The sequence below is a fragment of the Gordonia aquimaris genome (assembly GCF_026262595.1).
Classification (GTDB): domain Bacteria; phylum Actinomycetota; class Actinomycetes; order Mycobacteriales; family Mycobacteriaceae; genus Gordonia; species Gordonia tangerina.
Genome location: NZ_JAPKFM010000009.1, coordinates 113,549 through 159,618, shown reverse-complemented (window position 1 = coordinate 159,618; position 46,070 = coordinate 113,549). Strand labels below are relative to the sequence as shown.

46 protein-coding genes (1 of these 46 cut by a window edge) are annotated in these 46,070 nt (G+C 66.7%); 31 read left to right on the top strand and 15 right to left on the bottom strand.

The features are described 5' to 3' along the window. Positions 1–147 precede the first annotated feature (147 nt). Positions 148–840, bottom strand: a complete 693-nt coding sequence (locus OSB52_RS11115; RefSeq protein WP_266061672.1) for a TetR/AcrR family transcriptional regulator — start codon at positions 838–840, stop codon at positions 148–150. A 110-nt stretch (positions 841–950) separates the two neighbouring features. Between OSB52_RS11115 and OSB52_RS11110 the strand changes: the two genes are divergently transcribed. Beyond that, on the top strand, positions 951–2,414 hold the full coding sequence (locus OSB52_RS11110) for an MFS transporter (protein WP_266061671.1): 1,464 nt from the start codon (positions 951–953) through the stop codon (positions 2,412–2,414). A gap of 55 nt (positions 2,415–2,469) precedes the next feature. Here OSB52_RS11110 and OSB52_RS11105 read toward each other — a convergent pair whose 3' ends face one another. The 4 genes from OSB52_RS11105 to OSB52_RS11090 form a co-directional block, all read right to left on the bottom strand. After that, positions 2,470–3,360 (bottom strand): ATP-binding protein, encoded by an 891-nt coding sequence (locus tag OSB52_RS11105; RefSeq protein WP_266061670.1) that lies wholly within the window; start codon positions 3,358–3,360, stop codon positions 2,470–2,472. A 26-nt stretch (positions 3,361–3,386) separates the two neighbouring features. Continuing rightward, on the bottom strand, positions 3,387–4,529 hold the full coding sequence (locus OSB52_RS11100) for an amidohydrolase family protein (protein ID WP_266061669.1): 1,143 nt from the start codon (positions 4,527–4,529) through the stop codon (positions 3,387–3,389). A gap of 4 nt (positions 4,530–4,533) precedes the next feature. Further along, complete coding sequence (locus OSB52_RS11095) at positions 4,534–5,871, bottom strand: type I glutamate--ammonia ligase (RefSeq protein WP_266061668.1); 1,338 nt, start codon at positions 5,869–5,871, stop codon at positions 4,534–4,536. A gap of 64 nt (positions 5,872–5,935) precedes the next feature. Then, positions 5,936–6,310 (bottom strand): VOC family protein, encoded by a 375-nt coding sequence (locus OSB52_RS11090; protein ID WP_266061667.1) that lies wholly within the window; start codon positions 6,308–6,310, stop codon positions 5,936–5,938. A 163-nt stretch (positions 6,311–6,473) separates the two neighbouring features. On the opposite strand from OSB52_RS11090, the gene OSB52_RS11085 reads away from it, so the two are divergent. The 5 genes from OSB52_RS11085 (at position 6,474) to OSB52_RS11065 (ending at position 12,501) form a co-directional block, all read left to right on the top strand. Then, entirely contained in the window at positions 6,474–8,135 is a 1,662-nt protein-coding gene (locus OSB52_RS11085) for a flavin monoamine oxidase family protein (protein ID WP_266061681.1), read from the top strand. Between the two features lie 5 nt (positions 8,136–8,140). Beyond that, positions 8,141–8,938 (top strand): carbon-nitrogen hydrolase family protein, encoded by a 798-nt coding sequence (locus tag OSB52_RS11080; protein WP_266061666.1) that lies wholly within the window; start codon positions 8,141–8,143, stop codon positions 8,936–8,938. A 302-nt stretch (positions 8,939–9,240) separates the two neighbouring features. After that, complete coding sequence (locus OSB52_RS11075; protein ID WP_266061665.1) at positions 9,241–9,975, top strand: hypothetical protein; 735 nt, start codon at positions 9,241–9,243, stop codon at positions 9,973–9,975. Positions 9,976–10,405: 430 nt separating this feature from the next. Further along, positions 10,406–11,530 carry a DNA polymerase IV gene (locus OSB52_RS11070; protein ID WP_266061664.1) on the top strand — a complete coding sequence of 375 codons (1,125 nt, stop codon included), beginning with the start codon at positions 10,406–10,408 and terminating at the stop codon, positions 11,528–11,530. A gap of 47 nt (positions 11,531–11,577) precedes the next feature. After that, positions 11,578–12,501 (top strand): esterase/lipase family protein, encoded by a 924-nt coding sequence (locus OSB52_RS11065; protein ID WP_266061680.1) that lies wholly within the window; start codon positions 11,578–11,580, stop codon positions 12,499–12,501. Positions 12,502–12,598: 97 nt separating this feature from the next. Here the strand turns inward: OSB52_RS11065 and OSB52_RS11060 are convergent, their stop codons facing one another. Together OSB52_RS11060 and OSB52_RS11055 are read right to left on the bottom strand one after the other, a co-directional pair. Continuing rightward, entirely contained in the window at positions 12,599–13,084 is a 486-nt protein-coding gene (locus OSB52_RS11060) for a SixA phosphatase family protein (protein WP_266061663.1), read from the bottom strand. Then, positions 13,081–13,377 (bottom strand): hypothetical protein, encoded by a 297-nt coding sequence (locus tag OSB52_RS11055; protein WP_235723486.1) that lies wholly within the window; start codon positions 13,375–13,377, stop codon positions 13,081–13,083. Before OSB52_RS11055 ends, OSB52_RS11060 begins: the two co-directional genes overlap by 4 nt. 66 nt (positions 13,378–13,443) lie before the next feature. Here OSB52_RS11055 and OSB52_RS11050 point away from each other — a divergent pair, with 66 nt between their 5' ends. Continuing rightward, a complete protein-coding gene (locus tag OSB52_RS11050; protein WP_277615079.1) occupies positions 13,444–14,343 on the top strand; it encodes a DMT family transporter in 900 nt (299 codons plus the stop codon). Here the strand turns inward: OSB52_RS11050 and OSB52_RS11045 are convergent. Further along, complete coding sequence (locus tag OSB52_RS11045) at positions 14,336–14,797, bottom strand: flavodoxin family protein (protein WP_266061662.1); 462 nt, start codon at positions 14,795–14,797, stop codon at positions 14,336–14,338. The two genes, OSB52_RS11050 and OSB52_RS11045, sit on opposite strands and share 8 nt — an antisense overlap. A 200-nt stretch (positions 14,798–14,997) precedes the next feature. Here OSB52_RS11045 and OSB52_RS11040 point away from each other — a divergent pair, with 200 nt between their 5' ends. Genes OSB52_RS11040 through mmsB form a run of 3 tightly spaced genes read left to right on the top strand, consistent with a single transcriptional unit; the run spans position 14,998 to position 18,655 of the window. Continuing rightward, positions 14,998–16,536 carry a CoA-acylating methylmalonate-semialdehyde dehydrogenase gene (locus OSB52_RS11040; protein ID WP_266061661.1) on the top strand — a complete coding sequence of 513 codons (1,539 nt, stop codon included), beginning with the start codon at positions 14,998–15,000 and terminating at the stop codon, positions 16,534–16,536. A gap of 38 nt (positions 16,537–16,574) precedes the next feature. After that, a complete protein-coding gene (locus OSB52_RS11035; RefSeq protein ID WP_266061660.1) occupies positions 16,575–17,741 on the top strand; it encodes an acyl-CoA dehydrogenase family protein in 1,167 nt (388 codons plus the stop codon). A 44-nt stretch (positions 17,742–17,785) separates the two neighbouring features. Beyond that, positions 17,786–18,655: a 3-hydroxyisobutyrate dehydrogenase gene (gene mmsB, locus OSB52_RS11030; RefSeq protein ID WP_235723490.1), complete on the top strand. Its 870-nt coding sequence runs from the start codon at positions 17,786–17,788 to the stop codon at positions 18,653–18,655. Between the two features lie 331 nt (positions 18,656–18,986). Here the strand turns inward: mmsB and OSB52_RS11025 are convergent, their stop codons facing one another. Together OSB52_RS11025 and OSB52_RS11020 are read right to left on the bottom strand one after the other, a co-directional pair. Next, on the bottom strand, positions 18,987–19,490 hold the full coding sequence (locus tag OSB52_RS11025; RefSeq protein ID WP_235723491.1) for a MarR family transcriptional regulator: 504 nt from the start codon (positions 19,488–19,490) through the stop codon (positions 18,987–18,989). A gap of 135 nt (positions 19,491–19,625) precedes the next feature. Further along, a complete protein-coding gene (locus OSB52_RS11020) occupies positions 19,626–20,273 on the bottom strand; it encodes a TetR/AcrR family transcriptional regulator (RefSeq protein WP_235723492.1) in 648 nt (215 codons plus the stop codon). Between the two features lie 240 nt (positions 20,274–20,513). Here OSB52_RS11020 and OSB52_RS11015 point away from each other — a divergent pair, with 240 nt between their 5' ends. The 9 genes from OSB52_RS11015 (at position 20,514) to OSB52_RS10975 (ending at position 31,063) form a co-directional block, all read left to right on the top strand. Next, positions 20,514–22,055 carry an amino acid permease gene (locus OSB52_RS11015; RefSeq protein ID WP_266061659.1) on the top strand — a complete coding sequence of 514 codons (1,542 nt, stop codon included), beginning with the start codon at positions 20,514–20,516 and terminating at the stop codon, positions 22,053–22,055. Between the two features lie 40 nt (positions 22,056–22,095). Then, positions 22,096–22,950, top strand: a complete 855-nt coding sequence (locus OSB52_RS11010; protein WP_266061658.1) for an urea amidolyase associated protein UAAP1 — start codon at positions 22,096–22,098, stop codon at positions 22,948–22,950. Between the two features lie 96 nt (positions 22,951–23,046). Next, a complete protein-coding gene (locus tag OSB52_RS11005; protein WP_266061657.1) occupies positions 23,047–23,709 on the top strand; it encodes an urea amidolyase associated protein UAAP2 in 663 nt (220 codons plus the stop codon). Between the two features lie 38 nt (positions 23,710–23,747). Then, entirely contained in the window at positions 23,748–25,772 is a 2,025-nt protein-coding gene (locus OSB52_RS11000; protein ID WP_266061656.1) for a 5-oxoprolinase/urea amidolyase family protein, read from the top strand. After that, a complete protein-coding gene (gene atzF / locus OSB52_RS10995; RefSeq protein ID WP_266061655.1) occupies positions 25,769–27,421 on the top strand; it encodes an allophanate hydrolase in 1,653 nt (550 codons plus the stop codon). The genes OSB52_RS11000 and atzF overlap by 4 nt, the downstream gene beginning before the upstream one ends. Before the next feature lie 138 nt (positions 27,422–27,559). Further along, on the top strand, positions 27,560–29,257 hold the full coding sequence (locus OSB52_RS10990; RefSeq protein ID WP_266061654.1) for a hypothetical protein: 1,698 nt from the start codon (positions 27,560–27,562) through the stop codon (positions 29,255–29,257). 90 nt (positions 29,258–29,347) lie between these two features. Continuing rightward, complete coding sequence (locus tag OSB52_RS10985) at positions 29,348–29,542, top strand: hypothetical protein (RefSeq protein WP_235723498.1); 195 nt, start codon at positions 29,348–29,350, stop codon at positions 29,540–29,542. 76 nt (positions 29,543–29,618) lie between these two features. Further along, positions 29,619–30,521, top strand: coding sequence for a DUF3558 family protein (locus tag OSB52_RS10980; RefSeq protein WP_235723499.1), 903 nt, complete (start codon positions 29,619–29,621; stop codon positions 30,519–30,521). Continuing rightward, positions 30,518–31,063, top strand: coding sequence for a DUF3558 domain-containing protein (locus OSB52_RS10975; protein ID WP_235723500.1), 546 nt, complete (start codon positions 30,518–30,520; stop codon positions 31,061–31,063). Before OSB52_RS10980 ends, OSB52_RS10975 begins: the two co-directional genes overlap by 4 nt. A gap of 10 nt (positions 31,064–31,073) precedes the next feature. Here OSB52_RS10975 and OSB52_RS10970 read toward each other — a convergent pair whose 3' ends face one another. From OSB52_RS10970 to OSB52_RS10960, 3 genes are read right to left on the bottom strand one after another with little or no spacing between them, the layout of a single operon-like run. Then, on the bottom strand, positions 31,074–31,454 hold the full coding sequence (locus OSB52_RS10970; RefSeq protein ID WP_372512400.1) for a PIN domain-containing protein: 381 nt from the start codon (positions 31,452–31,454) through the stop codon (positions 31,074–31,076). Beyond that, entirely contained in the window at positions 31,451–31,699 is a 249-nt protein-coding gene (locus OSB52_RS10965) for a type II toxin-antitoxin system Phd/YefM family antitoxin (RefSeq protein ID WP_266061652.1), read from the bottom strand. The genes OSB52_RS10970 and OSB52_RS10965 overlap by 4 nt, the downstream gene beginning before the upstream one ends. Positions 31,700–31,740: 41 nt before the next feature. Further along, entirely contained in the window at positions 31,741–32,550 is an 810-nt protein-coding gene (locus tag OSB52_RS10960; protein WP_266061678.1) for an acyl-[acyl-carrier-protein] thioesterase, read from the bottom strand. 120 nt (positions 32,551–32,670) lie between these two features. Between OSB52_RS10960 and OSB52_RS10955 the strand changes: the two genes are divergently transcribed. The 5 genes from OSB52_RS10955 to OSB52_RS10935 all read left to right on the top strand — a co-directional run bounded on the left by OSB52_RS10955 (position 32,671) and on the right by OSB52_RS10935 (position 38,389). Then, a complete protein-coding gene (locus tag OSB52_RS10955) occupies positions 32,671–34,347 on the top strand; it encodes an FAD-dependent oxidoreductase (protein WP_266061651.1) in 1,677 nt (558 codons plus the stop codon). A 3-nt stretch (positions 34,348–34,350) separates the two neighbouring features. Beyond that, complete coding sequence (locus OSB52_RS10950) at positions 34,351–35,628, top strand: glycosyltransferase family 4 protein (protein WP_266061650.1); 1,278 nt, start codon at positions 34,351–34,353, stop codon at positions 35,626–35,628. Positions 35,629–35,685: 57 nt separating this feature from the next. Further along, positions 35,686–36,426, top strand: a complete 741-nt coding sequence (locus OSB52_RS10945; RefSeq protein WP_235723505.1) for a class I SAM-dependent methyltransferase — start codon at positions 35,686–35,688, stop codon at positions 36,424–36,426. Then, entirely contained in the window at positions 36,423–37,469 is a 1,047-nt protein-coding gene (locus OSB52_RS10940) for a prenyltransferase/squalene oxidase repeat-containing protein (protein WP_266061649.1), read from the top strand. Before OSB52_RS10945 ends, OSB52_RS10940 begins: the two co-directional genes overlap by 4 nt. Positions 37,470–37,534: 65 nt before the next feature. Then, on the top strand, positions 37,535–38,389 hold the full coding sequence (locus OSB52_RS10935) for an LLM class F420-dependent oxidoreductase (protein ID WP_266061648.1): 855 nt from the start codon (positions 37,535–37,537) through the stop codon (positions 38,387–38,389). Positions 38,390–38,499: 110 nt separating this feature from the next. On the opposite strand, the gene OSB52_RS10930 is transcribed toward OSB52_RS10935, so the two are convergent. Further along, on the bottom strand, positions 38,500–39,147 hold the full coding sequence (locus OSB52_RS10930) for a TetR/AcrR family transcriptional regulator (RefSeq protein WP_266061647.1): 648 nt from the start codon (positions 39,145–39,147) through the stop codon (positions 38,500–38,502). Between the two features lie 122 nt (positions 39,148–39,269). Here OSB52_RS10930 and OSB52_RS10925 point away from each other — a divergent pair, with 122 nt between their 5' ends. From OSB52_RS10925 to OSB52_RS10910, 4 genes are all read left to right on the top strand, one after another. Continuing rightward, positions 39,270–40,667 carry a flavin-containing monooxygenase gene (locus OSB52_RS10925; RefSeq protein ID WP_266061646.1) on the top strand — a complete coding sequence of 466 codons (1,398 nt, stop codon included), beginning with the start codon at positions 39,270–39,272 and terminating at the stop codon, positions 40,665–40,667. After that, positions 40,664–41,611, top strand: a complete 948-nt coding sequence (locus OSB52_RS10920; protein ID WP_266061645.1) for an alpha/beta hydrolase — start codon at positions 40,664–40,666, stop codon at positions 41,609–41,611. Before OSB52_RS10925 ends, OSB52_RS10920 begins: the two co-directional genes overlap by 4 nt. Further along, positions 41,608–42,357, top strand: coding sequence for an SDR family NAD(P)-dependent oxidoreductase (locus tag OSB52_RS10915; RefSeq protein ID WP_266061644.1), 750 nt, complete (start codon positions 41,608–41,610; stop codon positions 42,355–42,357). The genes OSB52_RS10920 and OSB52_RS10915 overlap by 4 nt, the downstream gene beginning before the upstream one ends. 146 nt (positions 42,358–42,503) lie before the next feature. Continuing rightward, positions 42,504–43,475, top strand: coding sequence for a hypothetical protein (locus OSB52_RS10910; RefSeq protein ID WP_266061643.1), 972 nt, complete (start codon positions 42,504–42,506; stop codon positions 43,473–43,475). Positions 43,476–43,560: 85 nt separating this feature from the next. On the opposite strand, the gene OSB52_RS10905 is transcribed toward OSB52_RS10910, so the two are convergent. After that, positions 43,561–44,256 carry a class I SAM-dependent methyltransferase gene (locus OSB52_RS10905; RefSeq protein ID WP_235723513.1) on the bottom strand — a complete coding sequence of 232 codons (696 nt, stop codon included), beginning with the start codon at positions 44,254–44,256 and terminating at the stop codon, positions 43,561–43,563. A 49-nt stretch (positions 44,257–44,305) separates the two neighbouring features. On the opposite strand from OSB52_RS10905, the gene OSB52_RS10900 reads away from it, so the two are divergent. The 3 genes from OSB52_RS10900 to OSB52_RS10890 form a co-directional block, all read left to right on the top strand. Continuing rightward, positions 44,306–45,274: an NADPH:quinone oxidoreductase family protein gene (locus OSB52_RS10900; RefSeq protein ID WP_235723514.1), complete on the top strand. Its 969-nt coding sequence runs from the start codon at positions 44,306–44,308 to the stop codon at positions 45,272–45,274. A 176-nt stretch (positions 45,275–45,450) separates the two neighbouring features. Then, complete coding sequence (locus OSB52_RS10895; RefSeq protein ID WP_235723515.1) at positions 45,451–45,726, top strand: DUF2277 domain-containing protein; 276 nt, start codon at positions 45,451–45,453, stop codon at positions 45,724–45,726. Between the two features lie 147 nt (positions 45,727–45,873). After that, positions 45,874–46,070, top strand: the beginning of a protein-coding gene (locus tag OSB52_RS10890) for an ABC transporter substrate-binding protein/permease (RefSeq protein ID WP_266061677.1). Its footprint extends 1,513 nt past the window's final position; only the first 197 of its 1,710 coding nucleotides appear in the window; it begins with the start codon at positions 45,874–45,876; its stop codon lies off the right edge, out of view.

The window sequence follows — 46,070 nt, the reverse complement described above, 5'->3', positions numbered from 1 at the left end:
TCACCCGCCGATCGATCTCGATACGCCACTCACTACGTTCGCGGCTACTCGATCCACGGAGTAGTCCGAGGCGCTAGCCGAGGACGTATCGAGATCACGCAACCCTCATCGCCAACGGCCTCCGGCGACTGCGGCCGGAACTCGGCCCTACCCCTCGGCTTGCAGCCGGAGCCCCTCCAGCAACAGCTCCAGTCCGGCTCGGAACTGATCGATGTCGCGGTGACCGTCGAACTCGTCGACGATGTAGTGCATGAACGGGAAGCGCTCCGGGTCGAGTGCGCGCCAATTGTCGGCGACACCGTGTAGATAGGTCTCCGCGGCGACCGTGCCGTCGAGGACCTCCTGCGGTGGGTCCTGTCCGAGGTCGGCGGCCACGCCGATGACATAACCGAGAATCGCCGATACCGCGTGAAAACACTCCCGGGGCGGAAGGCCCAATCGCATCACCTGTTCGCCGATGCGTTCGTAGAGCAGTAGCGCGTTGGACTGAATGGTCGTGTTGCGCATGAAGTATGCAGCCAGCCAGGGCCGCTTCTCGATGGCCGTGAAGACAGCGATCGCGATACCCCGGGTGTTGTCGATAGGGTCCCCGTCGGCGGCGAGATCCTCGGTGTCCGAAAGCATTCCGGCCACCACATGGTCGGTTGCGCGGTCGAGCAGTTCATCCTTGTTCGACACGTACCAGTAGATGCTGCCGACGCCACCGCCGAGCCGGGCGGCGAGCGCTCGGAAGGTGAGGGCCGGTTCGCCGGCCTCGTCGAGCAGTGCCACCGCCGTCTCGACGACGGCCTCGAGTGAATGCGTGACGCGACGCCGGGTCCCACGCGCTCCAGGTGCCATTCGTCTATCCCATCACATTGCCTCTCGCTGTCTTGTCACGGATCGAACGCCGTTCTAGTATCGAACTATGTTCGAGAACCGAACAACGTTCGACGAAAGGAGGTGCTGCGATGACCGCCGCTACCCAAACTTCCCCGACCCGCACCTATGGGTCACTGAGCGCCGCGTGGATTCCGCTCGCGGCGCTGTGCTTGGCCTTCTTCGTGGAGATGGTCGACAACACCCTGCTCACCATCGCCCTGCCGACGATCGGCCGTGATCTCGGCAGTGGAACCACTGCATTGCAGTGGGTGACCGCCGCCTATTCGCTGACGTTCGGCGGACTGTTGCTCACCGCGGGCTCCGCCGCCGATCGCCTCGGCCGACGACGCGTGCTGCTTGTCGGCCTATTCGCTTTCGGCCTGATCAGTCTCGGCGTCGTCCTCGTCCATTCCGCCGGTGAGCTGATCGCGCTGCGCGCTGCGCTCGGTGTTGCGGCGGCCGCGATGGCGCCGATCACCAACTCGCTGGTATTCCGGCTCTTCGAGAGCGACAGACTGAGGATGCGTGCGATGACGCTGATGATCATCGTCGGCATGAGCGGCTTCATCCTCGGGCCGCTGCTGGGCGGCACCGCATTGGTCCACCTCAGCTGGGAGTGGCTGCTGGTGGTGAACGCGCCGATCGCACTGATCGCGTGGATCGGGGTGCGCCTCGGTGTGCCGGCCGATCGTCCCGAGGACCTCACCGACGACCGGCTCGACCTGCCCGGGGCCGTGTTGAGCATCGCCACCATCGGCCTCGCCTGCTACATGCTGACCAGCGGCGTGGAACACGGATGGGCCTCGCTCATCACAATCGGGTGTGGGCTGGGCGCGGTGCTCGCCCTGGCAACCTTTGTCTGGCACGAGCGCCGCACGGCCCAACCGATGCTGGATCTCGGCGTGTTCACCTCGGGCACCGTGCGTGGCGCTGCCATCGCTCAGATCGGCACCTCGATCGCCATGGCCGGCGTGATGTTCGGTCTCATCCTGCACTTCCAGTACGCCTACGGGTGGAGCCCGATGAAGGCCGGCCTGGCGAACCTACCGATGATCATCACGATGATCGCTGCGACGCCGATCTCCGAGGGGTTGGCCAAGCGGTTCGGGCATCGGATCGCGTGTCTGGTCGGTGCGGTGCTGCTGGGCGGTTCACTGGCCGGTCTCGCCTGGGGCGTCGACCACGGGTACCTCGCGATCGCCGTCTTCATGGTGACGCTGACCATCGGGCTGCGCACGGTGATGACCATCTGTGCGGTGGCTCTGGTCGATGCGATGCCGGAGAACCGCACCTCGATCGGCGCCGCCCTCAACGACACTGCCCAGGAGGTGGGGACCAGCATCGGCACCGCAGTCGTCGGCACCTTGATCGCGGTGCTGGTGACGGCGACGTTGCCCGCAGGGGTGTGGAGCACCGATCTGGTGACATCGTTCTTCCACGGTGAGCGGATCACCTACGCGGTGCTGGCTGTGGTCGTCGGTCTGATCGCCGGATTCGGCGCGCTGACTCTCACCAATTCGCATGCGACCGAAGAGCCGCAACCGATTTCGTAGTATGAAGCGGCTCGACGTGCCGCTTCATACTACGAATCCACAGAACAGGGCAGGCTCAGCGGTCGATCGAGAACCGCACCGCCGCCCGAACCTGCGCCGCGATCGCCGACCCGGCACCCAGCGGCCAACGACTCATGATGTATTCGGCAGCCTCGTCGATGGTGAGTTGGCGAGTGGAATTGCCGCTGCGCACCCAGAACTCGGGATCGGCCTTCTTGCCGGGCCGCAGATACACCGGTCTCGTCGACGGCGAGCAGATGATCCGGCACACCGGTCGTTGACCGTCGTCGGCTGCAACGTCCTCGATCGTGACCCCGATGGCCGCGGCCGCGTTCTGCCCGAACGACGTCGAGAACAGGTCTCGCAGCCACAACTCGAAGCGGTCGGCGTCGGGCACCTTCATCGTCGCGTAGTCGCGGTCGAGGCCCAGTGGCCGGCCGTCGTCGTCGACACCGATCAGCAGGGTGCCCCCGCCGGAGTTGAGAAACCCCGACACCGTCTTGACGATCACATGCTCCATGCGGGCGTCCTTCTCGCCGGTGTGCATGTTGACCCGCGCGGTCGATTTGAACTCCAGCCGATCGGACTCGCCTGCGGCCATCAGTTCGGTCAGAGTGGCGCGCGGCGGATGAACCCGTGCGATCACCGCGGTGTAGGTGAACACGGCGGCGATGGACCCCACCAGCCCGAGGATCACGGTCAGCCCGCTCCACAGCTTCAGGTTCGAGTCCAGCGCGCCGGCGATCAACAGTCCGATGGCGGTACCGACGATCGACAAGACGATGGAGGTCGTCACGTTCATCTTCGCCCGATCGCGAAGGGTCCAGCGGGCCACGCCGCCGAACGCCCAGGCGATGATCAGTACCACGACCAGCGCTATCGCTGTTGCCCACACCGGCACGGCAAATTCAATCGGGCCGACGGCCGCCAGATTCACTGCATGCACAGCAGACAGTATGGCGAAGGGGTCGGTCAGCGGGCTGATGCGGTCAATCGCACATCGCCAGTGAGCCCGTACACCCGCCGCGCATTCCCGGACCCGATCAGCTCGGCCACCCGTAGCGCGTCGTCGAGTGCCCACGCGTCGGAGTCGACGAATCGTTGCAGGACCTTCGCCAGGCCATGCCGCCACAGCTGCGCGCCCAGGTAGTGGAGCTCGGCCGGACCGTACGCATCCGACGAGTAGAGCACCTTGCGGAAGGGTGCCAACTCGAGCGAACGTGCGATCAGTTCGGGGGCGCGGGCGCCGAGATGGTTCACCGCGAGCCCGACGTCGACGTAGACGTTGCTGAACGCCTGGGCTAGATATCCGGCTTCGCGTTCGAACGGATAACAGTGCAGCAGCATGACCGGCGTGGTGCCGCTGGTGCGCAGAAAGTCGAGAAGCAGTAGGGGATTGGTGCGGTGCAGGTCGGCATCGCGATCACCGAGTCCCACGTGCAACTGCAGTGGCTTGCCCAGCCGTAGCCCGCGATGCAGTCCGAAACGCAGCAGCGTGCGATCGGTGAGTCGGGTGCCGCCGACCTCGCGCCAGCGTCGGGCGGCGTCCTCGACCTGCGCCGGCTCCGGGTCGGTGAGATCCCCGTCGAACCCGCCGCGATAGGCGATGATCGACTTGGCGCCCACCGCATCTCGGGCTCGTTCGGCGAGGATCTCGTCGAAGGCATCCGCGTAGCTGCCGCCGCGCGTGACCGCATCCTCGGCGATCGATTCGAGCCGGAGCACCTCGTGCGCGGCAGACCCCGACCACCGGGCCAGCAGGTCGACATCTGCCACGCCCGGCAGCCCGGTGTCGACGACCCAGTCGGACACACCGGCGGCACGCAGGAACCGATGTGCGATGTCGACCTCCGCCGACTCTGCGCGCCGAGCCCAGTAGACGTCCGCCGGTGCGTGCACCGGCAAGCCGAGAATCGGCGCACACCAGCGGCGCAGCGCGAACCCTATCTGCGTATCGAAGGGCGCATCGTCGGCGGACACCGGCTCGGTGTTCGCCTCATTCAAGGCATTCTCGAAGCGGGTGCGGTCGACGCTGTCGATCCAGCAGCCGTGCACATGGTGATCGATGAGCGGCATCGTCGCGACGTGTTCGGCGATCGGCCCCGGCGACGCCATCGGGTCACACGCTCCAGGCGAGGCGGAACCGCTCGGTCAGAGTGTCGGCCGTGTGGTCGGGGAAGTTGTCCACCTCATAGCCGCGCACGGCGACCAGGGCATCGACCGCCGGGTCGCCGAGAATCGCCCGCACCGTTGTCGAAGCATCCAAGGTGTCGACGATCGCGCGTTGATCCGCGGACAGCGGTGCGATGTCGGCTTCGGCGCGCTGCTGGTCGGTCAGCGTGGCCGGGTCCACGGTGACCTCCGGTGGCAACGGCATCTCCAGTGCGATGCCGAGAGCCGCCGCACCGAGGATCGCTGCGGTCGCGAAGTACACGTTGGCAGAGGGGTCGATGGCTTTGACCTCGACGTTCGCGCCGCGCGGGGTGGCCGGACCGGAACGGATGAGGCGGACCGCAGCTTCGCGGTTCTCCACGCCCCAGCACGCGAACGCGCCGGCCCATTGTCCGGGCAGCATCCGTAGCCCCGAGACGACCGAGCCGCTCAATACGCCTTGCAAGTCGACCATTGCGTCGACGAGCCCGGCGATCGCGTTCGCGCCCAGCGCCCTCAGCCCGGTTGGCCCGGGCCCGCCGGAGAACAGCGGTTGATCGTCCTGCATCAGCGAGATGTGTTGGTGTGCTCCGCATCCAACGCCGTCGGCAAACGGCTTGGGTGAGAAGCTGACGCGCAATCCGTGCCGTCGGGCGACGCGACCGAGAACGATCCGCGCCAACACCACCTGATCGGCGGCGGCAACCGGGTCGCGGGGTTCGATGGACAGTTCGAACTGCGAGCGGCCGTACTCGGGATGAAATTGCTCGACGCCGACGCCCGCCGCATGACAGTCCGCCAACACCTCACGGACAAACTGTTCGTGTTCCAGGACACCGGCCGCGCCGTACTGGGCCCACAGGTGTGCCGGCAGTTGCTGTCCTTCCGGGCCGGTCAGCATGAACTCGAGTTCATGCCCCACCATCGCGCGCAGACCGGTGCGGCCCAGGCTGTCGACGACCCGGCGCAATGTTCCGCGCGCACACTGCGGCACCGGAGCGCCGGCTTGGTCGAAGAACTCGCCGGGCGCCCACACCAGGGTCGCATCGAGAGTGTGCATCGCTTCGAGGTCGACACGGATGCGCTGATCGCCGACGACGCCGATGGCATCGGTGAACGCGATACCGACCTGATCGGCGGCGAACGCGTGCCAGGTCGGACTGGCACCGAGCCCGGGGGAGGCAAACGCCGGCACCCGGACCTGTGGCACGGTTTTGGCGAGGATCAGACCTGCGGGGTTGACGATCGTGCCGAGGAGAACGGTCGGATCGGTACCCTTTGTGCCGCCCGGTGCGCCCGATTGCATACCTCTCAGTGTCGTGCCCGCGCGCGTCCGCCGCACGGGAAACGGCGGACGCGCGTGCCGGCGGTCAACTCTCGTAGCGATACGGCAGGTACTGCACGTTCCAGTGGTTTCCGTCCGGGTCGTCGAAGTAGACGAAGTGTCCCCACGGCTGCACATCGACTTCGCTGGCGTCGACCCCTGCGTCCAGGAGTTGGGTACGTGCCGCGTTGATATCGGACACGCACAGCATCAACTGGCCCACGTTGGGTCCGGGGTCTTCGACGATGCCCTTGCCGAAGGCGATGGAACAGGCGGATCCGGGCGGGGTCATCTGCACGAATCGGATGTCGTCGCTGGGCGACTGGTCGTGGTCGGGATGGAATCCGATCCGGGTGTAGAAGTCCTTGGTGCGGTCGACGTCGGTGACGGGGAGAAACGCGACTTCGAGTGTCCAGTCCATGACGATGCCTCTCGTGTGTGGTCAGTGAATGTGGGCGAGTTCAGTGTGACCGGCATCGAGGACATATTCGGTCCTCGATGCGCGAGCCGAGACGATTCCCCTTCGGCGCGTCTTTTCGGCGGTGTCCGACGCATGCCGCGCCCACGCAATATCCTTGAGCCTTGTGCACCCCGATCGGCCGGTGACCATCTACGGTCCGGACTTCCCGTTCGCCTACGACGACTGGATCACGCATCCGGCCGGGATCGGGTCGGTGCCCGCCGACGCGCTCGGCTCGGAGGTCGCCGTGATCGGCGCCGGGATGGCGGGGATGGTGGCCGCCTACGAGCTGATGAAGATCGGCCTGCGCCCAGTGGTCTACGAACCCGAACGCATCGGTGGTCGCCTGCGCAGCGAGCACTTCGTGCCCGGTGAGCCGGAAGTCGCCGAACTCGGCGGCATGAGGTTCCCGATCTCGTCGTCGACGTTCTTCCACTACGTCGACACCTTCGGTCTGCGGTCGCGGCCGTTCCCGAATCCGTTGACGCCGGCGGCCGGCTCCACGGTCATCGACCTTGGTGGCGAGACGCTCTATGCCCGCACCCTCGCCGATCTTCCGCCCATCTACACCGAGATCGAAAAGGCCTGGGACAGTGCACTCGAACGCGTTGCCGGGTTCTCAGCGCTGCAGGATGCCATCCGCAACCGCGACACCGGTCGGCTCAAGGACCTGTGGAACCGGTTGGTGGTGGATTGGGATGACCGCAGCTTCTACGACTTCCTGGCCACCTCCGACGAATTCGGGGCGCTGACCTTCCGGCATCGCGAGCTGTTCGGGCAGGTCGGATTCGGCACCGGCGGATGGGATTCCGACTTCGCCAATTCGATGCTGGAGATCCTGCGCGTGGTGGTCACCAACTGTGACACCGAGCAGCACCTGATCGTGGGCGGGGTCGAGCAGGTGCCCCGGCGGCTCTGGTCGGACAGTCCGGCCCGCATCCGGTACTGGCCGGTCGGGACGAGTCTGTCGTCGCTGCACAGCGGAGTGCCGCGGGCAGGTGCGGCCGCGATCCGCCGTGTCGCGCCGGGCCGGATCGAGGTCGTCGACCGCTGGGGCGACGCCCGTGAGTTCCCGGCCGTCGTGGCGACCTGTCAGGCGTGGTTGCTGTCCACCGAGATCGACTGCGATGAAAGCCTGTTCAGCCAGGACCTGTGGATGGCCCTGGATCGGACGCGCTACATGCAGTCGTCGAAGACCTTCGTGATGGTGGACCGACCGTTCTGGACCGAACGCGACCCGGCGACCGGCCGCGACGTGCTGAGCATGACGCTGACCGACCGGTTGACCCGGGGTACCTACCTGTTTGACAACGGCCCCGACCGTCCTGGGGTGATCTGCCTGAGCTATAGCTGGATGAGCGACGCACTCAAAGTGCTGCCACATCCGGTGGAGAAGCGGGTGTCGTTGATGCTCGACGCCCTGCGCAAGATCTACCCCGACGTGGACATCGCCGAGCACATCGTCGGGCGACCGATCACCGTGTCCTGGGAGAACGAACCGCATTTCCTGGGCGCTTTCAAGGGTGCATTGCCCGGGCATTACCGCTACAACACCCGCATGTACGGACACTTCTACGGCCAGGAACGCCTGCCCGAGGCCGAGCGTGGCATCTTCATCGCCGGCGACGACGTCTCGTTCATGCCGGCCTGGGTCGAGGGGGCGGTGCAGACCGCGCTCAACGCGGTCTGGGGCGTGCTGAATCATTTCGGTGGCCGCAGCCATCCCGACAATCCCGGCCCGGGCGACCGCTACGCCGAACTCGGGCCGATCGACATCGGCGGGTGAGCGTCGTGGCCGACGTCGATGTACGAATAGCGCTGTGGCAGTGCGAATCCCAGCCGCTTCAGGTCGAAGCCAACCTGACCCGCCTCGATGCGACGGCGGCTGTGGCGACGGCGCGCGGAGCGCAGCTGTTGATCGCCCCGGAGATGGTGGTGACCGGCTACGCCATCGGTCCCGATGCGGCCGATCGGCTCGCCGATGCCCCGGACGGCCCAGTGGCCCAACGGGTCCGCGACATCGCGCGCAGCCACGACATCGCCATCATGTACGGCTGCGTGGAGCTTGTCCCCGAAGGTCGGCGGTTCAATGCCATCCGTCTCGTCGATCGGCTCGGGTCCGCGATCGCCACCCATCACAAGACTCAGCTCTTCGGCGACATCGATCGCCGCATGGTGGCCCCGGGCTCGTCACGCCCGCCCGTCGTCGAGTGGGCGGGGTGGCGAGTGGGTCTGCTGACCTGTTACGAGGTCGAGTTCCCCGAGTTGGTCCGGTCCTGCGCGCGGCGGGGAGCGGACCTGATCTGCGTGCCCACTGCGAATATGATCGACTACGACGTTGTGCAGGAAGTGTTGCTGCCGGCGCGCGCGCTGGAAAGCCAGGTCTTCCTCGCCTACGCCAATTACTGTGGTGCAGAAGGCGATCTGGTCTACGGCGGCCGCAGCACGGTGGTGAGCCCGACGAGCGCAGTGCTGGCGCAGGCCGGACGCGAGCCGGAGCTGCTCGTCGTCGACCTCGATCGCCCGACCCTCGAGGAGTCGCGCGAGACGTATCCATATCTGCGTGATCTGAGGACGGACGTGTGCTGATCGGGGTGGGCGCCGGGCGTCAAATGCGTTACACCTGAGGGGAAATTGACTCTGGACAGTCGGCCGTCCGTACCCTACGGTAGCGATACGCATCGAACCTACTGGCCAGTAGCGTTCGGTGTGCAGGGGGTCGGTAGCGGGGTCGGTCGGCGGTGGTCGACGGGTTCCGTCATCTCCGGCAAGCGGTTTGAGATTGTTCGACGTCGACGCCACTATGCGCGTCGACCGCCGTTCGGGTCGTCATGCTCCTGGTGTCGGGGCTGGGTATGACGCAGGCATCTGCACGTCCGATGAGGGGGATCATGCCCGACACACTTTCCACACGTATCCGCGGCCGGGTCGATGGCTCGGTGCGCAGGCCATCAGCGTTGCTCGAGGCGGTCGAGGTCGAAGAGCTCATCGTCATTCCCGGCCTCGATGCGTTGCTCGATGCTCCGCAGGAGTTCGCGCTGAGCTTTGACGCGTCGATCGCGCTGTCGGCGATGCTGCGCAAGCATGCTCATCGGATCGGCGTCCTGAAGCAGATGGCCGCTGACGAGATCGACGAGAAGAATTGTCGAGCAGAAGATCTGAGGGAGATCCCCGCTTCGCTTCCGGTCCGGGCGCTCGAGCTCATCGCCGGGCAGTCGCGTTGGGCGGCGGATCCGCAGGGGCTCGCGATCGTGCGCGTCGCGTTTGCGTTTGTCGCGGTGTATTCGTTGACCGATCCGACCAACTGTCACACCGCCTCGCGTGCACTGCATCTGCGTCCGCGACCCCTCCACGACGACCGCGCGCTGCTGCGTGCAGTGCTGAGCGCGGCGGTGCCGGTGCTCGACGGATCGTGCGCGGGATTGCTGCCGATCTATCTGAGCAAGGCGAGTGCCTTTTTCGCCGATCCGGACCACACCCGATGGTCGGCGCCATTCGACCGACGGTGCGCTGACGCCCGTTCGTCGTCGCTGCTCGATTACAACCCGGATGCGTTGGGTGAGGGCTGCCGGGCGATCGGCCTGGCGCACTCCGCGCTGCGCCTCTCGGGCCGAGGGTCGAACTGACCTGCGATGTTCTCGTGATCGTGGTTCGGGTCACGAATGTTCACTCAGTGTGCCGCGAACCACTTTACAAGTAGGTGGCTTTACCCTAGCGTAGGTTACGCGGCGGTAAGCTACTTTCCGGTAGGTGGGTTGAGGATGGCATCTGCGCATGTCAGAGGGTTTTATTTGTCCCGTCAGAGTGCGATGGACGCACCGACGGGGCGTCGCTGCGCAGTGTGTCGAGCGCTCTGCTGACCGCGGATCGGTCGATTTCGGTGGACGGGCGTGCTGCCGCGTCCGACGGATCTCGACCAGCACACGTCGACGCAGGGGAGGGCGTCGTTCGAGGGGTCGGGTCGGGTCGATCGTGCTGCCGCGGCAACCGGTCGCCCCGACCCGACGCAGTCGCCGAACCGGGTGTGCAGTCCAGGTGGCGCAGTAGGCTGAACGGGTGGTCGATGCAGCACGACGTCATCGATGGCTGATCCATGTGGACCTCGATCAGTTCCAGGTCTCCGTCGAGCGACTGCGCAGTCCGGAGCTCGTGGGCGTGCCGGTGATCGTGGGCGGCAACGGGGACCCGACCGAGGCACGCAAGGTCGTCACATGCGCCTCCTACGAGGCGCGCGCGGTCGGCGTGCGAGCGGGGATGCCTTTGCGCGCAGCGCATCGCAAGATGCCGGACGCGGTCTACCTGCCGCTCGACGTACCCGCCTACGATGTGGCCTCCGCCGACGTCATGGCTGTGCTGCGGGCCTCGGGCCATCCGCTCGAGGTGTGGGGCTGGGACGAGGCCTATCTGGGTGTCGAGCCGATCGACGGACCAGCCGTGGCCGACCGCAGCTCGATCGGCGAACTGGCCCGGCGCATCCGGGCCGACGTGTTCGAACGCACCGGCCTGCAGTGCTCTATCGGGATCTCCGACAACAAGCAACGCGCCAAGATGGCCACCGGTTTCGCGAAGAAGCCGGAACCGGCGTCAAGGGCACTCGCAGCGTTCGACATCGACAAGGTCTACCTGCTCGACGAACAGAACTGGCTGGCCCTGATGGGCAACCGGCCCTGTCGCGACCTGTGGAGCGTGGGGCCCAAAACCGCCGCCAAGCTCGGCTCACACGAGGTGGAGACCGTCGAGCAACTGATCGCCACCCCGCGCGAGCAGCTGATCGAGATCTTCGGTCCCCATCAGGGCAACTGGCTCTACGTGCTGTGCCGGGGCGGCGGTGACGCCACGATCACCGAGGAACCCTGGCTCGCCCGCTCGCATTCCAAGTCACGCACCTATCCCACCGATCTCGCCGATCGTGACGAGATGTGCTCGGCAGCTCTGGAACTGACCCGCGACCTGTTGGCCGAGATCGTCGCCGAGGAGCGCGTGGTGTTCGGGGTGGCCGTCACGGTGCGGACCACGACCTTCTACACGCGGACCAAGTCGCGCAAGCTCGCCGCGCCCACCACCGGCTACGACGACATCGCGCCGGTCGTCGGCGAACTGCTCGGCAACTTCGAACTCGAGCGTCCCGTGCGGCTGCTCGGCGTGCGGTGCGATCTGGTGATGCCGGAGGAGGACGACTGATGCGGGTATGGCTGTGGCCGGTGATGGTCCTCGTCGGCACGGCGGTCATGGCGGCCGCGGGAATCGCTGCGGTGTCCCACGCCCCGGCCGCAGCGACTCCACGCCCGTTGCCGGTCGTCTACGACTTCACCGCCGGTATCGGTGCCGAGCTCTCCCACCCGGGCGCGTCGCTGCCGGGCACCAACGACTTCGGCTGCCGGCCGTCGCGGAGCCATCCGCGTCCGGTGATCCTGGTGCACGGCACCGGCGGTGGGCGGCAGACCAACTGGGCCACGCTGGCGCCGGTGCTGCACAACGCCGGCTACTGCGTGTTCGCACTCACCTACGGGTCGTTGTCGACGGTGTGGCCGGCCTCGGCACTCGGCGGACTGGGGCCGAAGGTCGACAGCGCCTGGCAGGTCAAGGCGTTCGCCGACCACGTGATGGCGGCGACCGATGCTCGTCAGGTGGACATCGTCGGTCATTCGCAGGGCACCGAGATCCCCACGTATTGGATGAAATACCTCGGGGGGCGCGACAAGGTCGCCCACTATGTGTCGTTGGCGCCGTACTGGCGACAGGATCCCGACTCCGATGACAGTCGCGGCGATGCCATCGACACGTTCCGCCGGGCGCTCGGCATCGGGCGGCCCTCGCGTCCGGCATGCCCCGAGTGCGTCGCACCACCCGCGGACACGTCGTTCAATCAGGCAGTGCGGCAACCGACTCCCTATCTGCCTGGCGTCACCTACACCAACATCGTGACCCGCGACGACGAGATCGTGACCCCGTACAGCAACGGGATTCTCGACGGCCCGCCCGGCACCGACGTCAGGAACGTCGTCGTGCAGGACGGCTGCCCGATCGATCGTTCCGACCACGCCTCGATCACCTCGAACCGACGCAGCGCGGCGCTGGTACTCGGCGCCCTGGACCCCACCCACGCGCCGCCGGTGCCGTGCGTGGCGGTGCCCCCCTTCACCGGCGCCTGAGGCGGACGTGCTGATCGAGTGGCCACCGCGGACTCGACACCGCATCGTCGCGCGCCCAGCGGTCATTCGCGCGCGCAAGATCGCTGGACGCGCGATGTCACTCGCGCGGGATGCGCACGCCGACGAGTCGGGCGTCGGGGTCGACGTCGAGGCCGACACGATCCCAGTCGGTGCCCACGGTGACGACGGCGTAGGCGGAGGTGGGGAAGCGCTCGATGGAGCCGTCGGCATCGAGGGTCAGTGCCGTGGCCGGCATTCCCGGCTCGTGGCCCACCACCAGCACGGTGGACGCATCGGCGGGTGCGTGCACCCGAACGGCCTCGAGTACTTCGTCGGGCGACCCGCCGTAGACGTCGTCGACGTAGACCACCGGCGCGTCGACGCCGGTACGGTCCAGGGTCTGCCGGGTGCGGGTGGCCGTCGAGCAGATCACTGCGTCGATGCGCAGGCCCTCGTCGGTCATCCAGCGTCCGGCCAGAGCCGCCTCACGCCGGCCGCGGTCGGCCAGTGGTCGGTCATGGTCACCGACGCCGGCCGGATATCCGGACTTTCCGTGTCGCATCAGCACCAGCGTGCGACTCATGCGGCACCGCTGTCGGGCCGGCGCATCGCGGCGTCACGGGTGGCGCCGACATCGTGGGCGATGGTGCGCAGCAGCGTCACCGTGGCACGCCACGCGGCGGCCTCCTGGCGGCAGTAGGCCGCCTCGTCGTCGGCGCCCGACGCCAGGTGCTCGTCGGCAAGCTCGTCGAATTCGATGTACTCGTCGACAGCCTCGTCGATCAGGCCGACCACGGCATCGGGCGACGCGCACACCACGGTGATGGTGTCGCCGTCGAGGGTCATCAGGCGTTCGAGATCGGACTGGTACCGCATGATCCCAACTTACGACGCGGAGCCGACAGGGTGCGGTATCCACACCGTGAGCAGCGTACTTCCAGGATGGTTGAACCGTGGGACGCGATCGCTAAGGTGGGCCGGGTGCATACCTGGGTTCCCGCGCTGCTGTCGGTGACGGCGGCCGTTCTGATCGCAGGTGGCACCGTGATGCGTCAGCGGGCCTCCTATGCCAGCGGGGCGATAGCGCGCGGCTGGTGGTTGGGTGCGGTCGTGGCAGTGACCGGATTCGGGGCGCAGGCCGCCGCGCTTGGACTCGGGTCCATCCTGCTGGTGCAACCGCTGGTGGTGCTCGCCATCCTGTTCGCGCTGCCGATGGAGGCCTGGGCCGACCATCGGTGGCCGCTGCGGATCGAGTGGGCGTGGGGTGCGGTGCTGGTCGCCTGCGTGACCGTGTTCCTGGCCATCTCGCGCCCCGAACCGTCGGAGCGACGGCCCGACGAGCTGTTGGTGGTGGTGACCGTCGGCGCGGTCATCGTGGGCGTGCTCTGTTGTGTCATCGTGGCCGAGCGATCCAACCGGCACTACAAGTCGCTGTGTTACGGGATCGCGGCGGGTACGTTGTTCGGCGTCTCGGCGCTGCTGGTGAAGGCGGTCGCGGTGCGTCTGATCCACGACCTCAACCGCGCCCTGCTGTATCCCGAGCTCTACCTGTTCGCGGTGGTGGGAGTAGCGGCGATCTTCATGCAGCAGCGCGCATTCGGCGCCGGTGAGCTGCAGACGTCGTTTCCCGCTCTGACCGTGATGGAACTGGCGGTGTCCATGGCACTCGGGGTGGCGCTGCTCGGCGAGAACCTCAAGGTCTCGGTGCCGACGGCCTTGTTCCTCGGCGCGGTGCTCGCCGTGATGGTGCGTGCGGTCCTGGAACTGACAAAGCTCGCCGCGGTGCGCGCGGAGGAGATCGCGCACCGCGCTCACCGGCCGGACGGGTCGAGCCTCAGCTGACCGACACCGGGTCGATCAGACCGCTGATTCCCCGCGCCCACTCCTCGGCAAGTTTCGCCGGCTTGATCGCCGACGAGTTGTCGTGCCGCGCATGCTCGCCGACCTGGGTGGCGCCGCGGGAGACGAGCATGCTGGCGATGATCTCACCGCCGCGATTGAAGGTCTCGCCGTAGACGGTGTCACCGAGGCCGAACAGTGCGAATCGCAGGCCGGTCAGGTCGGGGTTCACCTCGTCGAGCTCGTCGGCGAACGGCTCGGCGCCGGTGGGTAGCTCGCCTTCGCCATAGGTGGAACAGACGGCGATCAGGAAATCGGCCGGGTCGAGATCCTCGACCGCGAACTCGCTCATGTCATAGATCGACGGATCGTGCTCGGCGGCGAGCACATCGGCGATGGCGTCGGCAACCAATTCGCAGTTGCCGGTCTCGGTGCCGTAGAGGATGACGACGGACATGGCTGGTACCCCTTTCGATGTCGCGCTCTCGGGAGACACAACTCCACAAGCCAGACTATCGAGGTGAGGCTACCCTAACCATCTGGGAATGGACAACCCGCAGGTGGGAGGGGGTTGCGAAAATACTTGGATGTCCTACTATTAATGCGGAAGCCGGTCCTGCCGGCATTGCCCCGACTCTCGAATCAGGTGATCTCCTCGTGTCCACTACAGACGCTGCCGTCCGTTCCATCCCGCATTACCTCAACGGTGCCGCGGTGCCGGCCACCGACGGCCGCTTCGCCGACGTGTTCAATCCCAGTACGGGGCAGGTCGCCGCCAAGGTGCCGCTGGCCACCACCGCCGAGGTCGACGCCGCGGTCGCCACCGCCGTGCAGGCGCAGCGCGAGTGGGCCGCCTGGAACCCACAGCGTCGTGCGCGAGTGCTGATGCGGTTCGTCGACATCGTCAACCAGAACGCCGATGAACTCGCCACCCTGCTGTCGATGGAACACGGCAAGACCCACGCCGACGCCAAGGGTGACATCCAGCGCGGCATCGAGGTCATCGAGTTCGCCATCGGGATCCCGCACCTGCTCAAGGGTGAATTCACCGAGGGGGCCGGCGCGGGCATCGACGTCCACTCGGTTCGGCAGCCGCTCGGCGTGGTCGCCGGTATCACCCCGTTCAACTTCCCGGCGATGATTCCGCTGTGGAAGGCCGGTCCGGCGTTGGCCTGCGGCAACGCCTTCATCCTCAAGCCCAGCGAGCGGGATCCGTCGGTGCCGGTGAAGCTCGCCGAGTACTTCAGCCAGGCGGGACTGCCCGACGGTGTCTTCCAGGTCGTGCACGGTGACAAGGAATCCGTCGACGCCTTGCTGAACAACCCCGACGTGCAGGCATTCGGATTCGTCGGCAGCTCCGACATCGCGCAGTACATCTATTCGACCGCCGCTGCCAACGGTAAGCGTTCGCAGTGCTTCGGTGGTGCGAAGAACCACATGATCATCATGCCCGACGCCAACCTCGACCAGGTCGCGGACGCGCTGATCGGCGCCGGCTACGGCAGCGCCGGCGAGCGCTGCATGGCCATCAGTGTCGCGGTCCCGGTGGGCGAGCAGACCGCAGAACGACTCCGCGCCAAGCTCGTTGACAAGGTCAACGCATTGCGGGTGGGCCACAGCCTCGACCCGAAGGCCGACTATGGGCCGCTCGTGACGGCCGCCGCGCTCGAGCGGGTCAAGGGCTACATCGCCAAGGGCGTCGAGGAGGGCGCCGAACTGGTCATCGACGGTCGGGAACGCACCAGCGACGACCAGTCCTACGGCGACGAGGACATCTCGAACGGCTTCTTCATCGGACCGACCCTGTTCGACCACGTCACCAAGGACATGACGTCCTACACCGACGAGATCTTCGGACCGGTGCTGCAGATCGTGCGTGCCGGCGACTACGAAGAGGCGCTCGCGCTGGCGTCGGATCACCAGTACGGCAACGGTGTCGCGATCTTCACTCAGGATGGTGACGCCGCCCGCGACTTCACCGCGCGGGTCAACGTCGGCATGGTCGGCGTGAACGTCCCGATCCCGGTTCCGGTGGCCTACTACACCTTCGGCGGTTGGAAGCGCTCCGGTTTCGGCGACCTGAACCAGCATGGCCCGGCGTCGATCCAGTTCTACACCAAGACCAAGACCATCACGTCCCGGTGGCCTTCGGGCATCAAGGACGGCGCCGAGTTCGTCATCCCGACGATGGACTGAAGTCCTCGGTACCCGCGACGTAAGAGAGCATCCTTCGCATGACGATCATCACCGACAGCGGTCTCGACGCCGACGAGCGCGTCATCGTCGAGACCGCCGCCGGGTTCGCGGCCAAGAAGCTGGCGCCCTTCGCCCTGGAATGGGATGAGGGACACCACTTTCCGGTCGACGAACTCCGTGAGGCCGCCGAACTCGGCATGGCCGCCATCTACTGTTCCGAGGACGTCGGCGGGAGCGGTCTGCGCCGTCTCGACGGCGTGCGCATCTTCGAGCAGCTCGCCTACGCCGATCCCGCGGTCGCGGCGTTCCTGTCCATCCACAACATGTGCACATGGATGGTGGACAAGTACGGCACCGATGAGCAACGGGCGCAGTGGGTGCCGCGCATGGCATCGATGGAGGCCGTGGCGAGCTACTGCCTCACCGAGCCGGGCGCCGGATCGGATGCCGCCGCGTTGGCGACGCGGGCGGTGCGCTCCGGTGACGACTACGTGCTCACCGGCGTCAAACAGTTCATCTCCGGCGCCGGTGCCAGCGACGTGTACGTCCTGATGGCTCGCACCGGCGACAGCGGCCCCCGGGGCATCTCCACGTTCATCGTCGAAAAAGACACGCCCGGACTGAGTTTCGGCGCCCAGGAGCGAAAGATGGGTTGGCATGCCCAGCCCACCGCGCAGGTCATCCTCGACGAGGTGCGGGTGCCGGCCGCCAACCTGCTCGGCGGGCAGGAGGGGATCGGTTTCGGTATCGCCATGAACGGACTCAACGGGGGACGGTTGAACATCGCCGCGTCGTCGTTGGGCGGGGCCCAAGCCGCCTTCGATCGTGCGGCAAGCTATGTGGCCTCGCGCAAGGCGTTCGGTGGCGCGCTGATCGACGAACCGACCATCCGGTTCACCCTCGCCGACATGGCGACGTCGCTGGAGGCGTCGAGGTTGATGCTGTGGCATGCCGCCTCGGCGCTCGACAACGACGCGCCGGACAAGGTGGAGAAGTGTGCGATGGCCAAGCGCTTCGTCACCGACAACTGTTTCACCGTGGCCGACCAGGCGCTGCAACTTCATGGCGGCTACGGATACCTCAATGAATACGGTCTCGAGAAGATCGTCCGCGATCTACGGGTGCATCGGATACTGGAAGGCACCAACGAGATCATGCGTGTGGTGGTCGGCCGATCGATCGCCACCCGATATCGGGACAACTGAACTGCAGACCACTGGGTGAACGCACAAGACTGGGAGATTCGACAATGACGACGATCGCCTTCCTCGGGCTCGGCAACATGGGCGGCCCGATGGCCGCCAACCTCGTACAGGCCGGACACACCGTGCACGGCTTCGATCCGGTGCCCGAGGCGGTGAAGACGGCGCAGGGCAACGGAGTCGAGACGTTCCCGACCGCCGTGGAAGCGGTGGCCGCAGCTCAGGTGGTGATCACCATGCTGCCCAGCGGCGCCATCGTGAAGAGCCTCTATGCCGAGATCCTGCCCGCCACCCAGACCGGTGCGCTATTCATCGACAGCTCCACCATCTCCGTCGACGACGCCCGGGCCATCCATGAGCAGGCCGCCGAGCACGGCTTCGCCCAGCTCGACGCCCCGGTCTCAGGAGGCGTCAAAGGTGCGACCGCGGGCACGCTGGCCTTCATGGTCGGCGGCGAGGACGACGCCTTCGCCGCGGCGCGGCCCACCCTGGAACCGATGGCGGGCAAAGTGATCCACTGTGGTGCCGCCGGGGCCGGACAGGCCGCGAAGGTCTGCAACAACATGGTGTTGGCGGTGCAGCAGATCGCCGTTGGCGAGGCCTTCGTGCTCGCGGAGAAGCTGGGTCTGTCCGATCAGGCGCTCTACGACGTCATCACGGGCGCCACCGGCAACTGCTGGGCCGTGCAGACCAACTGCCCGGTGCCCGGACCCGTGCCGACCTCACCGGCCAACAACGACTACAAGCCGGGCTTTGCCACGGCGCTGATGAACAAGGACCTCGGCCTGGCGCTCGACGCCATCGGCAGCACCGGTTCCCGTGCCCCACTCGGCACCCACGCCGCGCAGATCTACAAGTCGTTCGCCGAACAGCACGGCGACCTCGACTTCAGCGCGATCATCAAGACCCTGCACTAGTTTGGATGGCGCCGGGCCCGCTCTCACTCCGGTCCTCCTCGCTGCGCTCGTCGATCCTCGTTCGGCGACCCGGACGCTGGATGGCGCCGGGCCCGCTCTCACTCCGGTCCTCCTCGCTGCGCTCGTCGATCCTCGTTCGGCGACCCGGACGCTGGATGGCGCCGGGCCCCGCTCTCACTCCGGTCCTCCTCGCTGCGCTCGTCGATCCTCGTTCGGCGACCCGGACGCTGGAAAATGTCCGTGAGCATCACCGCTCGTCGCCGTCGGCTGGATAATCCATCCGAGCAGGCTCGGAGGTGATCCGGATGGACACCGAAAGCAGATCCTGTCGTCAGAAGTCGCCCGCGTTGTGCCGTAGCGACTGAATGGCTTTCACCATCGAGTCCATCTCGTCGTCGGTCATCCCGACCGCACCGAACACTTCCACGTTGAGCGTCGCGGTGGCATCCTCCACCGTGGAACGACCGAGATCGGTGATCTCCACCAGGGTGGTGCGTCCGTCGGTGGGGTGGGGGACGCGCCGGACGAGTTTCGCCTCTTCCAGCCGACGGATCGCGTGCGTCACGCTGGTGACGTGCACCTGCAGCCGATCACTCGCCTTGGTGATCGGTAGCGCGCCCTGTCGTGAAAAGGCCAGCAGGCGAAGAAGTTCGAAGCGCGAGAAACTCAGATCGTACGGACGTAGCGCTCCCTCGACGCGCGCCAGCAGGATCTGATGCGCTCGCATGATCGAGGTCACTGCGACCATCCCGTCGGCCACGTCCCCCCACCCGGCGTCCGCCCAGTTCTGTCGTGCCTCGGCGATCGGGTCGAAACGCATGCTGCGGCCTGCCATGCTCACACCCTATCGGCGATCGGCGCATCGGTAGGTCGCGGTTCCTCCCCCGGGTATCGCTTCACTCGCCAGCTGCCGCCGGAGAACGAACCGATACCCGGGGGAAGAACAATCGAGCGCGCGGTCCAGCGGGTCTCAGTGGCTGGGTGTGTGCTCCATGAGCATCTCGATGGCGCCGACGATGGTGTCGACCAGGCCGGCCACGGTGTGGTCGCCGAGCTCGCCGCGCTGCTCGTCGGACCGCATCATGATCACCGACTCCACCAGCCGGAACGGCAGCAGCGCCCGGGTGTCCGAGGCGGTGCCGAGCGCCGCCGTGGCCAGCGACTCGTACGCGCCGGCGAGTTCCTGCCGGGCGGCGCGGAACTCGCCGAACCGATCGTCGGCCAGCTCGGGTAGCAGATACAGGGCGCCGAGGTTCCAGCGCGCGGCGGCCAGCTGGGTGACGTCGTATCGGGCGAGATCCAACAGTCGGTGAAGCGGCGCCTCGTCGGCCTGCAGCAGCTCGCGGGCCCGCTCCACCGAAGGATCGACGGTGGTGGCGAGCAAAGCGGCGAGGATGTCGTCCTTGGTCTTGAAGTAGTGGTATAGCGACGCCTGCCGTACCCCGACCGCATCGGCGATCATCCGCGTCGACGTTCCGGTGTAGCCGTGTCGGGTGAACAGTTCGGCAGCCGCGTCGAGGATCTCCTCGCTGGCGGAATCTCCGTGCCGTCGTGGCTTGACCAGACGCGGTCGGCCCGGGCCAGCGGTGCCCGACGATGCTGACGGCCGCGACGCCATGAGGTCCTCGATTCTGCCTGTGTCGAGGTCTCGACACCCGACTGCATTCACCCTAACGCACCCATATTGCGGAGCCGACAGGCCGCTGACCTGCGCGATGTAACACACTTGTAGCGCGCGTTTCCATCTACGAAATAATTCTGTCACTTGATAGAAATTCGCGGAAGGTTATCTATCACCTGACAGATACGCCGCTCATCGTGGAGCCGACGCACAGACCTCAGCAGAGAGACGACGACAATGACCTCCACCGCCATCACGCCGCCGCCAGTGCCGCCCGAACCATCGGGAGGCGACGCCGACGACCTGTCGGAGTTCGGCTACGACCAGCAGCTGCATCGGTCGCTCGGCAAGTTCGCCTCGTTCGCCGCCGGCTTCTCGTTCGTGTCCATCCTGACGACGATCTTCCAGTTGTTCGGACTCGGCTTCGGCTTCGGCGGACCGGCCTTCTTCTGGACTTGGCCCATCGTCTACGCGGGCCAGTTCCTGGTGGCGCTGTGCTTCGCCGAGATCGCGGCGCGCTACCCGATCTCCGGCGCGATCTACCAGTGGTCGCGGCGGATGGGCGGCGAGGTGATCGGCTGGTTCGGCGGCTGGTTCATGATGATCGCCCAGATCGTCACCGCATCGGCCGCGGCCATCGCGCTGCAGGTGGTGTTGCCGTCGGTCTGGAGTGGGTTCCAGATCATCGGCGACGACCCCACCCTGACCAGCACCAGCGGCGCGGCCAACGCGGTCCTGCTCGGTTCGATTCTGCTGGTCATCGTCACCTCCATCAACTGTGTGGGCATCTCGTGGATGAGCCGTATCAACAACATCGGTGTCACCTGTGAGCTGGTCGGCGTGGTCGCCGTGGTGCTCGCACTGTTCACTCACGCCCAGCGCGGCCCCGACGTCGTCTTCGACACCGGCGTCCCCGGCCAGCAGCCCGGTTACATCTGGGCTTTCATCGTCTCCGGCCTGATGGCCGCCTACGTCATGGTCGGCTTCGGTTCGGCCGGCGAGCTCGCCGAGGAGACCCGCAACCCGCGTCGTGTCGCCCCGCGCACCATCCGGCTGGCGCTGACCGTGTCCGCGATCGGCGGCGGTCTGATGCTGCTCGGTGCGCTGATGGCGGCCCCGACGCTCGACGAACAGCTGGCCACCGGCGGCCTGCCCTACGTGCTCGACTCGGTGCTCGGCAGTTTCTGGGGCAAGGTGCTGCTCTGCGACGTCGCGGTGGCGATCTTCATCTGCACCCTGGCGATCCAGACCGCGTGCTCGCGGCTGATGTTCTCGATGGCCCGCGACGGTCGGCTGCCGTTCTCCAAGACGCTGTCGCATGTCAACGAGCGCACCGGAACCCCGATCGCGCCCGCGATCCTGATCGGGGTGCTGTGCATCGGCATCCTGCTCGTCAACGTCGGCAACTCGGCGATCTTCGCCACCCTGGCCAGCGTCTGCATCATCCTGATCTACCTCGCCTACCTGGCGGTGACCGGACCCATGCTGTACCGCCGGTTCCAGGGCTGGCCCACCGATCGGGCGGCCGTCGACGCAGAGGGCAAGAAGCTGTTCACCATGGGATGGTTCGGAATCGTCGTGAATCTGTTGGCCGTGCTCTACGGCACGCTCATGGTCATCAACCTCGCCTGGCCCCGAGCCGAGGTGTTCGACCCCGCGGGCGACATGCCGATCCTGCGGTGGGCCGGTCCGATCTGCATCGCCATCACCGTGCTGGTCGGCATCGCATGCTTCCCCCGCGGCAAGGAACATCCCAAGCCTGTCACCTCGCCGGTCTGAGATCCCGCGACCCGACCGCATCCCCTCAAGGAGTCACATCATGAGCACCATCACCCACGACGACGGCACCGCCACCACGGCGGGTGCCCGCGAACACGCCCGGTCGCAAGCCGGCACCATCACCGACTCGATGCCGGTGGTGCCCGCCGCCAACTGGCCCAACCCGCCGGCCGGTGTCGACGCCGACCGGCTGACCTGGGCGGAAACGGTGCCCGGCGGTCGGTACACCAGCAAAGTGCTCGCCCGGGGTACGCGCCTGCGGCTGCGGGACATCACCGGCTCGGCCTGCGCGCACCTCCTGCTCTGGCGCGCCGATGCCCCCTGGGAGCGGCTCAATGTCGCCGACACCGTCAAGGTGCCCTGGCAGGCCTACCTGTCGACCGGCCACCCTCTGCTCAGCGACCAGGGACGTGCGCTGGCCACCGTCGTCGCCGACGACTCCGGTCACCACGACGCCCTGTGCGGCACCAGCACGCTGGCCCGCAACATCGCGAAATACGGTGACGGACTGGCACATTCGGACACCCCAGCCGGACGCGAGCTCTTCACGCTCGCAGCGGCCAAACACGGACTCGCTGCCGCCGACGTGGCGCCGTCGCTGTCGTTTTTCCACGGTGTTGTCGTCGAATCCGACGGCACCCTGACCTCGAAGGGGTCGGCGGGGCGGGACAAATCGGTCGAGTTGATCCTGCACCTGCCGTGCGTGGTGGCCGTCGTCAACACCGCCCATCCACTCGATCCCTCGCCCACCTTCGACACCGGCCCGCTCGAGGTCGTGTCCTGGCGGGCCACCGGTGACCTCGACGACCTGCTGGGCAGCGTCGCCGACGCCGACCCCGAATACCAGCGGGCGGTAGCGAACTCCGAAGACGTTTGGGCCGCAGCCCATTTCTGATCCGATACCCACCGTCCCGTCCGCTGGTCGAGTAGCCCACAGTGAGCGCAGCGAGTCCGGGACGCATCGAGACCAACCACCTGAACGGAAAGTTGCATGACCACCACCGAAATCCCCACCGACCCTCACGAGCTCGCCCTCGTCCCGGGAGAGATCATCACCGACGCCGTCATCGGTGCCCGCGCCCCCTGGTCCGGCGTCGTCGCCGCCGGCGATGTGCTGACCATCGTCGACCTCTACGGCAACCAGGCCGTGGACACCCTGTTCTACGGCGGCCACGATCACACCGTCCGGTACTCGGCGCAGGCCACCATCGCGGCGCAGGGCAACATCTTCCTGACCACGGGCACCGTGATCCGGGACCAGGAGTCCAACGCGCTGATGACGATTGTCGACGACGAGGTCGGCAACCACGACACCCTGGGCGGCGCCTGTTCGCAGGAATCCAACACACTGCGTTACGGCCACCACACCAAACACCAGCACGCATGTGTCGAGAACTTCCTCATCGGTGGTGCGAAACACGGCCTGGGTAAACGTGACCTGGTCGGCAACGTCAACTTCTTCATGAATGTGCCGGTGGACCCGGACGGCTCGCTGGGCATCGTCGACGGCCTGTCGGCGCCGGGCAAACGTCTCGCGCTGCGCGCCGAGGTCGACACCTTGGTGTTGATCTCCAACTGCCCGCAGATCAACAACCCCTGCAACGGATTCGATCCGACCGCGGTGCGCGTCATCATCACCCGTCCCTCGGCCTGACCGCCGAACTGCCTTCCAACACGAGGAGCTCGAAACCCATGGCCACCATCACCGTTCTCCGCGCGGGGCCACAGACAACGATCCAGGACTGGCCCGGTCGGATCGGCTACTGGAAAGTCGGCGTCCCGCCGTCCGGGCCGATGGACGACCTCTCGTTTCGGCTCGTCAACCAGGCGGTCGGCAACGGCGATACCGCCGCCGGTCTGGAGGCGACGATGATGGGACCCGCCCTGCGGTTCGACGCCCCTGCCATCGTCGCGGTGGGGGGCGCGCCCGCCCCGGTCACCGTGTCGGGACGTCCGGTCGCGCAGTGGGTTCCGGTACGACTCGAAGCGGGTGATGTCCTCGATGTGGGTGCGGCCGCCGACCTCGGAATGCGTATCTACATCGCGGTGTCCGGCGGTATCGAGGCCGAGGACTACCTGGGGAGCCGATCCACCTTCACGATGGGCCGATTCGGCGGCAAGGACGGCCGCAAACTCGCCGACGGCGACGAGCTCACACCGGCCGACACCCCGACCGGGCGGTCGCGTCGCGTCCTGACCGACGAGCAGCCTGCCTTCACGCACACCTGGGAACTCGGCGTGACGGTCGGACCGCACAGTGCGCCGGAGTTCTTCACCGCCGACGACATCGACGACGTCTTTGCCACCGCGTATGAGGTGCACTTCAATTCCGACCGCACCGGTATCCGCCTTATCGGACCGAAACCGCGGTGGGCGCGCGACGACGGCGGCGAGGCCGGACTGCATCCGTCCAACATCCACGACAACGCCTACTCGGTTGGGGCGTTGGATTTCACCGGCGACACCCCGATCCTGTTGGGACCGGACGGCCCCAGCCTCGGCGGATTCGTTTGTCCGGTCACCGTGGTCGCCGCGGAACGCTGGAAGTTGGGTCAGCTCAAACCCGGTGACACCGTCCGCTTCGTCGCCGTGCGCAGTGAGCATGCGGCATCACCGTCCACGATCGGCCCGGGCCGACGGGCCGGGATGGTGAACGTGCTCTCCGCCGGCGGCGACCTCGACGACGGCATACTCGGCACCACCACGACCGCCGACGGGGCCACCACGGTCACTTATCGCCGCAGCGGCGATGACAACATCCTGGTCGAATACGGCGACATGCGGCTCGATCTCGCGTTGCGGGCCCGCGTGCACGCACTCAGCGAGCGCATCGCCGCCGAGCGGCCGGCCGGTCTCATCGACCTCACCCCGGGTATCAGGTCCCTGCAGGTCAAGGTGGACCCCGATGTGTGGTCGCAGCGCGACGTGCAGCAATGGCTGACCGAGTGTGAGAGCCAGTTGCCGGCCGCCGAGGACCTCGTGGTCCCGAGTCGTGAGGTGTCGTTGCCGCTGTCGTGGGACGACCCGGCCACCCGGGAGGCCATCGAACGTTACATGCTCGGTGTGCGCGCCGATGCGCCGTGGTGCCCATGGAACATCGAGTTCATCCGTCGGATGAACGGACTCGACTCGGTCGACGATGTCCACCAGATCGTGTTCGACGCGAGCTATCTGGTCCTGGGGCTGGGCGACGTCTATCTCGGTGCGCCGGTGGCGGTTCCGCTCGATCCGCGACATCGGTTGGTCACCACCAAATACAACCCGGCGCGTACCTGGACGCCGGAGAACGCGGTCGGCATAGGCGGTGCGTACCTATGTGTCTACGGTATGGAGGGGCCGGGCGGCTATCAGTTCGTCGGCCGTACCACGCAGGTGTGGAATCACCGCCACCCCGAGCCGGCACCCGGTTTCGACGCCGAGCACCCGTGGCTGCTGCGGTTCTTCGACCGCATCAGTTGGTACCCGGTGAGCGCCGACGAGTTGCTCGACATGCGTGCCGACGTGGCCGCCGGTCGCGGCGACAGTATGCGGATCACCGAGGGCAGCTTCTCGTTGGCCGAACATCAGGCTTTCCTCGATGTCAACGCCGGCGCCATCTCGGCCACCCGATCGGCGATGGTGTCCGCTCGCGACCAGGAGCGCGAACGCTGGTCTCAGCAGGGAGAATTCGCGGCACGTGGTGGCGCCCAGAACATCGAACAGGGGAAGGTCGCATGACTCGCATCGACGACATCTACCGCCGGATCGCCGACGCCGACCGGCCCGAGGTGTTCATCACGCTCCGCCCGCGCGAGGAGGTGGCTGCCGAGTTCGCCGCCTCGGCGGGCAGCGGTCTGCCGCTCGCGAGCGTGGTCCTCGCCGTGAAGGACAACGTCGATGTGGCCGGGCTGCCGACCACTGCCGCATGTCCCGGGTATGGCTACCACCCGGACGTCGATGCGCCGGCAGTCGCCGCGCTGCGGGCGGCCGGGGCGGTGGTGATCGGCAAGACCAACCTCGACCAGTTCGCCACCGGACTCGTGGGAACCCGCAGCCCCTATGGCGCGGTGCGGGATTCCCGACGACCCGAACACATCTCGGGTGGTTCCAGTTCGGGCTCGGCGGTCGCGGTGGCGCTCGGCTTCGCCGACATCGCCATCGGCACCGACACCGCCGGGTCGGGACGTGTGCCCGCCGGGCTGCAGGGCATCGTCGGTGTCAAGCCGACGCTAGGGGTGGTCTCCACCGAGGGGGTGGTGCCGGCATGTGAGAGCTATGACACGGTGACCATCTTCGCCGCGTCCCTCGGCCTGGCCGATCGGGCGATGGCCGCGATGGCCGTGGGGACCGGGCCCCGGCCGTACGGCCCGGCGAGCCGATTGGCTGCACCGGAACAACCGACCATCGCGGTTCCGGCCGAACTGCCGGAGCTCGACGATGCCTGGCGTGCAGCGTTTGCCGATGCCGTTGCCACTGCCGAGGCGGCCGGACTGCGGATCAAGCACATCGACTTGACGCCGTTTCTGGCCGCCGCCCGACTGCTGTACGAGGATGCGCTCGTGGCCGAACGCGCGCACGCCGTCGGCGGGTGGTTGCGTGGCGCAGACGAGTCCGCCGGACTAGACCCAGTCGTCGCCGGGATCATCGGCGCCGCAGACAGGTTCAGTGCAGTCGACCTGCTGGCGGCGCGGTCCCGGCTCGCGACGCTGCGACGTGAGGCAATGGCCGAACTCGGTGACGCGGATGCGCTGATGGTGCCCACCGCGCCGGCCCACCCCAGTCTGGCCGAGGTGGCCGCCGACCCGGTGGGCGTGAATTCCCGGATGGGTACCTACACCAATTTCTGCAACCTCTTCGATCTGTGCGGTGTCGCTGTGCCCGCCGGAACCGTTGACGAAACAGACCGAACACAAGCGCAATTCGGCATCACGCTGTTGGCTCGCTCGCACGAGGACGCCGTCGTGATGGATCTGGCCCGACGGTTGCGTACCGAAACCCCCGGTGCCGCGTGGCCGGAATCCGTCGCCCCGACGGTGGAGCTCGCGGTGTTCGGTGCCCACATGCGCGGTGGCCCGCTGACGCATGAGTTGTCCGAGCGTGGAGCGCGGTGGGCGGGGGAGGTGAGCACTGCGGACTGCTACCGGTTGGTGGCGTTGGACACCGTTCCCGCCAAGCCGGGATTGGTGCGGGATCCAGACGGCGGACACGAGATCGCCGGCGAAGTGTGGGTGATGTCCCCGAATGCCCTGGGCGAGTTTCTTGCTGCGCTGCCGGCCCCGATGATGCTGGGCAGCGTCGAACTGTCCGACGGTCGATGGGTCGTGGGATTCGGATGCGCCGCCGACGCCGCTGAGCGAGGGGAGCGCTTGAGCCGCACCCGGTGGTGAACGCGCGGCGTGTCGGTCCCGGCCCAGGTGATGGCAGCTGTTTGAGTCCGTTGAACATTTCTTTGAAATCGCACACCGCACGATTCGGACATGGTTCAATGAGCGCGCTCACATCTGGTGGACAGGGGATTGGGACGGATGACCAACATGGGCGGCAACGGAATTCGGCGTTCGCAGAAGGTGGAACGACGACGCAACCGCAAGCAGAAACGCCACGGTGTCACCGCCGGGGTGGCCGCCTTGGCAACCGTCGCCGCGGTTGGTGTGGGGCAGATGGTGGTGCCGGCGCAGGCTCAGGCAGACATCTTCGACGATATTGACCTCATCGAGTCGATCAATTTGAATCCCGCGGCGAGCCTGGGTGAGGTCATCGGCACGATCGTCAACAACCCCGCATCGCAAACTGCGCTGGACCAATGGCGGATTCAGGGCTGCGCGAGCGGAGGAGTGAGCGGTGGGGCCGACTGCCAGGAATCCACGGGTACCGGTATCGCGATTGTCTTGCCGGGAGAACTCGAGCTGGCACCGCGTGTCGTGTTCGTACCGATCCAGAGCGCCGTGAACGATCCTTTCGTTCAGAGTCTGCTCGAATTTCTCGGAATTGAGAACGCGACGATCGACGACGCGCTCGAGCCAGAGGGCTCTGCGACGGTGATCGGCAGTGGATTCCAGTTCGCGATGGCGTCCACGGGCGGCAATGCCACCGCGGTGTCCTACCTACCGCTGAGCCTGGCGACCGCGGGCGCCAGCGATGGGCGCACCGCCTACGCGTTCGCGATCGTTGGAATGGCCAACGCGTGGACCACCGACGACATCCCGGTGACCATCCTCGGGCTCGACACCGGCGTCGACATCCCCGGTATCCAACAGGTCAGCTGCTACGGCGGCCTGACCGGTGCGTACGCAGAGGAGGTGGGTGCCTGCGCGAACGTACTGGGCACCTTCGACTTCCGGTGGTCACAACCAAACGGCGAGGTCCAGTTCGCGCTGACCGATCCGTCGGCGGTGCTCACCGATCCGTCGGGCGTCTTCTCTCAGGTCATCACCCAACTGCTCAACGGCGAACCCTTCACCCTCAGCAAGGACTTCGCCCGGCTGAGCTTCGCCGGGGACTACGACCTGCTCAGCGGCAACTTCGTCCGCTTCACCAGCGACTATGGGACGCAGGAATCGACCACCATCAACTGGCTCGGTCAGCAGCTCACGCTCAACCCGATGGTCACCGTCAACGGACAGGAACGGCCCAACCATCTGGGCGTACCCATTCTGACCCTCGGCGAACTCGACACCGGTGAGATCGTGCCCGTCCTGCACATCACTGACATCGAATTCCCGTTCGGTATCCCGTCGGCCGGTCCGTTCGTCATTCCCGACACCAGTTCGTCGATGACGTCGACCGCTACTCTCGCGGTGAGCGAGACCGAGGCGCCGGACGTCGAGCCGACGATGCAACAGATTGCCGCGCTGAGTGAGCCGGCCCAGGTCGAGCCGGAGTCCGCTGCCGACGAGACCGAAGAGTACGTCGGCAAGCACCGGATCGCCGACGTAACGCCCGAGTATGTCGGCAAGCATCGCGCCGACGATGCTTCCGACACCATCGCCGATTCCGCCACCGCCGGGGCGCCAACGGAGTCGGCCGAACCCGGCGACGGTGCCGCAGACGATACCGACAGTGCGGAGGCCGACGCCTCCGACACCGACCCGGCCGACACCGACCCGGCCGACACCGGGTCCGCTGATAGCACCGACGACACCGAGTCCGACGCGGATTCCGATTCCGGTGACAACTCCGCGGACGGAGGTGACGCGGGTTCGTCGTCGGTCGACGAGGGCTGACGCCGCGGCGTCATCGGGGATGGCCGCTCTCCTTGGCTACAGTGGAGGAATCGATCAGTTTCACCTGACCGGCCGCACCAAGGAGGAGCCATGGCGGTAGATCCAGCGAAACGTCAAGCGGTGTCGGAGGTCGTACGTCAGCATCCCGGGATGGCGGTGGCCGCGGTGTCACCGGCGATCGTGGTGTTCGCGGTGCTCTGGTTGGTTCTCGGGTTCTGGCCTGCGCTGATCATCGGCCTCGTGGCCGGGGGCGCCGGCTACTACTTCCTGACCCGTCAGCGGTAACCCCCGAGCAGCGACTGACCCCAGAGCGACCAAACCCGAGCAACGACCAACCCCGAGCGACCAACGCAGAGGAGCAATGGCCACCCGCGTCGACAGTTGGATCTGGGCGATCCGGCTCACCAAGACCCGATCAGCGGCGGGTGCGGCGTGCCGCGGTGGGCACGTCCGTGTCAACGGCGTCACCGCGAAGCCGGCACAACCGGTCACCATCGGCGACGAGGTGCGCGTCCGCTTGCACGGGCACGAACGGATCGTCGAGGTGACCAAACTGATCGCCAAGCGTGTGTCCGCGCCCGCGGCGGCCGAATGTTTCATCGACCGCAGCCCACCACCGCCGCCACGCGAGGTCCTGGCCAGTCAGCCCCGACGCGACCGCGGCGCCGGTCGGCCCACCAAACGCGAACGCCGTGAGTTGGACCGTCTGCGGATGCGCGGCGGCTTCCTCATCGCGACGGTGGCGATCGTCGCTGTCGTGCTCACCGGGTGCTCGGGTGGCTCCGGTGACTCCGACGACCCGGCATCGCCCAATACGCCTGAGGCGCCGGCGCAGGCCGGAGCAGGGCCGTTCTTCGGTGAGTGTGGCGGGCTGACCACCGAGGAGGTCACCCGGATCACGAAGTTCGCGGGCCTGTCCAACACGGTCAACAACCCGTCGGTGTGCGAATGGGACAGCAGCGGTGACCGCACCGGCGCCGTCACCTCGTTCAACTGGTACCGCGGTTCGCCGATCGGGCGCGAACGCGCCACCGAGCAACTGTCCCGCGAATCGACCAAGGACGTCGAGATCGACGGCCACCGTGGATTCATCGCCTCCGACGTCGGCATCTGCGAGATCGGCATCGCGTTCGGCGCCGACTTCTTCGAATGGTCGGTGAGCGCCGGTACGCAGGCGCTCCTCGGTGAGCAGCCACCGCCGACCGAACAGATCTGCGACGCTGCCCGCGAGCTGTCGCGACTGTCGATCGAGCGGGCGTCATGAGGCGCCGCTTGCTCGCGGTCCTCGCCGCGGTGCTGATGAGCCTGGGGATGGCGACCGGCTGCAGCGTCGACGGCACCCCGGTCGCCGTTGGCGCCGCCGACGATCAGCAGCCCGGCAACGTCGACACCGACCAGTTCGACAATCTGCTGCTCGAATGCTCGGTGTTGTCCCCGATGCAGATCGCCGACGCGGTGGGCGGGACGGTGGCCCGGGGCACCTTCAACGGCGCCATCTGCCGATGGATCGTCGAGGGCACCACCACCGCCGGTGTCACCTTCAACTGGTTCGAGTGGGGCGATCCGAACGTCGAGAAGGACACCGCCAAGGAACTCGGTTACCAGACCGAGAACATCAAGGTCGCCAGCCAGGCCGCGTTCACGCAGCGTGACCCGGATCGGCCGGCCGTCTGCGGGGTCACCGCACGCGCACCGAGCCGGGGCGTCTACACCTGGTGGGTCGAACCCCGCACGTCGGCGGTACCGGCCGACCCGTGCGCGGCCCCGATCAAACTGATGGAGTTGCTGCTCAGCGGTGGTCAGTGACGGGTGCGGCTCAGACCGGTATGACCCGGACCAACTCGTCGATACCGACGAAGTCCGCCGGATTGCGCGTGTAGAGATGCGCGTCATGGGCATGTGCGGTGGCCGCGATGAGTAGATCCAGCGAGCGTGCGCGAGGTTGCCGGTCCGCCTCGAGTACGGCAGCAGCCACTTTGCCGTATGCGGCTGCAACCGCCTCGTCGACCGGCAGCGCATCGAAGGATCGCTCGATGATCAGCAGCCGCCGCAGTCGCTCGGCCCGCGACGTTGCGTCTTTGGCAACGAGCACACCGAAGTGCAGTTCTGCCACCGTGATGGCGCTCAACGCCAGCTCGCCTGCGAGCGCTCCAACATCGGGGGCGAGAACCACGCTGGTATCGAGAATCGCCCTCACCGAGGTAGCCACGGATCACCGACAACGTGATCGATGGTCTCGCGGTCGGTAGCCCAGTCGGCGTCGGAGGGACCGGCGAACAGGTCGCGGATGTCGTGCCACCGGCGCCAGGCTCGCGGGGCCGCAGGGACGAGGCGAGCACTCGGACGACCTGACACCGTGATGGTGATCTGTTCGCCGGCCTCGACTCGTCGCACCAGCTCAGAGGCGTCTTGGCGCAGTTCGCGCAGTCCCACGGTCGTCATCAGTACAGTGTAGCGCTTGTGCTACCTCACCGTCCGGTTCTTCACCCCGGCGGCAGCTTCGTCACCGACACCGTCGCAGCCACCACCAGCTGGCCGTCGGCGTCGGGGATCAGCATCCACACCAGGAGACGGTCGGCCTCGCGCACGCGGCGCAGGGTGATGGACACACCCGGCGTGATCGGCCGAAGATACTCGATCACCGCGCGGTGCGGAACGTCGGCGAGGTCGGGATGCTCGACCAGCTCGTCTTCGACCGCCTCCAGATACGCCGCGTTGTTGAGGTGTTTGAACGGGTCGAAATCGGTGATGCGCAGGACATGGATGCGGTCGGGCAGGGAGACCTCGTCGGCCGCGGGCGCCTTGTCCGGGTTCATCGACCGCCAGCGCAGCCGGTGCTCGTCGGTCATCGACGACAACATCTCGAGCATCTCGTCGCTGATCCGCGACGGCATCCCCTGATCGTTGACGTTGATCCAGAAGGCCTCGGTCTCGATCAGGCCCGGTTCCCGTGGCTCCGGATTGAACCGATTCGTGTCGTGCTCGGCCGTGAGACGCACTCGCATGTTGGTCCAGCGAGTCGACAGCGCGCCGCACCACCGTTGCGCGGTGACCGTCGCGGGCCACGAGATGGGTCGGATGACGTCGATGACGGTGCGTCGCACGATCCAGAAGGGATCGCTGTGGCTGTAGTCGGTGGCCTCGATGTTGTCGTTTGCGACATCCTGCAGGTAGCGCGCCACCGCGTCGAGTCGTAGCCGCATCTGCTGGTCGATGTCGCCGGTGCGGACTCGGTAGGCGACTTCGAAGTGCCGTGCACCATCCTTTCGATCCCGCAGTGGTTGGCTGTCCATCCCGCTGGGTGAGGCGCTCACTCGGTCCCTACTTTCGGCCGCCGGTATCTTTACAGTTAAGATACTCAGGACGGAAAAACTAGAACACGTTCCACGTGTCGGATTTCGAGGAAACAGCAGATGGCGCATGTGATCACCCGACCATGTTGCAACGACGCCAGTTGTGTCAGCGTGTGTCCGGTCAACTGCATCCACCCCACTCCGGACGAACCGGAGTTCTTCACCGCGGAGATGTTGTTCATCGATCCGGAGACCTGCATCGATTGCGGTGCGTGCATCGACGAGTGTCCGGTCGAGGCGATCCTGCCCGATGACCAGCTCGAAGAGCGTGACGAGCCCTATCTGCAGATCAACGCCGACTACTACAAGGACCATGACGTCGAAGGTGGGCTCGTACCGCCCAAGAAGGCACCCCAGTTGCCCGACGGTGAGCTGCACGTCGCGATCGTCGGCGCCGGCCCGGCGGCCTTCTACGCCGCCGAGGAACTCGTGCGCAAACCCCAGGTCAAGGTCGACATGTTCGATCGGCTGCCCACGCCCTACGGCCTGGTCCGCGCCGGCGTCGCGCCCGATCACGCCCCGACCAAGGGGGTCGAGAAGACGTTCGCGGCCACCGCGGCCAAACGCAATTTCCAGTACTTCCTCAACGTCGAGGTGGGCAAGCACATCACGCACGCCGAGCTCGCCGAGCGCTACCACGCGGTGATCTACGCCGTCGGCGCCGCGACCGACAAGCGGCTCGGCATCGAGGGCGAAGACCTCTCCGGTTCGATCCCCGCCACCGAGTTCGTCGCCTGGTACAACGGCCATCCCGATTACGCCGACCTCGACGTCGACCTGTCTTCGGAACGGGCGGTGGTGATCGGCAACGGCAACGTCGCCCTCGACGTCGCCCGCATCCTGGTGAGCGATCCCGAGGAGTTGGCAAAGACCGACATCGCCGACCACGCGCTCGCCGCGTTGCGGGAGTCCAATGTCCGGGAGGTCGTCCTGCTGGCCCGGCGCGGTGTCGCGCAGGCCGCCTACACCAACAGCGAGTTCCTCGCGCTCGGTGACGTCGAGGGCGTCGACGTGGTCATCGACCCCGACGACCTCGTTCTCGATGCCGCCACCGAGGCGGCGCTCGACGACGACACGCTCGACTCGACCATCGCCACCAAGATCCGGCTGGCCCGCGAGTTCGCCGAACGACCCACCGCCGACGGCAACCGTCGCATCGTGTTCCGCTTCCTGGTCTCGCCGGTGGAGATCGGCGGCGATGGACATGTCGAGTCGCTGACCTGCGTGCGCAATGCCTACGCGCCGGGCACCGAGCGGATCGCGGTCACGCCGACCGACGAGCGCTTCGAGTTGACGACCGGTGTGGTGCTGCGGGCCATCGGCTATCGCGGTGTGCCGGTGATGGACTTGCCGTTCGACGAGGTCAAGGGTGTGGTGCCCAATGCGGACGGGCGGGTGCAGGCGGTGGCCGATGGCGACGTCATGCCCGGCCTGTTCGTGACGGGTTGGATCAAACGAGGCGCGACCGGGGGGATCGGGATGAACCGGATATGTGGGCAGGAAACCGCGGAGGCGGTGCTGCGCGACTTCGTCGACGGCGCTCTGCCTGCGCCGACCGTGGTGCGTGACGATGTCGCCGACATCGTCTCCGATCGGGGTGCGCGACGAATCGATCTGGCGGGCTGGAAGGCGATCGACGCCGCCGAGCGCGACGCGGGCAAATCTGCCGGTCGCCGCCGCGTGAAGATCGTCGCGGTCACCGAGTTCGAGACCGCCGCCGGCATGGAACCGGTGTAAGGGATGCGCGTCGCACTGCTGTCGTATCGCAGCAAGCCGCACTGTGGCGGCCAGGGGGTCTACGTCCGGCATCTGTCCCGTGAGCTCGCGCTGCTCGGACACGAGGTCGAGATCTTTTCCGGCCAGCCCTATCCCGAGCTCGACCAGGTGGCCATCGACGCCGGGGTGAAGCTCACCAAGGTGCCCAGCATGGCGCTCTATGACGAACCGGACCCGTTCCGCACGCCGCGGCCCGGGGAGTACCGCGACTGGATTGACGCCCTCGAGGTCGGTTCGATGTGGACGGCGAGTTTCGGTGAGCCGCTGACGTTCAGCCTGCGGGTGGCGCGGATGCTCAGACAACGGCGCGACGATTTCGACATCGTGCACGACAACCAATGTCTCGGTTACGGTCTCCTCGACATCCAGAAGGCCGGTTTCCCACTGATCGCGACGATCCATCATCCGATCACCCGCGATCGCACGCTCGCGGTGAAAGCCGCCAAGGGCTGGCGCAAGATCACCGCATGGCGCTGGCATTCCTTCCTGCGGATGCAGGGTCGGGTATCCCGACGCATTCCGGAGCTGCTGACGGTGTCTCGCAGCAGTGAGGTGGACATCCGCAAGGCCTTCGACATCCCGTCGGGCCGCATCACCACGATCCCGCTCGGGGTGAACACGGCGGTGTTCAAGCCGGGTGTTGAGCGCGTGCCCGGTCGGATCGCCTGCGTCGCAAGTGCGGACGCGCCATTGAAGGGCGTCTCGTATCTCCTGGAGGCAGTCGCCAAACTCAGCGCCGAACGCGCCGTCGAACTCGTGTTGGTGTCCAAATTGGACCCGAACGGCCCGTCGGCCAGAATGATCGACGATCTCGCCATCCGGGACAAGGTGCGGGTGGTCTCCGGTCTCGAGGACGAGGAGATGGCCGATCTGCTCGCCTCCGCCGAGGTCGCTTGTGTGCCCTCGCTGTACGAGGGATTCTCGCTGCCCGCGGTGGAGGCGATGAGCTGCGCCACGCCGCTGGTCGCCACACGGGCGGGCGCGATTCCCGAGGTCGTCGGAACCGGCGAGGAGGCCGCGATGCTGGTGCCGCCGCGCGACTCGGGTGCGCTGGCGCAGGCGATCGAACGGCTGCTCGACGACGCGGAGCTGCGCAGTCGACTCGGTGAGGGGGGGCGCCGCCGGGTGGAGGAACGCTACAGCTGGGCGGCGGTCGCCGCCAAAACCGCGGCACACTATGAGACAGTGCTGCAGCGGGTCGGCGCCGAACAGAGCGGCTCGGGACTCACCACTGCGCGGTGACCTGGCGCGCCGAAGGCCGTTCGCGCGACACCGGATCGACACAAAGGAGAAGAACGCGTGCTGACAGTGGATTTCGACCGCCTGGGGGTGGGTCCGCAGACCAAGGCGATCGACATCGGGGCGGGACAGGGCCGGCACTCCTTCGAGATGTTCCGCCGTGGCGCGGACGTCATCGCCTTCGACCAGTCCGAGCAGGACATGGCCGACGTCGCCGAGATGTTCGACGCGATGATGGCCGAAGGCCATGTGCCCAGCGATGCCAAGGCGCGCGCCGAGGTCGGTGACGCGCTGCGGCTTCCATACGCCGACAACAGCTTTGACGTGGTCCTCATGTCGGAGATCCTCGAGCACATCCCGAGTGACGAGGCCGCGATCGCCGAGATGGTGCGCATCCTCAAGCCCGGCGGCGTCGGCGCAGTGACGGTGCCGAGGTACTGGCCGGAGAAGGTGTGCTGGGCGCTATCGGACGAGTATCACGAGGTCGAGGGTGGGCATGTGCGCATCTACAAGGCGTCCGAACTCGCCGGCAAGTTGACGCAAGCCGGCCTCGAGGTCACCGGTACCGATCACGCGCATGCTCTGCACGCGCCGTACTGGTGGATCAAATGCGCTGTGGGCGTGGAGAACAACGACAACTTCCTGGTCAAGGGCTATCATCAGCTGCTGGTGTGGGACATGATGAGCAAGCCGTGGCTGACCCGTGTCGGTGAGCAGGCACTCAACCCATTCATCGGCAAGTCGGTCGCGTTGTACCTGCGCAAGCCGGGCAACGCCGGCGCCGACGCCGCGGGCAGGTGACACCGCAACCGGCGATCGCAGGGGTACTGACCGCCGAGCAGGTCGACGCCACGGGTGCCGCGATCGCGGCGATGCAGGAGGATTCCGGGGCGCTGCCGTGGTTTCCGGGTGGTCAGACCGACCCGTGGGACCATGTGGAGTCGGCGATGGCACTGTCGGTGACCGGTCGGATCGCCGAGGCCGAAGCGGCCTATGCGTGGTCGCATCGGCATCAGCGCGAGGACGGGTCGTGGCCGATCCGGATGATCGAGGGTCGCGTGCAGGACCCGAACATCGACAGCAACTTCTGTGCCTACATCGCGGTCGGGGTGTGGCATCACTATCTGATCACCGGTGACACCGCGTTTCTCGACGAGATGTGGCCGACGGTGTGGTCGGCGATGGATCTGGTGATGAAGTTCCAACGTCCCGACGGCGCGTTCCGCTGGGGTGGCGATCATCGCACCGGCGCGATGTTCGACCAGGCCCAGATCACCGGTAATGCCAGTATCTTCCAGGCCATCGACTGTGCCTTGCGGATCGCCGACGAGATGGGGCAGCCGGAATCATCGTGGGCGACCGCACATGCCGCGCTCGGCAACGTCATCCGTGAGCGCCCGGAGAACTTCGAGCCGCCGTCAGATCATTCGATGGACTGGTACTACCCGATCCTCGGTGGTGCTGTGCGCGGACGTGCGGGTCAGGAGCACATCGCCCGCCGCTGGGACGAATTCGTGGTGGGGGGATTGGGTATCCGGTGCGTCGACCACCGGCCGTGGGTCACCGGGGCGGAGACGTGTGAGCTGGCGCTGGCGCTCGACGCGCTCGGGGACACCGCAGACGCCATCACACTGGTCGAATCCATCCAGCATCTGCGCGACCCCGACGGCTCCTATTGGACGGGACTGGTGTTCTCCGACGGGAAGCGCTGGCCGGTCGAGAAGAGTTGCTGGACGTCGGCGGCCGTGGTGCTGGCGGCCGACGCGATCAGCCGGACAAGCGCCGGCGAAGGAATTTTCCGCGACGTCCGGCAAACCCTGGTCCTCGGGCAGGAAGTCACCTAGACTGGTGTCCAGTCAGCCGTCCAAGGTGTGGGCGGCCGCGATCGCCACGTCGCGCGGGAGGGTCCATGGAATTCGGAATCGTGCAGTTCACCAGCGACCGTGGGCTGAAGCCCCAGGTGCTGGCCCCGTTGATCGAGGAGGCCGGCTTCGCGTCGTACTTCGTGCCCGAGCATGGACACATCCCGACGCGGCGCGATGCGGCCCACCCGCAGACCGGCGACGAGACACTGCCCGACGATCGCTACATGCGCACCCTGGACCCCTGGACCTCGCTGGCCGCTGCGGCCGCGGTGACCGAACGGATTCGGCTGGCCACTGCGGTTGCGTTGCCGGTCCAGTCCGATCCGATCACGCTCGCCAAGACGCTTGCGACGCTGGACCACATCTCGGGTGGACGCCTCACCTTGGGCGTCGGATTCGGCTGGAACCTCGACGAACTCGCCGATCACAACGTGCCACCGAAGCGTCGCCGGACGATGCTGCGCGAGTATCTCGAGGCGATGCGCGCGCTGTGGACCGACGAGGAAGCCGAATACCACGGCGAGTTCGTCGATTTCGGTACCAGCTGGGCGTGGCCGAAACCCCAACAGCACATCCCGACCCTGGTCGGTGCGGCCGGCAACGAAAAGAACTTCAAGTGGATCACGCGCAGCGCCGACGGATGGATCACCACTCCGGGTGAGGACGACATCGAGGGCTCCGTGACCCTGCTCAAGCAGATCTGGTCCGATGCGGGGCGGGCCGGCGATCCGCAGATCGTGGTCCTCGACTTCAAGCCGGTGGCCGAGAAGCTCGAGAATTGGCGTGAGATCGGCGTGACCCAGGTGCTCTACGGACTGCCCGACGACAGCGTTGAGCGGGCGAGTGGGTACCTCGCGAAACTGGCCGGCAAGCTCGGGCTCACGCCCGTCGGCGTCTGATCCGGACCCCCGAGCCCTGCCTGGGGTTGCGTCCCAACCGCTGGTCGGGTCGCGCTTTGTACTGCTGGTTGGGTCGCGCTTTGTACTGCTGGTCGAGTAGTCGCGAGGCGCTAGCCGAGCGGCGTATCGAGACCACCCGCCACGTCCCGCGGATCAGCCCGCAAACCGGGCATGAGATATCTCCGCACATGCCGCAGCACCGCGTCCGGATCGTCGGGGTCGATGGTCTCCGACGGCACCGTCCCGAGACTGATCAGCACGCGGGCAACCCATTCGGAGACCTCGGCGAGGTCGTGGGCGGGGTGGATCTCGCCGCGGTCGGTGGCCGCTTCGACGTACGGGCGCCAGAACGCCGACAGATCGGGTACCAGGCCGCTGACACCCGCGCCGGCACACGCCGCGAAGTCGTCGGGCTCCTCGGTCCGCAGGCGCATCAGCAAGGTGCCCGGGTCGTCGTAGGCGCCACGTCCGATCCGCACCCCGGCCGCCACTTGCCGGTCGAACCCCTCGATTCGATCGAGTTCGCCGACGGCACCGGACCAGAACGATTCGTTCAATCGCACGATCGCGGCGCCGATCAGGGTGGATTTGTCGGGAAAGTGGCGATAAAGCCACGCGCGTGAAACTCCCGCGGTCTCGGCCACCTGCTGCATCGTGGTGGCGCGAATTCCTTTGTCGGCGAGCAGCTTCTCCGTCGAGTCCAGGAGTCGGCCGCTCACCGTGCTGGTCGGACGGCTGTCGGTCGATGCCTCGCTCACAACCGAACCCTAGCAAATCGTAGACAAATCCCGGATTCTGTCCACATCGCCAGCCCGGATGCGGTAGACAGAATATGCAATCTGTCTACTGCCTGTCGTTGTGGGCCGTTCGATGAGGAAACATGACCACGTACCTACCGCGAACCGCAATCATCGGGGCCGGCATCAGCGGCCTCACCGCCGGCAAGATGCTGGCGGACTACGGCGTGCCGTACACCTGTTTCGAATCCTCGGATCGGATCGGGGGAAATTGGGCTTTCGGCAATCCGAACGGGCACAGCAGCGCCTATCGTTCCCTGCACATCGACACCTCCAAGCATCAGCTGAGCTTCCGTGACTTCCCGATGCCCAAGGAGTACCCCGACTTCCCACACCACACCCAGATCAAGGCGTATCTGGACTCCTACGCCGAGGCCTTCGGATTGCTGGACAACATCGAGTTCCGCAACGGTGTCACCCACGTCCGCAGGCTCGATGAGGGCGGCTGGGAACTGTCCACCGAGTGCGGTGAGACCCGCTACTTCGACCTGCTGATCGTGGCGAATGGCCATCACTGGGACCCGCGCCTGCCCGACTTCCCGGGCACCTTCGACGGCCTCGAGATGCATGCCCACCACTACATCGATCCGAAGACCCCACACGACTTCACCGGCAAACGAATCCTGGTGGTAGGGCTTGGGAACAGCGCCGCCGACATCGCGGTCGAGTTGTCGTCGAAGGCGCTCGACAACACGCTCACGCTGTCCACTCGTTCGGGCGCGTGGATCGTGCCGAAATACTTCGCCGGGCAACCGGCCGACAAGTACTACCACACCTCGCCGTACATCCCGTGGTCGTGGCAGCGCAAGTTCATGCAGGTGATGCAGCCGATGACCGCTGGTCGACCCGAGGACTACGGCCTGCCGACGCCGAATCACAAGTTCTTCGAGGCACATCCGACGCAGTCGGTGGAACTGCCGCTACGCCTCGGATCCGGTGATGTGATCCCGAAACCGAACATCTCCCGACTCGACGGTTCGACCGTGCACTTCGAGGACGGCACATCCGATGACTTCGACATCATCATCTACGCAACCGGATACAACATCACCTTTCCGTTCTTCGATCCGGACTTCATCAGTGCGCCCGACAATCGCATCGACCTCTACAAGCGGATGTTCTACCCAGGCATCGACGATCTCGTCTTCGCCGGGTTCGCGCAGGCGACGCCGACCCTGTTCCCGTTCGTGGAATGCCAATCGCGGCTCATCGGTGCCTACGCGGTCGGCCGTTATCGGCTACCGGGTGTCGACGACATGCGACGGGTCATTGCCGAGGACATGCAGTTCTTCACCGGACACATGCTGGACCGCCCGCGACACACTCAACAACTCGACCACTATCTCTACGAACACGACATTCGCACCAAGGAGATTCCGTCCGGGATGAAACGTGCAGCAGCGCAGGGAAGCCCGCCATGGTCGCGGGTAGGCGAGCGCGCGCAGCAGCGGACCGCGGTGGCGGCGGGAGCGCAGGAATGACAATCAACCGACAGACCGTGACCTTCGATTCGCACGGCACCGCATGTGACGCCTGGTTCTTCGCCGGCGCAACGGATTCGGCCTTCGATGCGCCCTCCGGACGTCCCGTCGTGGTGATGGCGCATGGCTTTGCCGGCACCAAGGATTCCGGCCTCGAACCGTACGCGCGTCGGCTCGCCGACGCGGGTCTGGCGGTGTTCGCCTTCGACTATCGCGGCTTCGGCCTATCCGACGGAGCACCGCGCCAGCGGATCTCGATGACCGGTCAGGCCGATGACTACCGTGCGGCCATCGTCGCCGCGAAGCGTCAACCGGGAGTCGATCCCACTCGGGTGATTCTCTGGGGGATATCGCAATCGGGCGGTCATGCGCTCATCGTCGGCGGCGGCCGCACCGACATCGCGGCGGTGATCACCATGGTGCCGCTCGTCAACGGGCTCGCTGCCGGAATCCACCACTACCCGCAGGTCGGCGCCGCCGCCATGCTGCGTTCCGCCGCGGTCGGCATCGGCAGTACGCTGGCCGTCAAGACCGGCCGTGCGCCGACGATGATGCCGGTCGTCGGCCGGCCGGGGGAGAAGGCCGCACTGACCTCGCCCGGCTTCTACGACAGCTACCTCGCCATCGCGGGGCCGTCATGGCGCAACGAGGTCGACGCCTCGGTTGGCTTGGAACTGGGCAGCTTCCGCGCCGACAAGGCCGCCGAAAACGTCACGGCGCCAGTGCTCATGCAGATCGCGGACCTCGACCAGGGTGCGCCACCACATGCTGCGGCCAAGGCCGGGTTCAAGGCGCGCGCCGAGGTTCGGCATTACCCCTGCGACCATTTCGACGTCTTAGAGGGCAATGACTGGTTCGAACCCGCGGTCGCCCATCAGATAGCCTTCCTGACCCGCCACCTCGCCGGCGATCGGGCCGATGCCGCTGAGGGGGTGCCACGATGACACGCACCGCGGTCGTCGTCGGCGGCGCATCGGGCATCGGGCTGGCCACGGCGAGGGCGCTTGCTGCCGAGGGGTTCTCGGTGGTGGTCGCCGATGTGAACAGCGATGCCGCCCTCGCCGCGGCAGAGGAGATCGGCGGCCGTGCGGTCACCCTGGATGTCACCGACGAGTCGTCGGTTGCCGCAGGATTCGCGTCACTCGACGATCTCGAGGCGGTGGTCAGCTGCGCCGGTCTCACCGTTCCCGGAGCGCTCACCGAACTGGGACTCGACCAGTGGCAGACCAGCATCGACGTATGTCTCACCGGGTCGTTCCTGGTGCTCAAGCACGCCGGGCAACGGATCGTCGACGGCGGCAGCATCACGGTGATCTCCTCGCTCAACGGTCGCCAACCCGGGGCCGGGATGGGCGCCTACTGTGCAGCGAAGGCCGGGGTCACCATGTTGGTCGAGGTCGCGGCCCTCGAACTGGCGCCGCGCAAGATCAGGGTCAACGCCATCTCTCCCGGCCTCGTCGACACGCCCCTCACCGAAGGTCTCGCGCTGGTGCCGGGCCTCGTCGACGAGTACCTCGAGAACACCCCGCTCGGTCGCAGCGGCCGTCCGGCAGAGGTGGCCGACATGGCCGCGTACCTCGCCTCCGAGAAGGCTGCGTGGATCACTGGCTCCGCCTTCGACCTCAACGGCGGCGCCCACTTGCAACGCTACCCGGACGTACTCGGCAAGATCCGCGCCCTATCGTCCTGACTGCCTTGGGTGTTCGTCCCCCAGGTATCCGCAGGTTCTCCGTGCGTTTGAGGGGGAGATGGCGATTCCCGGGGGACGAACCATGGGGAGTGGGCCTGTGGATGGATGAATCGCGTTGTGCTCGGAAGCGGGCATGATCACGGTCCATGGACAAGAACAACATCGGTCCCCGCGATCTCGTCTTCCGCGCAGACGCGATCCGTGCCGGCCGGACCGACAGCGAGCTGAACCGAGAGGTGCATGCCGGAAGTTCGCAGCGGGTCTGGCACGGAGCTTATCTACCCGTTGCCGGAGACGAATCGACGCTGTCATACGCGGCCAAGTTGGAAAGATACCGCGCCACGGTGATTGCGGCGTCGCTCAACGGTGGCCCCAATCGCACGGCCAGCCACTTCTCGGCGGCAGCCATGCATCGCATCCCGATGTTGAACCCGGACTTCTCGCTGGTCCACTTCACCTCCACCACAACGGGAAAGCACATCAAACGCGGCATCATCCATCAAGCGGCGTTACGCGAATCCGACATCGTCGTCGTCGACGACACCCAGGTGACATCGCTGGCTCGATCGGTGTGCGACGTTGCGCGGATGGGCACCCTCGTGCAGGCAGTCTGCGTCCTCGACTCGGGGCTTCACCTCGGTGTGACGACAGCCGAACTCGACACGCAGCTCAAGCTCCTGTCCCGCCGACGCGGCATTGCGATGCTGCGGTCGGCGTTGGTGTTGGCCAACGGCCTGTCGGAGAGTGTTGGTGAAACCGTGAGTCGTGTCGGGTTGGCCGACTGTCCCTTGATCCCCGTTCCTGAGTTGCAAGTTGAGATCGAGGTCGAGCTCGGGGGGCGCCGACAGACGGTACGCGGTGACTTCGGCTGGCGTGATCGCAGCGGGCGGCTCCGAGTGGTCGGCGAGTTCGACGGGCGTTTCAAGTATCACCGTACGAAGCCGTTCGCTGACGACCGCTTGCCCGAGGATGTCATCTACGACGAGAAGCTGCGTGAGGACGCGATTCGAGCCACAGGGCCACAGGTCGTTCGTTGGACATGGTCCGACGCGCGACGGCCAAAGGTGCTCCATCCCAGGGTGATCGCTGCGCTTCGGGCGGCCGGCATTGTCCAGTGACGGTTCTTCCCCCGGGTATCGCCAGACCCCCTCTGAACTCGTGGAGAGTCTGGTGATACCCGGGGGAGGAACCGGCCGTGCGTGGCTAGGGGTGGGGGAGGGGCTCGCCGGGGGTGCCGGCGTCGCGACGCAGCACGCGCAGCGAGCCCTCGGCGCGGACCTCGGTGAATTGACCGGTGGCCAGCGCCTGCTGGTAGATCTCGAACGGCGGGCGGCCACCGTCCGCGGGATTCGGGAACACGTCGTGGATGAGTAAGGCGCCACCGATGCGGACCCACGGGGCCCAGCCGTCGAGGTCGTTCTGCGCGGCAGCCATGCTGTGGCCGCCGTCGATGAACACGAAGTCGGCGGGTTTACCCCACACCTTCGCTGCCGTCGCCGATCCGGCGAGCATGCCGATGACCGTGCCCTCGAGCCCGGCGTCGTACATGGTGCGTCGGAATCGTGCCGAGGTGTCCAGGGTGCCGGTGTGCGGGTCCACCAGCGAGGTGTCGTGGTATTCCCAGCCAGGCTGGTGTTCCTCGGAACCGCGATGGTGGTCGACGGTCACGATCGTTGCCCCCGCCGACTCGGCCGCCGCACCCAGGAATACCGTCGACTTGCCGCAGTAGGTTCCGATCTCCACCCCGATCCGGGTCGAATTCGGCTGTGACAGATACTCTCCGGCGATCTCGAACAGGGTCTGCGCCTCGTCGAGCGGCATGAAACCGGGGGCCTGCTCGGCCACCTCGAGACGTTCGGGAGAAGGTGCTGCGGACATCCGCGTCGACGATCCGGTCATGAGGCAGATCCTATCCGGTCGACCCCCGGCGCACAGTAGGGTGAGCCCTATGAAAGCACAGGTGCTGACCGCAGAGAACGGTCCCGAAGGACTCGAACTGACCGACGTCGACGACCCCAAACCCGCCGACGGGCAGGTCCTGGTCGATATCAAGTCGTGCGGTGTGTGCTTCCCCGACCTACTGATGAGTCAGGGCAAGTATCAGCTGCGGGTGCCCACGCCGTTCACGCCCGGCACCGAGGTGGCTGGCGTGGTCCGCGAGGCCCCCGAGGGGTCTTCGGTGAAGGCCGGCGACAAGGTGCTCGTCGCCTCGATCGTGGGCGGGTTCGCCGAGCAGGTCGCCGCGTCGCCCGGGCAACTGTTGCCGATGCCCGAGGGCATCACCTTCGATCAGGGTGCCGCGATGGGCATCAACTACCAGACCGCGCTGTTCGCCCTCAAGGTGCGCGCCCAAACCGCGCCGGGCGAGATCGTCGGGGTGCTGGGCGCCGCGGGTGGTGTCGGCACGGCCTCGATCATGGTGGCGAAAGCGATGGGCGCCAAGGTCATCGCGATCGTGCACCGCAAGGGAGCCGACGAACTGCTGCGCAGCGCCGGGGCCGACGAGATCGTGCAACTCGAGGACGGTTGGGGAACCAAGCTGAAGGAGATCGCACCCGAGGGTGTCGACGTGATGCTCGACCCCTCCGGCGGTGAGGTGTTCGACGAGGCGCTGCGCCAGGTCGCGCCGGACGGCCGCTATGTGGTGATCGGTTTCGCGGCCGGCGGTATCCCGACGGTCAAGCTCAACCGGGTGCTGTTCCGCAACATCTCGGTGGTCGGCGCGGCCTGGGGCGAATATGTGCGCACCCACCCCGATCTGCCAGCGCTGCTGCACGACGAGCTCACCGAAATGATCGATGCCGGGATGAGTCCGCAGGTCAACGTGACCTACTCCCTCGACGAACTGCCCAAGGCATTGACCGATCTGGCGCAGGGGCGGATCCTGGGGAAGGCGGTCGTCAAGGTCGCCGACTGACGACGCGGTGGGCGGGTCTCGATACGCCGACTCGCACGCTCGTCGGCTACTCGACCACCGGAGGGCGGACACCGCTCGGGGTTCGAACCCACTGGTGGTCGGATAGCGGCGAGCGAGCCTGCGAGCCCGACGCGTATCGAGGCCGTCGACCGCATCCCTGCCCCGAGGAGCCCAGCATGTGCCGCAACATCACCGAACTGCGTGGTCTGGAGCCCGCGGCGACCGACGAAGAGATCGAAGCCGCCGCCCGGCAGTACATCCGCAAGGTGAGCGGCATCCGGCACCCGTCGGCGAACAACGCCGAGGCATTCGAGGAGGCCGTGCGCAAGGTCACCGAGACCACGCACGAACTCCTCGACGCGCTCCCCGAGCGGCGACAACCGCCCAAGACGGTGCCGCCGTTGCGACGGCCGGAGGTCCGGGCTCGGATGGCGGGGCGCTCCTCGGCGTAGGCCGACTTTCGCGCGCGATGAGTCGGGCATGAGTGGTCGCGTGACCGTGCTCGCTACTGTGCAGAGGTGACACCCCTCTCCCGGCCCCTACGCGTCACGGTGGTGCTGATCGTCGCCGCAGTGCTCGCGACGACGGGCCTGATCGGAATGCCGCGGGCAGCTGCCGCTCCCACCGACAACTGCGCGCCGCCCGGCGTCGAGTCGGCGTCGGCGGCTCCGCTCAACCTTGCGGCCGCCGAGCAGGGCGGCGAAGACCGCTTCACCACAGCCACCACCACGCCGATCGACCAGATCGACGTGAGTCAGCTCGAGCTACTCACGCCCGGCACGCTGTCAGTGGGCAC

Coding starts and splice junctions, on each gene's coding strand:
- OSB52_RS10920 (WP_266061645.1), top strand. CDS start 40,664: ATGACAATCAACCGACAGACCGTGACCTTCGATTCGCACGGCACCGCA.
- OSB52_RS11050 (WP_277615079.1), top strand. CDS start 13,444: ATGGTTGAACCGTGGGACGCGATCGCTAAGGTGGGCCGGGTGCATACC.
- OSB52_RS10950 (WP_266061650.1), top strand. CDS start 34,351: ATGCGCGTCGCACTGCTGTCGTATCGCAGCAAGCCGCACTGTGGCGGC.
- OSB52_RS10910 (WP_266061643.1), top strand. CDS start 42,504: ATGGACAAGAACAACATCGGTCCCCGCGATCTCGTCTTCCGCGCAGAC.
- OSB52_RS10980 (WP_235723499.1), top strand. CDS start 29,619: ATGGCCACCCGCGTCGACAGTTGGATCTGGGCGATCCGGCTCACCAAG.
- OSB52_RS11065 (WP_266061680.1), top strand. CDS start 11,578: ATGGCGGCCGCGGGAATCGCTGCGGTGTCCCACGCCCCGGCCGCAGCG.
- OSB52_RS10895 (WP_235723515.1), top strand. CDS start 45,451: ATGTGCCGCAACATCACCGAACTGCGTGGTCTGGAGCCCGCGGCGACC.
- atzF (WP_266061655.1), top strand. CDS start 25,769: ATGACTCGCATCGACGACATCTACCGCCGGATCGCCGACGCCGACCGG.
- OSB52_RS10935 (WP_266061648.1), top strand. CDS start 37,535: ATGGAATTCGGAATCGTGCAGTTCACCAGCGACCGTGGGCTGAAGCCC.
- OSB52_RS10900 (WP_235723514.1), top strand. CDS start 44,306: ATGAAAGCACAGGTGCTGACCGCAGAGAACGGTCCCGAAGGACTCGAA.
- OSB52_RS11095 (WP_266061668.1), bottom strand. CDS start 5,871: ATGCAATCGGGCGCACCGGGCGGCACAAAGGGTACCGATCCGACCGTT.
- OSB52_RS11090 (WP_266061667.1), bottom strand. CDS start 6,310: ATGGACTGGACACTCGAAGTCGCGTTTCTCCCCGTCACCGACGTCGAC.
- OSB52_RS11020 (WP_235723492.1), bottom strand. CDS start 20,273: ATGGCGTCGCGGCCGTCAGCATCGTCGGGCACCGCTGGCCCGGGCCGA.
- OSB52_RS10975 (WP_235723500.1), top strand. CDS start 30,518: ATGAGGCGCCGCTTGCTCGCGGTCCTCGCCGCGGTGCTGATGAGCCTG.
- OSB52_RS10915 (WP_266061644.1), top strand. CDS start 41,608: ATGACACGCACCGCGGTCGTCGTCGGCGGCGCATCGGGCATCGGGCTG.
- OSB52_RS10960 (WP_266061678.1), bottom strand. CDS start 32,550: ATGGACAGCCAACCACTGCGGGATCGAAAGGATGGTGCACGGCACTTC.
- OSB52_RS11045 (WP_266061662.1), bottom strand. CDS start 14,797: ATGTCCGTCGTCATCCTCTACGGCACCGAGACCGGCAACTGCGAATTG.
- OSB52_RS11060 (WP_266061663.1), bottom strand. CDS start 13,084: ATGAGTCGCACGCTGGTGCTGATGCGACACGGAAAGTCCGGATATCCG.
- OSB52_RS11075 (WP_266061665.1), top strand. CDS start 9,241: ATGCCCGACACACTTTCCACACGTATCCGCGGCCGGGTCGATGGCTCG.
- OSB52_RS11015 (WP_266061659.1), top strand. CDS start 20,514: ATGACCTCCACCGCCATCACGCCGCCGCCAGTGCCGCCCGAACCATCG.
- OSB52_RS11010 (WP_266061658.1), top strand. CDS start 22,096: ATGAGCACCATCACCCACGACGACGGCACCGCCACCACGGCGGGTGCC.
- OSB52_RS10905 (WP_235723513.1), bottom strand. CDS start 44,256: ATGACCGGATCGTCGACGCGGATGTCCGCAGCACCTTCTCCCGAACGT.
- OSB52_RS10965 (WP_266061652.1), bottom strand. CDS start 31,699: ATGACGACCGTGGGACTGCGCGAACTGCGCCAAGACGCCTCTGAGCTG.
- OSB52_RS11110 (WP_266061671.1), top strand. CDS start 951: ATGACCGCCGCTACCCAAACTTCCCCGACCCGCACCTATGGGTCACTG.
- OSB52_RS11025 (WP_235723491.1), bottom strand. CDS start 19,490: ATGGCAGGCCGCAGCATGCGTTTCGACCCGATCGCCGAGGCACGACAG.
- OSB52_RS11115 (WP_266061672.1), bottom strand. CDS start 840: ATGGCACCTGGAGCGCGTGGGACCCGGCGTCGCGTCACGCATTCACTC.
- mmsB (WP_235723490.1), top strand. CDS start 17,786: ATGACGACGATCGCCTTCCTCGGGCTCGGCAACATGGGCGGCCCGATG.
- OSB52_RS11055 (WP_235723486.1), bottom strand. CDS start 13,377: ATGCGGTACCAGTCCGATCTCGAACGCCTGATGACCCTCGACGGCGAC.
- OSB52_RS11000 (WP_266061656.1), top strand. CDS start 23,748: ATGGCCACCATCACCGTTCTCCGCGCGGGGCCACAGACAACGATCCAG.
- OSB52_RS11005 (WP_266061657.1), top strand. CDS start 23,047: ATGACCACCACCGAAATCCCCACCGACCCTCACGAGCTCGCCCTCGTC.
- OSB52_RS11035 (WP_266061660.1), top strand. CDS start 16,575: ATGACGATCATCACCGACAGCGGTCTCGACGCCGACGAGCGCGTCATC.
- OSB52_RS10925 (WP_266061646.1), top strand. CDS start 39,270: ATGACCACGTACCTACCGCGAACCGCAATCATCGGGGCCGGCATCAGC.
- OSB52_RS10990 (WP_266061654.1), top strand. CDS start 27,560: ATGACCAACATGGGCGGCAACGGAATTCGGCGTTCGCAGAAGGTGGAA.
- OSB52_RS10955 (WP_266061651.1), top strand. CDS start 32,671: ATGGCGCATGTGATCACCCGACCATGTTGCAACGACGCCAGTTGTGTC.
- OSB52_RS10985 (WP_235723498.1), top strand. CDS start 29,348: ATGGCGGTAGATCCAGCGAAACGTCAAGCGGTGTCGGAGGTCGTACGT.
- OSB52_RS11100 (WP_266061669.1), bottom strand. CDS start 4,529: ATGGCGTCGCCGGGGCCGATCGCCGAACACGTCGCGACGATGCCGCTC.